At 69.7% G+C, this 53,831-nt stretch carries 56 protein-coding genes, 3 tRNA genes and 4 pseudogenes (2 of these 63 cut by a window edge); 27 read left to right on the forward strand and 36 right to left on the reverse strand.

What is annotated here, in order from left to right; all coding sequences use genetic code 11:
- From hisB to ACZ1HC_RS14520, 3 genes are all read left to right on the forward strand, one after another.
- A protein-coding gene (hisB, locus tag ACZ1HC_RS14510; RefSeq protein ID WP_472700586.1) for an imidazoleglycerol-phosphate dehydratase HisB crosses the window boundary here: on the forward strand, positions 1-4 show its 3' end. Its footprint begins 584 nt before the window's first position; 4 of the gene's 588 nt are visible here — the last part of the coding sequence; the start codon falls outside the window, past its left edge; its stop codon occupies positions 2-4.
- A complete protein-coding gene (gene hisH / locus ACZ1HC_RS14515) occupies positions 4-633 on the forward strand; it encodes an imidazole glycerol phosphate synthase subunit HisH (RefSeq protein WP_472700587.1) in 630 nt (209 codons plus the stop codon). The genes hisB and hisH overlap by 1 nt, the downstream gene beginning before the upstream one ends.
- 149 nt (positions 634-782) lie before the next feature.
- A complete protein-coding gene (locus tag ACZ1HC_RS14520) occupies positions 783-1,925 on the forward strand; it encodes a Hint domain-containing protein (protein WP_472700588.1) in 1,143 nt (380 codons plus the stop codon).
- Between the two features lie 52 nt (positions 1,926-1,977).
- Here ACZ1HC_RS14520 and ACZ1HC_RS14525 read toward each other — a convergent pair whose 3' ends face one another.
- Positions 1,978-3,549 carry a bifunctional metallophosphatase/5'-nucleotidase gene (locus ACZ1HC_RS14525; protein ID WP_472700589.1) on the reverse strand — a complete coding sequence of 524 codons (1,572 nt, stop codon included), beginning with the start codon at positions 3,547-3,549 and terminating at the stop codon, positions 1,978-1,980.
- Positions 3,550-3,697: 148 nt separating this feature from the next.
- Between ACZ1HC_RS14525 and ACZ1HC_RS14530 the strand changes: the two genes are divergently transcribed.
- Positions 3,698-4,033 (forward strand): DUF952 domain-containing protein, encoded by a 336-nt coding sequence (locus ACZ1HC_RS14530; protein ID WP_472700590.1) that lies wholly within the window; start codon positions 3,698-3,700, stop codon positions 4,031-4,033.
- Positions 4,030-5,094 carry a quinone-dependent dihydroorotate dehydrogenase gene (locus ACZ1HC_RS14535; protein ID WP_472700591.1) on the forward strand — a complete coding sequence of 355 codons (1,065 nt, stop codon included), beginning with the start codon at positions 4,030-4,032 and terminating at the stop codon, positions 5,092-5,094. The genes ACZ1HC_RS14530 and ACZ1HC_RS14535 overlap by 4 nt, the downstream gene beginning before the upstream one ends.
- On the opposite strand, the gene cysE is transcribed toward ACZ1HC_RS14535, so the two are convergent.
- The 24 genes and pseudogenes from cysE to nth all read right to left on the reverse strand — a co-directional run bounded on the left by cysE (position 5,085) and on the right by nth (position 25,807).
- Positions 5,085-5,915 (reverse strand): serine O-acetyltransferase, encoded by an 831-nt coding sequence (gene cysE / locus ACZ1HC_RS14540; RefSeq protein ID WP_472700592.1) that lies wholly within the window; start codon positions 5,913-5,915, stop codon positions 5,085-5,087. The two genes, ACZ1HC_RS14535 and cysE, sit on opposite strands and share 10 nt — an antisense overlap.
- A gap of 30 nt (positions 5,916-5,945) precedes the next feature.
- Positions 5,946-6,692, reverse strand: coding sequence for a DUF2793 domain-containing protein (locus ACZ1HC_RS14545; protein ID WP_472700593.1), 747 nt, complete (start codon positions 6,690-6,692; stop codon positions 5,946-5,948).
- On the reverse strand, positions 6,682-10,566 hold the full coding sequence (locus ACZ1HC_RS14550; RefSeq protein WP_472700594.1) for a baseplate multidomain protein megatron: 3,885 nt from the start codon (positions 10,564-10,566) through the stop codon (positions 6,682-6,684). The genes ACZ1HC_RS14545 and ACZ1HC_RS14550 overlap by 11 nt, the downstream gene beginning before the upstream one ends.
- Positions 10,567-10,587: 21 nt before the next feature.
- Positions 10,588-11,016 (reverse strand): NlpC/P60 family protein, encoded by a 429-nt coding sequence (locus ACZ1HC_RS14555; RefSeq protein WP_472700595.1) that lies wholly within the window; start codon positions 11,014-11,016, stop codon positions 10,588-10,590.
- The gene (locus ACZ1HC_RS14560) at positions 11,009-11,842 is read right to left on the reverse strand and encodes a DUF2163 domain-containing protein (protein WP_472700596.1); all 834 of its coding nucleotides are present in this window, start codon (positions 11,840-11,842) and stop codon (positions 11,009-11,011) included. Before ACZ1HC_RS14560 ends, ACZ1HC_RS14555 begins: the two co-directional genes overlap by 8 nt.
- Positions 11,839-12,471 carry a phage distal tail protein, Rcc01695 family gene (locus ACZ1HC_RS14565; RefSeq protein ID WP_472700597.1) on the reverse strand — a complete coding sequence of 211 codons (633 nt, stop codon included), beginning with the start codon at positions 12,469-12,471 and terminating at the stop codon, positions 11,839-11,841. Before ACZ1HC_RS14565 ends, ACZ1HC_RS14560 begins: the two co-directional genes overlap by 4 nt.
- 13 nt (positions 12,472-12,484) lie before the next feature.
- Positions 12,485-13,141: a phage tail tape measure protein gene (locus ACZ1HC_RS14570; RefSeq protein ID WP_472700598.1), complete on the reverse strand. Its 657-nt coding sequence runs from the start codon at positions 13,139-13,141 to the stop codon at positions 12,485-12,487.
- Between the two features lie 11 nt (positions 13,142-13,152).
- Positions 13,153-13,344, reverse strand: coding sequence for a rcc01693 family protein (locus tag ACZ1HC_RS14575; protein ID WP_472700861.1), 192 nt, complete (start codon positions 13,342-13,344; stop codon positions 13,153-13,155).
- Between the two features lie 7 nt (positions 13,345-13,351).
- Entirely contained in the window at positions 13,352-13,666 is a 315-nt protein-coding gene (locus ACZ1HC_RS14580) for a gene transfer agent family protein (protein WP_472700599.1), read from the reverse strand.
- Positions 13,666-14,079 carry a phage major tail protein, TP901-1 family gene (locus ACZ1HC_RS14585; RefSeq protein ID WP_472700600.1) on the reverse strand — a complete coding sequence of 138 codons (414 nt, stop codon included), beginning with the start codon at positions 14,077-14,079 and terminating at the stop codon, positions 13,666-13,668. Before ACZ1HC_RS14585 ends, ACZ1HC_RS14580 begins: the two co-directional genes overlap by 1 nt.
- A 12-nt stretch (positions 14,080-14,091) precedes the next feature.
- A complete protein-coding gene (locus ACZ1HC_RS14590) occupies positions 14,092-14,511 on the reverse strand; it encodes a DUF3168 domain-containing protein (RefSeq protein WP_472700601.1) in 420 nt (139 codons plus the stop codon).
- Complete coding sequence (locus ACZ1HC_RS14595; RefSeq protein ID WP_472700602.1) at positions 14,508-14,846, reverse strand: head-tail adaptor protein; 339 nt, start codon at positions 14,844-14,846, stop codon at positions 14,508-14,510. The genes ACZ1HC_RS14590 and ACZ1HC_RS14595 overlap by 4 nt, the downstream gene beginning before the upstream one ends.
- Positions 14,843-15,460, reverse strand: coding sequence for a head-tail connector protein (locus ACZ1HC_RS14600; RefSeq protein ID WP_472700603.1), 618 nt, complete (start codon positions 15,458-15,460; stop codon positions 14,843-14,845). The genes ACZ1HC_RS14595 and ACZ1HC_RS14600 overlap by 4 nt, the downstream gene beginning before the upstream one ends.
- Before the next feature lie 187 nt (positions 15,461-15,647).
- Positions 15,648-16,811, reverse strand: coding sequence for a phage major capsid protein (locus ACZ1HC_RS14605; RefSeq protein ID WP_472700604.1), 1,164 nt, complete (start codon positions 16,809-16,811; stop codon positions 15,648-15,650).
- A 114-nt stretch (positions 16,812-16,925) separates the two neighbouring features.
- Entirely contained in the window at positions 16,926-17,453 is a 528-nt protein-coding gene (locus ACZ1HC_RS14610) for an HK97 family phage prohead protease (RefSeq protein ID WP_472700605.1), read from the reverse strand.
- Between the two features lie 3 nt (positions 17,454-17,456).
- Positions 17,457-17,690: a GTA head formation protein, RCAP_rcc01685 family gene (locus tag ACZ1HC_RS14615; protein ID WP_130989394.1), complete on the reverse strand. Its 234-nt coding sequence runs from the start codon at positions 17,688-17,690 to the stop codon at positions 17,457-17,459.
- Between the two features lie 4 nt (positions 17,691-17,694).
- Positions 17,695-18,879, reverse strand: coding sequence for a phage portal protein (locus ACZ1HC_RS14620; protein ID WP_472700606.1), 1,185 nt, complete (start codon positions 18,877-18,879; stop codon positions 17,695-17,697).
- 100 nt (positions 18,880-18,979) lie between these two features.
- The gene (locus tag ACZ1HC_RS14625) at positions 18,980-20,320 is read right to left on the reverse strand and encodes a DNA-packaging protein (RefSeq protein WP_472700607.1); all 1,341 of its coding nucleotides are present in this window, start codon (positions 20,318-20,320) and stop codon (positions 18,980-18,982) included.
- Positions 20,271-20,690, reverse strand: coding sequence for a permease (locus ACZ1HC_RS14630; protein ID WP_472700608.1), 420 nt, complete (start codon positions 20,688-20,690; stop codon positions 20,271-20,273). The genes ACZ1HC_RS14625 and ACZ1HC_RS14630 overlap by 50 nt, the downstream gene beginning before the upstream one ends.
- Positions 20,691-20,965: 275 nt before the next feature.
- Positions 20,966-21,412 (reverse strand): hypothetical protein, encoded by a 447-nt coding sequence (locus tag ACZ1HC_RS14635; protein ID WP_472700609.1) that lies wholly within the window; start codon positions 21,410-21,412, stop codon positions 20,966-20,968.
- Positions 21,413-21,531: 119 nt separating this feature from the next.
- Positions 21,532-22,716 (reverse strand): endolytic transglycosylase MltG, encoded by a 1,185-nt coding sequence (gene mltG / locus ACZ1HC_RS14640; protein WP_472700610.1) that lies wholly within the window; start codon positions 22,714-22,716, stop codon positions 21,532-21,534.
- Positions 22,713-23,975 (reverse strand): beta-ketoacyl-ACP synthase II, encoded by a 1,263-nt coding sequence (gene fabF / locus ACZ1HC_RS14645; RefSeq protein WP_472700611.1) that lies wholly within the window; start codon positions 23,973-23,975, stop codon positions 22,713-22,715. The genes mltG and fabF overlap by 4 nt, the downstream gene beginning before the upstream one ends.
- Before the next feature lie 161 nt (positions 23,976-24,136).
- Positions 24,137-25,150 carry an adenosine kinase gene (locus ACZ1HC_RS14650; protein ID WP_472700612.1) on the reverse strand — a complete coding sequence of 338 codons (1,014 nt, stop codon included), beginning with the start codon at positions 25,148-25,150 and terminating at the stop codon, positions 24,137-24,139.
- Positions 25,147-25,807: pseudogene (gene nth, locus ACZ1HC_RS14655) on the reverse strand (endonuclease III). Before nth ends, ACZ1HC_RS14650 begins: the two are co-directional and overlap by 4 nt.
- Positions 25,808-25,918: 111 nt before the next feature.
- On the opposite strand from nth, the gene ACZ1HC_RS14660 reads away from it, so the two are divergent.
- Positions 25,919-26,584 carry a YiaD family glycine zipper/OmpA-like lipoprotein gene (locus tag ACZ1HC_RS14660; protein WP_472700613.1) on the forward strand — a complete coding sequence of 222 codons (666 nt, stop codon included), beginning with the start codon at positions 25,919-25,921 and terminating at the stop codon, positions 26,582-26,584.
- A gap of 85 nt (positions 26,585-26,669) precedes the next feature.
- Here the strand turns inward: ACZ1HC_RS14660 and ACZ1HC_RS14665 are convergent, their stop codons facing one another.
- The 5 genes from ACZ1HC_RS14665 to ACZ1HC_RS14685 form a co-directional block, all read right to left on the reverse strand.
- Entirely contained in the window at positions 26,670-27,230 is a 561-nt protein-coding gene (locus ACZ1HC_RS14665; protein WP_472700614.1) for a F0F1 ATP synthase subunit B, read from the reverse strand.
- Positions 27,227-27,817: a F0F1 ATP synthase subunit B' gene (locus ACZ1HC_RS14670; RefSeq protein WP_472700615.1), complete on the reverse strand. Its 591-nt coding sequence runs from the start codon at positions 27,815-27,817 to the stop codon at positions 27,227-27,229. The genes ACZ1HC_RS14665 and ACZ1HC_RS14670 overlap by 4 nt, the downstream gene beginning before the upstream one ends.
- 73 nt (positions 27,818-27,890) lie before the next feature.
- The gene (locus ACZ1HC_RS14675) at positions 27,891-28,127 is read right to left on the reverse strand and encodes a F0F1 ATP synthase subunit C (RefSeq protein ID WP_090611015.1); all 237 of its coding nucleotides are present in this window, start codon (positions 28,125-28,127) and stop codon (positions 27,891-27,893) included.
- 58 nt (positions 28,128-28,185) lie between these two features.
- Positions 28,186-28,941: a F0F1 ATP synthase subunit A gene (locus ACZ1HC_RS14680; RefSeq protein ID WP_472700616.1), complete on the reverse strand. Its 756-nt coding sequence runs from the start codon at positions 28,939-28,941 to the stop codon at positions 28,186-28,188.
- 2 nt (positions 28,942-28,943) lie between these two features.
- Positions 28,944-29,288 carry an AtpZ/AtpI family protein gene (locus ACZ1HC_RS14685; protein WP_472700617.1) on the reverse strand — a complete coding sequence of 115 codons (345 nt, stop codon included), beginning with the start codon at positions 29,286-29,288 and terminating at the stop codon, positions 28,944-28,946.
- Positions 29,289-29,496: 208 nt separating this feature from the next.
- On the opposite strand from ACZ1HC_RS14685, the pseudogene ACZ1HC_RS14690 reads away from it, so the two are divergent.
- From ACZ1HC_RS14690 to ACZ1HC_RS14755, 14 genes and pseudogenes are all read left to right on the forward strand, one after another.
- Positions 29,497-29,845, forward strand: a pseudogene (locus ACZ1HC_RS14690) (ArsR/SmtB family transcription factor).
- Entirely contained in the window at positions 29,842-30,720 is an 879-nt protein-coding gene (locus tag ACZ1HC_RS14695) for a PfkB family carbohydrate kinase (protein WP_472700618.1), read from the forward strand. The pseudogene ACZ1HC_RS14690 and the gene ACZ1HC_RS14695 overlap by 4 nt, the downstream one beginning before the upstream one ends.
- Positions 30,717-31,634, forward strand: coding sequence for a pseudouridine-5'-phosphate glycosidase (locus ACZ1HC_RS14700; protein ID WP_472700619.1), 918 nt, complete (start codon positions 30,717-30,719; stop codon positions 31,632-31,634). The genes ACZ1HC_RS14695 and ACZ1HC_RS14700 overlap by 4 nt, the downstream gene beginning before the upstream one ends.
- Before the next feature lie 44 nt (positions 31,635-31,678).
- Positions 31,679-31,761, forward strand: a tRNA-Leu gene (locus tag ACZ1HC_RS14705).
- Between the two features lie 155 nt (positions 31,762-31,916).
- Positions 31,917-32,516 (forward strand): molybdopterin-dependent oxidoreductase, encoded by a 600-nt coding sequence (locus ACZ1HC_RS14710; protein WP_472700620.1) that lies wholly within the window; start codon positions 31,917-31,919, stop codon positions 32,514-32,516.
- Positions 32,517-32,564: 48 nt separating this feature from the next.
- A complete protein-coding gene (locus ACZ1HC_RS14715) occupies positions 32,565-34,049 on the forward strand; it encodes a molybdopterin-dependent oxidoreductase (RefSeq protein ID WP_472700621.1) in 1,485 nt (494 codons plus the stop codon).
- Entirely contained in the window at positions 33,937-35,004 is a 1,068-nt protein-coding gene (locus tag ACZ1HC_RS14720; RefSeq protein WP_472700622.1) for a molybdopterin dinucleotide binding domain-containing protein, read from the forward strand. The genes ACZ1HC_RS14715 and ACZ1HC_RS14720 overlap by 113 nt, the downstream gene beginning before the upstream one ends.
- A 79-nt stretch (positions 35,005-35,083) precedes the next feature.
- The gene (gene fdxH / locus ACZ1HC_RS14725) at positions 35,084-36,040 is read left to right on the forward strand and encodes a formate dehydrogenase subunit beta (protein ID WP_472700623.1); all 957 of its coding nucleotides are present in this window, start codon (positions 35,084-35,086) and stop codon (positions 36,038-36,040) included.
- Positions 35,983-36,669 carry a formate dehydrogenase subunit gamma gene (locus ACZ1HC_RS14730; RefSeq protein ID WP_472700624.1) on the forward strand — a complete coding sequence of 229 codons (687 nt, stop codon included), beginning with the start codon at positions 35,983-35,985 and terminating at the stop codon, positions 36,667-36,669. Before fdxH ends, ACZ1HC_RS14730 begins: the two co-directional genes overlap by 58 nt.
- Positions 36,670-36,705: 36 nt before the next feature.
- Positions 36,706-37,620 carry a formate dehydrogenase accessory protein FdhE gene (fdhE, locus tag ACZ1HC_RS14735; RefSeq protein WP_472700625.1) on the forward strand — a complete coding sequence of 305 codons (915 nt, stop codon included), beginning with the start codon at positions 36,706-36,708 and terminating at the stop codon, positions 37,618-37,620.
- Positions 37,620-38,987: an L-seryl-tRNA(Sec) selenium transferase gene (selA, locus tag ACZ1HC_RS14740; protein ID WP_472700626.1), complete on the forward strand. Its 1,368-nt coding sequence runs from the start codon at positions 37,620-37,622 to the stop codon at positions 38,985-38,987. Before fdhE ends, selA begins: the two co-directional genes overlap by 1 nt.
- A pseudogene (selB, locus tag ACZ1HC_RS14745) lies at positions 38,984-40,840 on the forward strand (selenocysteine-specific translation elongation factor); the annotation flags it as partial. The gene selA and the pseudogene selB, both read left to right, overlap by 4 nt.
- A gap of 48 nt (positions 40,841-40,888) precedes the next feature.
- Positions 40,889-40,983: transfer RNA gene (locus ACZ1HC_RS14750), tRNA-Sec, on the forward strand.
- A 17-nt stretch (positions 40,984-41,000) separates the two neighbouring features.
- Positions 41,001-41,387, forward strand: coding sequence for a hypothetical protein (locus tag ACZ1HC_RS14755; RefSeq protein WP_472700627.1), 387 nt, complete (start codon positions 41,001-41,003; stop codon positions 41,385-41,387).
- Between the two features lie 21 nt (positions 41,388-41,408).
- Here the strand turns inward: ACZ1HC_RS14755 and ACZ1HC_RS14760 are convergent, their stop codons facing one another.
- The gene (locus ACZ1HC_RS14760) at positions 41,409-42,047 is read right to left on the reverse strand and encodes a hypothetical protein (RefSeq protein WP_472700628.1); all 639 of its coding nucleotides are present in this window, start codon (positions 42,045-42,047) and stop codon (positions 41,409-41,411) included.
- Between the two features lie 164 nt (positions 42,048-42,211).
- On the opposite strand from ACZ1HC_RS14760, the gene tig reads away from it, so the two are divergent.
- From tig to ACZ1HC_RS14780, 4 genes are all read left to right on the forward strand, one after another.
- A complete protein-coding gene (gene tig / locus ACZ1HC_RS14765) occupies positions 42,212-43,546 on the forward strand; it encodes a trigger factor (RefSeq protein ID WP_472700862.1) in 1,335 nt (444 codons plus the stop codon).
- Between the two features lie 98 nt (positions 43,547-43,644).
- Positions 43,645-44,064, forward strand: a complete 420-nt coding sequence (locus ACZ1HC_RS14770; protein ID WP_472700629.1) for a DUF1489 family protein — start codon at positions 43,645-43,647, stop codon at positions 44,062-44,064.
- A 41-nt stretch (positions 44,065-44,105) separates the two neighbouring features.
- Positions 44,106-44,179 (forward strand) — tRNA-Gly (locus ACZ1HC_RS14775).
- Between the two features lie 270 nt (positions 44,180-44,449).
- Positions 44,450-45,103: a hypothetical protein gene (locus ACZ1HC_RS14780; RefSeq protein WP_472700630.1), complete on the forward strand. Its 654-nt coding sequence runs from the start codon at positions 44,450-44,452 to the stop codon at positions 45,101-45,103.
- 9 nt (positions 45,104-45,112) lie between these two features.
- Here the strand turns inward: ACZ1HC_RS14780 and ACZ1HC_RS14785 are convergent, their stop codons facing one another.
- The 3 genes and pseudogenes from ACZ1HC_RS14785 to ACZ1HC_RS14795 form a co-directional block, all read right to left on the reverse strand.
- Positions 45,113-45,856 (reverse strand): MipA/OmpV family protein, encoded by a 744-nt coding sequence (locus ACZ1HC_RS14785; protein WP_472700631.1) that lies wholly within the window; start codon positions 45,854-45,856, stop codon positions 45,113-45,115.
- A gap of 125 nt (positions 45,857-45,981) precedes the next feature.
- Positions 45,982-47,840, reverse strand: a pseudogene (locus ACZ1HC_RS14790) (ABC-F family ATP-binding cassette domain-containing protein).
- 69 nt (positions 47,841-47,909) lie between these two features.
- Positions 47,910-48,107, reverse strand: a complete 198-nt coding sequence (locus ACZ1HC_RS14795; protein ID WP_472700632.1) for a hypothetical protein — start codon at positions 48,105-48,107, stop codon at positions 47,910-47,912.
- A 293-nt stretch (positions 48,108-48,400) separates the two neighbouring features.
- Here ACZ1HC_RS14795 and ACZ1HC_RS14800 point away from each other — a divergent pair, with 293 nt between their 5' ends.
- The 3 genes from ACZ1HC_RS14800 to ACZ1HC_RS14810 all read left to right on the forward strand — a co-directional run bounded on the left by ACZ1HC_RS14800 (position 48,401) and on the right by ACZ1HC_RS14810 (position 51,928).
- The gene (locus ACZ1HC_RS14800; protein ID WP_472700633.1) at positions 48,401-49,642 is read left to right on the forward strand and encodes an acetamidase/formamidase family protein; all 1,242 of its coding nucleotides are present in this window, start codon (positions 48,401-48,403) and stop codon (positions 49,640-49,642) included.
- 90 nt (positions 49,643-49,732) lie between these two features.
- Positions 49,733-50,785 (forward strand): acyl-CoA dehydrogenase family protein, encoded by a 1,053-nt coding sequence (locus tag ACZ1HC_RS14805; protein ID WP_472700634.1) that lies wholly within the window; start codon positions 49,733-49,735, stop codon positions 50,783-50,785.
- 150 nt (positions 50,786-50,935) lie between these two features.
- Positions 50,936-51,928, forward strand: a complete 993-nt coding sequence (locus tag ACZ1HC_RS14810) for an acyl-CoA dehydrogenase family protein (RefSeq protein WP_472700863.1) — start codon at positions 50,936-50,938, stop codon at positions 51,926-51,928.
- Positions 51,929-51,959: 31 nt separating this feature from the next.
- Here the strand turns inward: ACZ1HC_RS14810 and ACZ1HC_RS14815 are convergent, their stop codons facing one another.
- Positions 51,960-53,156: a phenylacetate--CoA ligase family protein gene (locus ACZ1HC_RS14815; RefSeq protein WP_472700635.1), complete on the reverse strand. Its 1,197-nt coding sequence runs from the start codon at positions 53,154-53,156 to the stop codon at positions 51,960-51,962.
- A gap of 29 nt (positions 53,157-53,185) precedes the next feature.
- Positions 53,186-53,831: the 3' portion of an enoyl-CoA hydratase/isomerase family protein gene (locus ACZ1HC_RS14820; protein ID WP_472700636.1), read on the reverse strand. Its footprint extends 164 nt past the window's final position; the window shows 646 of its 810 coding nt (coding positions 165-810); its start codon lies off the right edge, out of view — the gene reads right to left on this strand; its stop codon occupies positions 53,186-53,188.

A 53,831-nucleotide genomic window follows, 5' to 3' on the forward strand; every position in this document is an offset into this window, starting at 1 on the left:
GTGATGCGGGTCGCGCTGATCGACTATGACAGCGGGAACCTGCATTCCGCCGAAAAGGCGTTCCAGCTGATGGGCCGCGAGGCGGGGGCCGAGATCGTGGTGACGTCGGACCCGCAGGTGGCCGCCCGGGCCGACCGCATCGTGCTGCCGGGCGACGGCGCCTTCCCCGCCTGCCGCACCGCCCTGGGCGAGGTGGACGGCATGGCCGAGGCGCTGCGCGAGGCGGTCCTGGGGCGCGGCGTGCCCTTCATGGGCATTTGCGTGGGAATGCAGATGCTGGCCACCACCGGGCACGAATACCGCCGGACCCCCGGGCTGGACTGGATCCGCGGAGAGGTCCAGGCCATCGCGGCGCCGGGCCTGAAGGTGCCGCACATGGGCTGGAACGACCTGGTCATCGACCGCCCCCACCCGGTGCTGGACGGGATCGCGACGGGCGACCACGCCTATTTCGTCCACAGCTGGCAGTTCCGCGTCGCCGATCCGGCGGATCTTCTGGCGCATGTGGATTACGACGGTCCCGTCACCGCCGTCATCGGACGCGACAACATCGTGGGCACCCAGTTCCATCCGGAAAAATCGCAGGCGGTCGGATTGCGGCTGATCGCCAACTTCCTGGGCTGGAAGCCCTGAGGCCCGTTCCTTGCGATCCCGTAAACCGATGTTAACGCTTCGTTAACCCTTTTGCGCCTACGGTCTTCCGGGGCCGTCCCGGATGTCGGGCGCGGGTGTGGCGGGGCTTGGCAGGGCGGGGCTGACGGAAGGTCGGGGGCGACGGGCGCATGGATTACCAGTTCACCGTACTGACGGTCTCGCAGCGCATCACGACGGCTTCATCGGGTAACGGCGAACAGGCGCCCTGGTCCAACCTGCTGGGCAAGACCATCGCGATGCCGGGGCTGAGCCTGTCGAACATCACCATCCGCGACGACGACGAGCGGTTCGACAGCGGCCGCTATACCCCCGGCGAAACCGGGCAGACCCTGACCGCGCCCTTCACCTTTGGCAACGACCCCCAGCCCACCCCCGCCGGAACGCAGCTGGCCTATCACGTCGGCACCGTCATCCAGAGCCAGACGGCCAATGCGGACGGCCGCTATGACCAGTTCCTGGCGATCTTTCCCCGCAAGCTGGTCTCGGGCGCCTTCGGGGCCGAACTGGGCGGGCGCCAGTCGGTGCTGCTGCTGGCGATGCCGCGGCCGGACGGAACCGTTCCGGTCTTCAGCCCGACCACGTCCTACAAGGCGCTGAGCGTGCAGCCCTTCGGAAGCAGCTACGCCTCGATCGCCTATCCGAAGGTCGCCTGTTTCGCCCTGGGCACGCTGATCGAAACCGGGACCAGCCCGCGCCCGGTCGAACTGCTTCGCACCGGCGACCTGGTGCTGACGCGCGATCACGGGCTGCAGCCGGTGCGGTGGCAGGGCGGCTGTCACGTGACGCGCGAGGGGCTGGATCTGAGGCCGAACCTGCGCCCCATCGCGATCCGGCAGGGCGCCTTGGGGGACGGGTGCCCCTGCCGCGATCTGACGGTGTCGCCGCAACACCGGGTGCTGGTCCGCTCGCGCATCGCGCACCGGCTGTTCGACGCGGGGGAAATCCTGGTGGCGGCAAAACACCTGGCGGGCCTGCCGGGCATCGAGGTGGCGGTCCCGGAAGCGGGCGTGACCTATTTCCACCTGCTGTTCGACCGGCACGAGATCGTCCTGTCGGACGGCGCCTGGACCGAAAGCCTGTTCACCGGACCCGAGGCCCTGAAGGCGGTCAGCGAGGCCGCCCGGCACGAGATCCGGTCGTTGTTCCCCCACCTTCTGGGCCACGACGCGACCCGCCCGGCCCGGCGGCTGCTCAGCGGTCGCGAGGCGCGGCAACTGGCCGACCGTCAGCGCCGCAACCTTGGCAGGCGCCGTCTGGTCGAACCCTTGTGAGGCGGGATGCCCCGGCTTCGGCAGCGGTGCCGCCGCCGGAGCAATCCTGATTTCACTTTACCGTGATGCGCCCATCTGTGGCCGGAGTATAGGCGCCATCCTGCGCCCCCAGATAGGCGGCCGTGACCTCGGCCAGATCGGGACCGAAGTCATAGGGGTTCTGGGCCTCGGTCGCGAAGACCTCGTAGCCGTCCCCGCCCGCGCGCATGTAGTTGTTCGAGACGACGCCGTAGGTGGCCGCGGGATCGATGGGCTGCCATTCCCCGTCCTGCATGACCATCACCTCGCTGATCCTGCTGCCGGCTTCCGCTGACGGATCGACAGTGTATTTCAACCCGGCGACCTGCGCGAAACGACCTGCGGCTTCCTCGTACTGGCTGGCGCCGTTTTCCAGGGCCGCGACGACATCCGAACCCTTCAACTGGAAGGTGGCCAGCGTGTTCTGGAACGGCAGGACCGTATAGACCTCGCCCATCGTCACCGGACCCTGGTCGATGGACGCGCGCAGCCCGCCGCCATTGGCGATGGCGATGGTAATGCCCTGGTCCCGGACGCGATCCAGCATGGCCTCGGCCACCAGGTTCCCCATCTCGCATTCCCGGACGCGGCAGCTGTTGCGGTCGCCGTCGATGGGGGCCGCGGTTTCGGCGACGACGGTCTGGCGCAGTTCCTCGATCGGCGCGGCCATCTCCTTGACGCGCGCGGCGATGGCTTCGTCCTCGGGCACCGAGGCGTCCAGAAGGATCGGCTGCCCCTCGACCTTGGTCAGCTTTCCCTCGTCGTCGAAGGTCAGCGTCAGGTGGCCCAGATATTTCGAATAGGCATAGGCGGTGGCGACGGGAACCTGGGCGCCTTCGGGGCCTTCGACCATGGTGGGATAGGGACCCTCGGCATCCTCCATGTCGCCCAGAAGCGTGTGGGAATGCCCGCCGATCACCGCGTCCAGGCCCGGCACCTCGCGGGCGAAATCCTGATCGCGCAGATAGCCGACATGGGTCAGGGCGATGATCTTGTTCACGCCCTGGTCGGTCAGTTCCTGCACATCCGCCTTCAGGCTCTCGATGTCGTCCTGGAAGATCACGTTGTGACCGGGCGAGGCGGTTTCCGGCGTGTCCATGGCCAGGGCCGAGACGATGCCGATCTTCTCGCCCCCCAGATCCAGCGTCACGGTGTTCTCGACCTTGCCCTTCAGCACGTTCGACTGCGACAGATCCAGGTTGCCGGACAGGACCGGAAACTCGACCCCGTCGGCAAGCACCGCCAGTCCTTCGGGGCCATCGTCGAATTCGTGGTTGCCGACCGCCATGGCGTCATAGCCGATGGCCGTCATGAACTCGGCCACGTCCTTGCCCTTGTAGGTGGTGTAGAACAGCGACCCCTGATACTGGTCGCCTGCGTCCAGCACGATCACGTTGCCGCCCTCGGCGGTGATCCCGTCGCGCAGTTCCTTGACCTTGGCGGCAACCCGGGCGACGCCTCCGAAGCATTCTCCCGCGGCGATGGTTTCGGCATCGCAGGTGCTGTCATAGGCGTTGATCGGCTCGATCCGGCTGTGCAGGTCGTTGGTGTGCAGGACATGCAGCACGGTCTCGGCCTGGGCCGCGCCCGCAAACAGCGCCGCCATCGAGAACGGCGGTCAGAAAACGACTTGGCATCGGTGATTCCTTTTCTTCCCCGGGTCGGTCGAGGGGAAGATTGGCCGATGCATCCGCATCGGTCAAATGACGATGCCGCCGCTTGACCCGCAACCCCGTCCCGCTGCAAATGCGGGCATGATGATCTACAAGGTTCTCCGCCCGGCGGAATGGGACGATCTGCAAGCCGCCGGAACGACGGCGGGCGCGCCGGTCGATCTGGCCGACGGCTTCGTGCATTTCTCAACTGCGGCGCAACTGGAAGGCACCCTTTCCAGGCACTTCGGCCAGGAAGGCGATCTGGTGCTGCTGGCCTGCGACGCGGCCCGCCTGGGCCGCGACCTCCGCTGGGAACCCTCGCGCGGCGGCGACCTGTTCCCGCACCTCTATCGCCGGCTGGCCCTGCACGACATCGCCTGGTGGCGGATCATCCGCTGCGGCAGCCACGGCCACGAGACGGGGCCTCTGGAATGAGGCTGGTCGAGAAGCTGGGCCTTGCCGCGCTGCATCGGCTGGATCCGGAACGCGCGCACGACCTGTCGCTGCACGCCTTGTCGGCGGGCCTCGTTCCCCTGCCGGGCCAGCCTGTCACCTCGGACCGGCTGCGGACCCGGCTTGCCGGACTGGACTTGCCCAACCCGATCGGCCTCGCCGCGGGCTATGACAAGAACGCCAAGGCCGTGGCGCCGCTCATGCGGGCGGGCTTCGGCTTCATCGAACTGGGCGCCGCGACGCCCCGTCCCCAGCCGGGCAATCCCAAGCCGCGCCTGTTCCGGCTGGCCCGGGATCGGGCGATCATCAACCGCTTCGGGTTCAACAACGACGGGGCCCATGCCATTGCCGCGCGACTGGCCGCGCGGCCGGGCGGCATTCCGGTCGGGTTGAACATCGGGGCGAACAAGGACAGCGCGGACCGCGCCGCCGATTTCGCGGCGGTGGTGGACCTTGTCGGGACGGCCGCGGATTTCCTGACCGTCAACGTCTCGTCCCCCAATACCGAACGCCTGCGCGACCTTCAGGGCGCCGATGCCCTGGCGGCGCTTCTGCGCGGCGTTCTCGAGGCGCGCGACAGGCTGCCCTCGCCACGCCCGATCTTTCTGAAGATCGCCCCGGATCTGACCGATGCCGAGATCGACGAGATCGCCGCGGTTGCAGCCGCTTGCCGCATCGACGGCATCATCGCCACCAACACGACCCTCTCGCGCGAAGGGATCGGCGGGCCCCATGCGGCTCAGGCCGGCGGGTTGTCGGGCCGTCCCCTGTTCGTGTGCTCGACCGCCGTTCTGGCCAGGCTCTATCGCGCGTCGGGGGGCAAGGTTCCGATCATCGGGGTCGGCGGCGTGTCGTCAGCCGACGATGCGTGGGAGAAGATCCGCGCCGGCGCCACGGCCGTGCAGATCTATTCCGCCCTGGTCTACCAGGGCTTCTCGCTTGTCGCCACGATTGCAAGGGGCCTGGACGACCGGCTTCGCGACGCAGGCACGACGCTGGACAGGCTGCGCGGCACGGGCGCCGCCGAGTGGTCTCAGAGATAGTCCTCGCCCAGGCCCAGAAGCTGGTTCATGCTGTGCGACGGCTCGGGGCACCCCGCGTCGCCGATGACGCGCGCCGGAACGCCGGCGACGGTCTTGCAGGCCGGAACCTCGTGCAGGACCACCGAACCGGCCGCGATCCGCGAATGATGGCCCACGCGGATGTTTCCCAGCACCTTGGCGCCGGCACCGATCATCACCCCGTCGCCGATCTTGGGGTGGCGGTCGCCATCTTCCTTGCCGGTCCCGCCCAGGGTGACGGAATGCAGCATCGACACGTCGTTGCCCACCGTCGCCGTCTCGCCGATGACGATCGAGTGGGCGTGGTCGATCATCACCCCCGTGCCGATGACCGCCGCCGGATGGATATCCACGCCGAAGCATTCCGAACAGCGCATCTGCACGAAATAGGCCATGTCGCAGCGTCCCTGGCGCCACAGCCAATGCGCCATGCGATAGGCCTGCAGCGCCTGGAAGCCCTTGAAGAACAGGATCGGCTGCAGCAACCGGTGCGTCGCCGGGTCGCGGTCATAGACGGCCAGCAGGTCGGCCCGCGCCGCGTCCCCCAGCTCGGGCGTGGTGCGATAGGCCTGATCGGCGATCTCGCGCAGGATCTGCTCGCTCATCTCGCCGCTGGCAAGCTTCAGCGAGAACCGGTAGGCCAAGGCCCCTTCCATGCTGTCGTGATGCAGCAGGCCCGCGTGGATCAACGCGCCCAGCAGGGGTTCGTGATGAACCGCCGCCCGCGCCTCGTCGCGCAACTGCGCCCAGATCGCGTCACGATCCAGACCCAGGTTCTTCTTGCTGCCGCCTTGCATGTTCATGTCACAGCTCCAGGCCATCCCGGCCCTTTCTTAGCGCGAACATGCGGAAGGGAAAAGATCGGCTTTCAGTCCGGCAGCCGAAGCTCCAGCCAATGGACCGCCAGCCTGACCCTGCCGCCGGCAAAGCTGCCGCCTTCTGCGGTCATCAGCAGCGGCGCGCTGTCGTAATAGGTCATCGGCGTGCCCAGCATCCCGCGCGCCCACGACCCCGCGCCCTTGCCCAGCCCCTGGCCGAAGCGGTTGTCCAGAATCCGCCGTCCCCAGCCGCCAAGTCGTCAGCGTCCCGGTCAGCGCCTGCGTGACCCGCGCGACGGCACCGATGACCATGACGCCCGCGGGGATGGCGATGCCGGTGCTGAAGGCCGCGCCGCTGCCGACCGCGACCTCTCCCTCGGCCATGCCAAACGCCAGGCCCGAGCCGGTGGCGCCCAGGCTTGCCGCGCCCAGAAACCAGCTTTCACCGTCAAAGACGGCCGCGACGCCGCGATCGGCGATGAAGGCGCGCATCCCGCGCCCCGGCTTGACGTAGATCCAGCCGCCATTCGACCCGACGGCGACGTGCCCGCCCCTGCCCGTCCAGGCACCGGCGGCCCCCGGCGGCACCCACCAGCACTGGCCGTCGATGACCACCTCGGGCGGCGTCGGCACGGTGGTGCTTTCCAGCACCGCATTCGTCAGGCCGTCCAGCCGCATCAGGGCCTCGTTGACCGTCACATGCTTCTGGGCCTGCGCCGGCTGAAGCAGGGGCAGCTGAAGGCGCGTGGTTTCACTGCTCATTGAGAATCCTCCTGACAAAGGGGCCGGGCCCGAACTGGTCGGACAACTGGGCGACGGCGACCGTGAAGGCGCCGCCGCTGAGCGCGTCCGACCAGACCTGTTCGGGCACGACGTATTCCGGCGCGCCGACATCCGTCTCGTGCAGCAGGCTGCCGCCCTGGACGATGCGGAGGCGATACCTTTCCCGCACCTCGCCCAAGGGGATGTCCGCGCCCTCCCAGCCGTCGCCGTCGATCCGGCTGCGTCGGATCCAGCTGAGTGTGCGGCCGTCGGCGCGCAGGTGGCACGGCGCATAGGGCCGCAATCCGATCCCCCGCGCCTGCGTGGCCGCCGGGCGATAGCTGGGATCGTCGAACGGCCGCCGCGCCGGGCCGATGCGCCAGAACCGCTCCTGCCCCCGGGCCGAGGGCGGCAGCGCCACCTGCCGCGCGGCCCCGTCCAGCAGCATGACGATGCTGCCCTTCGGCCATGCCTCGGGCATGATGGCATCCGTTCCGGCCTGGCCGCGCAACCTGTCGCTGATCTCCCACAGGTTCCGTTCCACCGGGACAGCCCGGCCGAACTGGAGGATCTCCCAGTTCTCCAGAGAGCCGTCGCCGATCGCCAGGGCGTTGCCCCCCGCCAGCAGGGCCTTCAGCCCGACCGAACGCAGCGCGGCATCCTTCAGGCGGATCCGCAGGGGTTCGCCCCGGTCGATGACTCCGGGCCGTGCCCGCCGCAGGATCGTCTCGGTCCGCCCGATGAAGGCGCGGCGGGTCAAGGTCGTGTTCAGCTCGAACCCGCCGTCTTCCTCGATCGAGGCGTAGGCGACGACCGCTCCCGGCCAGGGCTTCGCCGTGGCGGCAAGATAGGGGGTATGGGGCTGCTCGTCGCCCTTCAGCAGCGGAAGGTCCAGAAACAGCGGCCAGACGGGCAGCGGCGGAGTGTAGCGGCTGATGAAGCCGTCATCCTCGTGGGCGTCGGCCGGGCGATAGACCCCCGGCTCGACCCGGACGGCATCGACGGTCACGGCCCCGGCGCGCTCGACCCGGTCGATGCGCCAGCGTTTCGGCTGGCCGCGCCCGTCGTCCATGCGCACGACATCCCCCGACCCCAGATCGCCCTGGGACGGAGGCAGCACGAAGCGCGCCGTGTCCCGCGAAACCACCGCCTCGGCAAGCCAGCGTTCGGCGATGGCCCGCCCTTCTGCCCGCGTCAGCGACAAGGCGAACTCGCTGTCGCTGGCGGTTTCCTGGCCTGCATCGGCGTGGCTGGCCTCGGATGTGGCGGTCGCGTAGTCGCCGCCCGCCTCGACATGCGAGATCCGCAGACGGCCGGGCAGTTCCGCCTGCGCAAGACGGACGGTCTCGAAACCCCGAACCTCCTCGCCCACCGCCAGATGCTCGAGGCCCAGATCGCGCCTGACCAAGCCATCGCGGGGAACGAAGCACAGGCAGCCATCGCGTTCGACGGCGTCGATGCCGTAGGCCAGCAGCAGCGGCTGCAGCGCGGCGCGACCGGTTTCCCCGCCATTGACGTGAAACCCCCGGACCAAGCCCGCGACGGCGCTGACATCGAAGCGCGCCACCCCCGCCTCGCGGCAGATGTCGGCGATGACCGCACCCAGCGTCACCGCCCCTGCGCGCCCGTTCAGCCAGTGACCGCGCTGCCAGGCCGGGCCGTCGGACCACAGGTCGGGGCGTCCGGGAAAGGCCGGATAGGGCCGCGCGTCCCAGCACCAGACATGCGCCCGGTCCAGCACCACCATCCGCCCGCCGCCTTCCCTGACGGGGTTGTTGGCGGGCTTCGACCAGAACGACGTCACCGCCTGGATGTAGGCGGCCTGAATCGCATCGTCGCGCTGCCCGTTCGAATAGTGGGGCAGCGTGCTTTCCGAACTCATGGCGTCCAGGAACTTGTTGGGCTGGTTGGTGGCCTTGTCCAGGGCCGCGCAGCCGTATTCGGTGAACCAGATCGGCTTGGATCCGGGCACCCAGCCAGTCGCCTCGCGGGACCGGACGCCGCCCGGGCGGTTGAAATGCAGGTTCTGCCACCAGCCGGCCAGATCCTTGTAGCGCCAGACCCAGGCCTCGTCATGGGCGCCGTCGGTGATGGGGGTGCGGATCTGCGCGTCGCGGTCGGCGTCGCTGGCATAATACCAGTCATAGCCCTCGCCGCCGCAGACATTGCCTTCCAGGTAGTCCGGGTTGCCGATCCGCCCCCAGCGGGCGTCCAGGTGATCCTCGGAATCCCGCCAGTCCGACAGCGGCATGTAGTTGTCGATGCCGATGAAGTCGATGTCCGGGTGCGACCACAGCGGATCGAGGTGAAAGAACAGTTCGCCGCCCCCGGGATGATGGCCGAAATACTCCGACCAGTCGGCGGCGTAGCCGATCTGCACCGACGGCCCCAGGATCGCGCGAACGTCCTCGGCCAGCCGGCACAGATGCTGAACGGCGGGATAGCTGTCCCCCGCCCCCCGGATCCGGGTCATGGCGACCATCTCGGACCCGATCAGGAAGGCATCGATGCCGCCCGCCGCGGCGCAGAGATGCGCGTAATGCAGGATGAACCGGCGATAGGACCATTCGTCGGGACCATGATAGGAAACCCGGCTTCCGTCACGGCGGAAATCCCCCGGCGACGCGGTGCCGAAGAAGGCATCGACCTCGGCCTTCGCCGCAGCCGTGCCATCCGCCGACCCTGCCCGGCCCGGCGCGACCGAGGTCGTGATCCGGCCCCGCCACGGCATGACAGGCTGTTCTGACGCGCCATAGGGATCGGGCAGCCCGTTCCCGGCAAGCTGCTCCATCAGGATGAACGGGTAAAAGACCGCCTTGCGCCCGGACGCCGCAATGGCGCCAAGGGCCTCGACTACCGACTGGTCGGCCGGCGTACCGCCATAGATCGGCCGGTCATCCACGCGCGACACCTGCGCCGCCGCCTGCCGGTCGATGCCGGCCACCGACCACGCCATCTCGTCGCCGTCGATCTCCTTCTGCTCGACCTTGGGCTGCACACTGCAACGGTTGATGCGCAGGTCGCTGCCGAACCAGGACACCACCAGGGACACCGATCCGACGTTCGGCAGTTCCCGGCCCAGGATGTTCATCGAGGCGGTGAAGTCCGTGCCTCCCAGGGGCGTGTTGACATTCGTTGACCGCAGTTCCCCCAGTCCCAGATCCTGATTGACCGCCGTCGTGGCCAGCGAATATTCGCCGGTCCCCGGAATCAGCGCCACGGCGCGCACGTCCCGGCACAGACCGCTGCCGTCCTGGGCGGGCGAGGTGACCTCGAAGCTCAGCTGCGGCATCCGGTTGCCCCAGGCTTCCAGGTTCAGATCCTCCAGCACCACATAGGCAAGGCCGCGATAGGCCGGTGCCAGATCGCTCTCGTGCGCGGCGATGGCGGGATCGGGACGCTGATCCTCGTCGCCCATATAGACGCGCATGTTCAGGTCGTCGGCCGAGATCTCCTCGCCGTCCGCCCAGACCCGTCCGACCCCCAGGATGCGCCCTTCGCACAGCGCCAGGGCCACCGACAGGCGATAGCTGATCTGCGTGACGGTGGAGCGCGGCGTGCCCTTGCCGCCGCCTGCATCCTCGGACCGCGCGATCTCCTCGAGCGGAGATGCCCAGACGACATGCCCCGGCAGGCGCATCTGGCCCCAGATCCGGGGGATGGGCGCGCCTTCGCCCGCGGTCTGGATGCGCAGGCGGTCGATGCGCCCGGTCTCTACCGCCTTCGAGCCGCCGCCCAGCAGCCGCTGGTCGATCACCCGCCCGACGGTCGCGCCGACCGCGCGGCCGATCACGGCGCCCGACAGGCCCAGAACCGCGCCGCCGAAGCTTCCGCCAATCGACGCCCCTACGGCGGACAGCACGATGGTCGCCATGATGGCCTCCTCAGTCTGAAATCAGGGAAAGCGGAACCGGGCGGCGATCCGGTTCTGCCAGGGCGTCGTCAGCGGACTGTCGATGACGCCATGCGCGTTGTAGGCGTGGATGAAGCGGGCCGCCTCGCCCGCCTCGGACAGGATGCCCAGATGCTTTGCGACCGCGCCGGCGCGCATCCGGAACAGAAGGATGTCGCCCGCCTGCAAGGGGGCCTGGCGCGACACGGGGACAAGATGGCGCAGGGCGGCCTCCATCAGCACCTCCTGCCCGCCGCCCTCGCCCCAGTCGGGCGTGTAGGGGGGCGGGATCTCGGGCTCGGCGCCGTGCCGTTCGCGCCACAGACCGCGGATCAGCCCCAGGCAGTCGCAGGCGACGCCTCTGGAACTGGCCTGATGCTGATAGGGCGTGCCGATCCAGGCCCGCGCCAGGGCAACCACATCCTCACCCACGACGAGCCCCCGCCTGCGGCGCCATGATCCAGTCTTCCGAAGGAAGATGCGGAAAGCCGCGGAAGTTGAGAAAATTGTCGAACTTGTCCCTGCAGGTCTGGGCGCGCTTGTCGCAACCGGCGACCAGCCGCACGCGGTCCGACGGCTTAGGCGCAATCCCCAGGCCCTGCCAAAGCTCGATCTCGCGGATGCCGCCCGGTTGCGCTCTGTCGTTCTTGATGGTGCCCCGCAGCCCCTCGGCCTCGCCGGTCAGAACCGTCAGGCTGCCCCGTTCGAACCAGCCGGCGTCATAGGCGGGAAAGGCCGCGAACCGCAGGATGCGCCCATCCTCAAGGGCCGTGATGCGAACCTCGGCGGCGAAGGTGTCGCCCGTCAGCGGCTGCCGGCAGCGCCCATCGCCCAGCCGGGCCGAGCAGTGCGGGTGAAAGACCCGCCCCCGCGCCGCGTTCAGCGGTTCCGACAGCCCGCGAAGCTCGGCCCGGAAGGCGCCCTGGGCGCGGGCGATCTCGCCCAGGCTGCCGGCGAAGACCAGGCGGCGGGCGGCGACATCGGTCCAGTCCACCTCCCACATCTTCACCTCGGCCCCGTCCCAGCGGCCTGCCAGGACATCGCGTTCGGTGATCGCGTCGTCCGACAGCGCGCCCTCGGCCTCGGAGTTGTCGACCGAGAGGCCCGTTGCCTGCACCAGGGCGCGGGCCGACATGCCATGATCGGGACGAAAGCGGATGCCGCCAAAGCTCAAGGCGGCGTCATGGTCGGTAAATCCCAGCACCATGCCGTCCGCGCGCCGGACCATCCAGGCCCGCGCCAGGGTCGTGGCCGTCATACGCGCACCTCGATGACCGGAATGTCAGGCATCTCGCCCGCCTGGAAGGAGGCGACCGAAACCGCGATGCGGTCGGTATCGAAGCGCACCGGGACGTCGAACTCGTAGCCCGCCGTCACCTCGGCGCCCGGCTCGGGGGCGGCCTTGAAGGTAACCTCGCCCCGGGCGTGATCGACCTCGTAATGGATGCCGGGAAAGACCTCGTTGCCGCCGATGCCGGCGCGGACGCTGTCCCGGACGGGCTTGGTGATCGGGCGCGCATAGCGCCCCGGCCCCGAGGAATAGGTCTTGGTCAGCGGAAACAGCCGTGTCGTGCCGTCGCCCTGGCCGATCACCTGATCGTCGAACCGGGGCGCCTGCGACGGCAGGCAGCTCTTGAAGTCCGACCAGTCCTTCCAGCGGAAACCGTGCAACTGCCCGGCCCGGGCCTCGAAGAAGGCGACCAGGGCCGACAGGTCGTCCAGCGACCGCAGCCCCATGCCCGCGTCATAGCGGCGGCGGGCGTGCGCCCAGGGGGTGTTGCGTTCCTCGAAGCCGCTGGCAAGCGCCACGATCTCGGTCCGCCGCTCGGGTCCGCCCACCGACCCGAAGGACAGGTTCGCGGGAAATCTTACCTCGTGAAAAGCCATTGCCGTCCCTGTTTCAGTTGTTGCGTTCGCCGCGGGCCAGAACCCGGCCCAGTTGCGCCGCGATCTGGGACTGGCTGCGCTGGAAGCCCGCGACATCGGGGGTCGAGACGTTGACCGTGACATTGACCGGCCGCGATCCGCCCCCGGCCGCCGCCACCCCCAGCCGCCCGTCGGCCCCCCGCCGCAGCGGCATGATCGCCTCGGGGCCGGCCTCGCCCATCAGGCCGGTGGCGCCGCGCATCGGGAAGTGCGTGGGCTGGCTGACGACGCCGCCCTTGGCGAAGGGCATCACCCGCCCCTGCACGAAGGCGCCGCCGTCGGCAAAGGGCATCGCGCCCGACAGCATCCCGCCGATGCCCTGGGCCAGCGACCCGGCAAGGGCGTTCTCGACCGGCTTCATTGCCATGGAAAAGACCGTGTCGGCAATCGACCGGCCGATGCCCTTCAGCGCGTCCGACAGCTTCTCGCCATCGAAGATCAGGTTGTCGAAGGCCCGCCGCAGCCCGCCCTCGATCCCCGAGCTGAGCGAGCCGACCTCGCGGGCGGTGACGGTCATGGACTGACGCAGCCGCTCCAGCTCGGCCTCGAAGGCGGCGGTCATGCGGCTGGTCTGGCCGAAGCCCTGGTCCAGGTCGTCCAGTGTGGTGGTGAAGCCGTCCTTGTTGGCCATTGTCCTGCCCCTTATCCAGAAATGTCGCGCGGGCGGTCGGGGAACCGGGCGGCCAGTTCTGCCAGCCGGTCCCGCGTCATGGCGGGCGGCCCGGCCTCGACGCCCAGCATCAGCGCAAGCTCGGCCGGGGTCAGCGCCCAGAACTGGTCCGGGCGCAGCCCCAGCCCGCGCATCCCGGCCCGCATCAGGCCGGGCCAGTCCAGCCCCCGCTCATGCGGCGATCCGGAACGCCCGCGCCAGAAGCTCGGCCGCGGCCCGTCCCGCGGCCACCGGCCCGCCGCCGATCTCGACCGTCAGCAGATCCGCGGCCGTGCCGCGCCAGCCGCCGCCCCGCAGTCCCGCGACCAGCACCGCCAGGACATCCCGGCTGCTGAAGCGGCCGGCCTCGAAGCGGGCGGCGATCGCCATCAGGCTGTCGGCGCCAAGGTCGTGTTCCAGTTCGGCCAGGGCGCCCAGGGTCAGCCGGGCGATGTGGGGCGCGCCATCCAGCACCACCTCGACCTCTCCGCGCATCGGGTTGGCCATCACAGCGCCACGAAGTTCAGCGCGCCCGCCGAGGCCATCGTCACCTCATAGGTCGCCTCGCCGTTGTAGCTTCCGGCATATTCCAGCGCGGTGATCTGGAACGGTCCTTCGACGGTGCCGAAGTCCGGGATCACCACCTGGAACCGGGGAACCTCCGCGTCGAAGAAGATCTGGCGCGCGCGGCCGTCGGTATTGGCATCGCGAAATACCCCCGACCCGGAAATCGAGGCGCTGCGCACCCCCGCCCCGCCCAGCAGTTCGCGCCAGCCGCCCTCGCTCTCCAGGCTGGTCACATCGACCGTCTCGGCGTTGAAGGACAGCCGCGAGGCGCGCAGCCCGGCGATCGTCTCGAACGCCCCGTCCCCGGTCATGTCCATCTTGATCAGAAGATCGCGTCCATTCTGTGCCGCCATTGGCCCTACTCCTCAGCCCAGATCAATCCGCGCGCGAAAGGTCAGATCGACCCGCCGCGCGGCACCGTTTTCCACCCGCCGCGCCCTGGCGCGTTGGAACCACAAGCCCGTCAGGCGCCCCCGGCTCAGCGCCAGAGGGGCCTGATCCAGGGCGTCCGCCACCGCGACGGCCGCGGCCTTGACCGCGGCGAAGCCCGCCCCCTGGTCCGCCCCCGACAGGACCGAAACCACGAAATCGTGCTGCGAGGCCGCCGCCGTCATGTCGCCCGCATCCCGCACATCCTCGGGCCCCAGCGAGACGAAGACCCCCGAGGGCGCATCCACCGGCATCGCGTCGAAGATCGCGTCCCCCACCAGATCACCCAGCGCGGCATCGCCGCGCAAATGCTGGTAAACCGCCCCCTGAAGGGCGACGCTTGCTGCATAGGTCATGCTTGGGCCTCCTCTCGGGCAAAGCAGGTCAGCCAGCGGCCGGCCGGGTCGCGCTCAGCCACGGCCTCGATCACGAACAGCCGCGGCCCCATCCGCAGCCTCTGGCCGGCTGCCGGGCGGCGGGGATCGCCGGTTCTGGCGGCCCGCACGGTGATGCGCCAGGACACGACGCTTTCCGGTCCGACCTCGGCGCCGCGTTCCTGGCCGGTTCCGGCCTTCAGTTCGGCAAACAGGGTCCCGATCCGCTGCCAGACGGTGCGATAGCCGCCCAGCCCGTCCTGCTGGCGAACCGAGCCTTCCAGATCCAGCCGGACGTTCAGGTTCGGCACGCTCATCGCCGTATCTCCCGGCTGCCGCGCCCGGCCAGGGTGCGGACCTGCCGCCAGCGTTCGATCAGCGCGCTGACGCCGAAGGGCATCGCGCCCTTCGTGCCGTCGTGGCTGCGATCCTCGTAGTAGCGCGCGGCCAGCATGATCGCCGCCTGCGCCAGATCGGCCGGAACCTGCGACCAGGTATCGCCGAAGCCGGCCACGAAGGTGACGCTGACCATCCCGCGACGCGGCACATGGGGCAGGATCACCCCGGTGGGCAGGATCATCGGGCGCTGCCCGTGGGGCAGAAGGCGCCAGCTCTCATGCGGGATCTGGGTGACGGTGCCCATGCCGTCGTCGATCTCGATCTTCTCGACCTGCCTTACGGGCGCCAGGGGCAGGGTCTGGCCCAGCCGGTCGCGCCAGTCGTCAAGCTGCATCGTGAAGCGCCGGGTCAGCAGCACCTTGCCGGTTCGCGCCTCGATCGTCGCGATGGCAGCCCGCAGGAACCCTGCCAGGGCCATGTCTTCCGCCGTGTCGTCTGCAATCTCGAAACCCGTTCCAAGCCGCAGATGCTCGCGCAACGCCGCGACAGGCAGTGCCTCGGCTGCCGGCGCCGTTTCCTCGATCAGCATCATCTCGCGAACCTCCCGTCTTGCTGTCCGCTTCATCCACCGGGACAAGGCCCCGCAGGGCCTTGCCGTCGCATCAAGTCGGGAAAGACCGCGCCCGCGCGCCGGCCAAAAGCGCGCGCGGACAGTTGCAAAGCCGGATTGGCCAGCACCCGTGCGCGGTCTTTCCCTCGCCTGGTCCCGCGAATGGGGATCAGGCGAACTGCAGCAGCTTGATGGCGCGGAAATCGGTCACGCCGCCGCCGACGCGCTTGGTCGCGTAGAACAGCACATGCGGCTTGGCGCTGAACGGGTCGCGCAGCACGCGCAGGTCGGGACGCTCGACGATGGTGTAGGCGGCGCGGAAATCACCGAAGGCGACCGCGGTGGCGTCGGTGGCGATGTCGGGCATGTCCTCGCTGATCAGCACCGGATAGCCCAGCAGCTGCGGGGTCTGCCCGGCCGACAGCGCGTCGGTCCACAGGAAGCGGCCGTCGGCATCCTTCATCTTGCGGATCGCGGCAGCGGTCTTCGAGTTCATGACGAAGCTGGCGTTGACGCGGTACTCGGCGCCCAGCGCATAGATCAGGTTGATCAGCGCATCTGCGGGCGAGGCCGCGTCGAAGCCGCCCATGGTGCCGGTCTCGACCACGCCGATCCGGCCATCCCCGGCCGCGTCGGTGGACGCCGTGGGGTACGAGAGGATCCCCCTGGGCTTGGCGACGCCGTCGCCGGTGATGAAGGCCGCAGCCTCCGAACGGGCGAACTTGTCGGCGATGCGCTCGGCCAGCCAGGCCTCGACATCGAAGGCCGCATCGTCCAGCAGACGCTGGCTGGCCTTGGGCATGGCCGACAGCTCGTGCAGCGGGATCGAGATGCGCTCGATGCCGCCCGGGGCGGTATCGGCGGCGGCGTTTTCGTCGGCCCAGCCCGCGCCCATCTCGTTCTTTTCGACCAGCACCTCATAGCTGGCGGATTCGATGGTCACGACATTGGCCAGTCGGCGCAGCGAGGCGCCGCTGCGCAGCACGTTCTGCACCGTGTCCGCCACCTGCGGCGCGGCCAGGAAGCCCCCGTCGCTGGCCACGGACAGGCCCTTCTCCTCGATGACCAGGCCGCGCAGCCCGTCATCGTCGCCGCTGCGCAGATAGGCGTTGAAGGCCTTCTGATGGGGCACCTCGACCTCGGCGGTGGCGGACAGCGGTGCGCGGCCACGGATGGCGGTCTTGCGATCAAGCATGTTCATGCGCTCTTCCTGTGCAGAGAATTTCTTCTGGATGTCGTCACGAAAGCCCCTGAGTTCGCTGACGAACCCCATCATGGCTCCCTTCAGGTCGGCGGCCGTGCCGCCACCTTCCGCGGCTTTCACCTCGGTCATGGTCTTCTCCTCATCGCGATGATCGGGGATGTCGCCCGTTCTGGCCGCCCCTGCCTTCGGACCGCCCACAGGCAGTCCAAACCGTGGGATGGGGCCGCGCCCCACCCGCAAACCTCACGCCCGCAGCGCCTCGGCCGCCGCCGTGAACAGCGCCGCCACCTCGCGCAGCTCGTCGGCCTCCTTGCGGCCGACCTTGGCTTCGGGAAGCATCGGGAACGTCACCAGCGACACCTCCCACAGCTCGACCTCGGCCAGCACCCGGCGCCCCTGCGCGTCGCGCTCGGCGCGGATGGTGCGATAGCCGATCGACAGCCCGTCGATGGCGCCGGCCTCGATCAGCGCCGCCGCCTCGCGGGCCTGCGCCACCTCGGGCAGCAGGCGGCCCTTGACCCACAGGCCCCTGTCGTCCTCGCGGACCTCGTCCCAGACGCCGATGGGCTTGGCGGGGTCGTGCTGCCACAGCATCCGCACCTTGTCGCCCTTGGCCGCCAGACGCGCCAGGGATGCCGCAAAGGCCCCCGGCGCCACCGCGTCGCCGCCCTGGTCGGTCAGGCCGAACAGGCTGGCATAGCCCTCGATCACCTGGCCTTCCGTCAGGACCGGCGCACCGCCCGCGAATTTCACCTCAAGTCCCGGAACCATCCGTCAGCCTCCTTTCGGCGCGAATTCCAAAATGCCCTGCACCGCCTGGGTCAGGATCACGGCGACGACGCCATAGACGGTCATCCACAGCCGCCGCTCCAGCCCCTCGATCAGGGCCTCGATGCGCTCCAGCCGTTTCTCGACGGTGCCGAACTGCAGCGCCATGATCCGTTCCTGAGCCTCGAACCGTTGGTCGTGCCAGCCGAAGCTGTCCTTCACGAAGCGCGAGCCCTCCATGGCCTCACGCCCCGGCCAGCGGCGGCAGGCCCAGCAGCGCCCGCTTTTCCGCATCGGTCAGGAAACTTGCCGCGCCGATGCGGGCCCATTGCTGATCGCGCTCATCGGCCAGGGCCGGGATGCGGTCGGGATCGGGGCGCAGCTCGATCTCGGCGCCCAGATGCTCGGAGAGCCACCAGGCTACCGATGCGGCGACCCGCGTCGCCAGCGGCAGCACCGTCAGCCGGTAGAAGGCGCGATGGGCCTCGGCATAGTTGGCATAGGTCGCGTCGCCGGGGATGCCCAGCAGCATCGGCGGCACGCCGAAGGCCAGGGCGATCTCGCGCGCCGCGGCCATCTTCGTCTCGTGGAACTCCATGTCGCTGGGGCTGAAGCCCATCGGCTTCCAGTCAAGCCCTCCCTCCAGCAGCATCGGCCGCCCGGCGTTGCGCGCGCCCTGGTGGTTCATCTCGATCTCGCCCACCAGGCGGTCGTACTGCTCGGGCGACAGCACGCCCTGGCCGTCCACGCCCTTGTAGACGATGGCGCCCGAAGGCCGGGCCGCGTTGTCCAGCAGGGCCTTGGACCAGGCGCTGGCGCTGTTGTGGACATCCAGCGCCACGGCCGCCGCCTGCATCGGCGACAGACCGTAGTGATCGTCCTGGGGATGGAACGACTTCACGTGGCAGATGGGATCGGGACTGCCGGTCATGTCGAAACGGTGCTTGCGCCCGCCAACCGCGTAATCATAGGCCACCGGCCAGCCGTCGGCGCCCGGCACGATGCTCATGCGGTCGGACCGCAGCACGTGCAGTTCCTCGGGCAGGCCCTGCGCGCCCAACCCCGCGGCCTCGAGATAGCCGTTGCCCGACAGCAGCATCTGCCCGAACAGCGCCTCGAACAGTTCCGCCCGGCCCTGCCCCGGATTGGGCCGCCGCAGCAGATCCAGCACCGGGTGGATGTCGTAACGACGGTCGCGATCCTCGCAGACGACCGGCACCGCCGCCGCCGCCTCGGCGATCAGCTTGACGCAGCGAAAGCCCACCGGATTGCCCACGAAACCGCCGCGCGTCAGGCTGGCGGTGTCGCGCGACGACCAGACCGCGCGCCCCACGCCGCTGGCAAGGGCCACGACCCGGCCGGCCGCGCTGGCCTTGGCTTCTGGCGGAGGCGCCTGCTTGCCCTCCCGTGAAAACATCCGAAACGCCATCTCTCGCCTCCATGCCAACGAAAAAGGGCCAACCCGCGGGCCAGCCCTTTCATCTTGGTCCAATTGTCCTGCCGGGGTTCCGGGCGCGAAGCCCCCGCCCTTACAGCCGCCGCATCTGCGGCCGCCGCCAGCCTGCCCCCGGCTCGATCACCAGTTCGTGGATCGCCCAAACCAGCGCGTCCAGCCGATCGGGCGAGCCGCGCCCCTCGAACCCGCGCACCGTCATCTGGCACATCTGGTCCTCCAGCGCGCCCAGACCGCGCAGATGCTTGACCCGGCCCTGCTCATAGAGCGCGGCGACCGGCTCGGCCCGCAGACCCTTGCCGCGGCCGGCGCGGAGGGCGCGGAACGGCACCAGCGGATCGACCTGTCGGATCACGCTTTCCACCAGATCGCCCCCCTGGTTCACCTCGGCCACCAGCCGTTCGGCGCCGTGGCGGTCCATCGCGGCGATGGCGGCGCGCGCCCAGTCCAGCGGCCCGCCCCGGACGGTGGCATCCTCCAGCACATAGGCCCGCCAGTCGCCCGGCTCGCCCTCGGCCACGACGCCCGCGACCACGATGCCGCATTCATCGCTGGCCTTGCCCGCCGTCACCGCCGGATCGACCGCCACGACCACCCGCGACAGCTTCGGCGCGCGTTCGACGCGCGCGCCTTCCAGCATCGCCGTGGTCCACAGCGCGCCTTCCACGTCGTCCAGCAGCACGCCGTCCAGTTCCTGCCGCCCCAGCCGCGTCCCGCCAAAGCGCGAGGCGACCTCGGTCAGGAAGCTTTCCGCCAGATAGGCGCGGTTTGCATCCGTGGGCGCATGGGTCGTCACGGTGGAGGCATTCCCCAGGATCCGCTTCAGCACGCCCACGTTGCGCGGCGTCGTCGTGACCACCTGCTGCGGATGCTCGCCCAGGCGCAGCGCGAACTGCAGCATGTCCCAGACATCCTCGGACTTCTTCCACTTGGCCAGCTCGTCCGCCCAAGCGGCGTCGAACTGCGGGCCGCGCAGCGCCTCGGGCTCATGCGCGGAATAGACGGTGGCGGTCGCGCCGTTGGCCCAGACCAGGCGCTTGCGCCCGGCTTCCCAGACCGGCCGCCGGTCGGGCGGAGAACAGGCAAGGATCCCGGATTCGCCGAACACCATCACCTCGCGCACCTGGTCGAAGGTCTCGCCGACCAGTGCCACGCGGTGACAGCGCCCCGGTGCGGCGGCGGTCGGTCCCTCGACCATCCGCCGCACCCATTCGGACCCGGCACGGGTCTTGCCCGCGCCGCGCCCGCCCATGATGACCCAGGTCTTCCAGTCGCCCTCGGGGGGCAACTGGTGCGGCAGGGCCCAGAACTCGAACAGCCAGGGCAGCGCCATCAGCGCATTCTCGGACAGCCCGCCCAGGAATGCGTCAACCTCGTCCGGCGCGGCGGAGGCAAGCCAGGCGGCGCCCGATTTCATCTCGTGCCGCGTCAAGGTCGAGGCTTCCGCCTCCGACCCCGCCGGCGATGTCCTTGCGTAACTTGTCAACCCTGTTCCTTTCCGCCATCAGAAGGCCGACCGCCTCGCGGACGACCTTCGCGGTTTGCATGGCTTCCTTCAGTTCGGCGGGGTCCACCGCGCCGCTCTGCCGGGCCTCCAATGCGGCCTCGTGACGTTTGAGATCCTTGACATAGGACCAGAACAACCCTTCAGCGACCGCGATGGCCTCGTCCGGGTCCATCGCCGCCCCTGCATTCGCAACCGGCTTCACGCCCCCCCGCGGAAGGGTTTCCCCGGCCGCGAACGGTCCCGCGGGATCGGTGATCCCGCGCCATTCCATATCGTTCATGCAAACTGTCCCGCCTCGTGTCCTGTCCGCACGAGCCGAAAACTGAAAAAGCGGCCCAAGGGTCGCCCCCCGGCCGCTTGCCCACTTTTCCCAGCATGTGTAAGTTCTACCCTAGGGCGTTCGGCAAGTCAATCCTTAAACCTGGGCGCGTACGCTGCGGAAAGTTTTAACCTGACCGAACAAGACCTTGATCCGGGCAACACCCCCTGCAACACCCCGTTGCCGGACGACACCGCCAGCCGGCAACGCGCCCCGCAGGCGGGCGCGGATTCGCCTCAGGCGTTGCGGTCGCCCCTGCCCGAGGTGCCCTTGCCGCGCGCCTCGGTGGCGGCGGCGATGGCGTTGGCGGCCTCGTCCTGCATCTTCTGCGCGAAGCTGACCATCTGCGCGGCATACGCCTCGGCCCATTCGGGCAACTGGCCGGATTTCATCGCCTGCGCGCGCATCTCCTCGCCGCGCTCGCGCATCTTCTGGAACTGCTCCTCCCAGGCGCTCTGCATGGTCTGCCACTGGTGGCGGACGGTTTCGCCGGCCTCGTCGAAATAGCTGCGGATCTGGCGGTTCATCTCGTCCTGGCGCTGCAGCGCGGCCTCCTGCCACTTGCGGGCACTGGCCATCATATCTTCGTTGCGGGACGTCATCTCGTCCTGCCACTCGGCCACGCGCTTTTCATAGGTGCGGGCGTTTTCCGCCAGGGTCGAGAACATGTCGGACAGTTTCATGGCACAATCTCCTGAAAGGCGGCGGCCGGCGCAGGATCACGCCGTGGACAAAAGCCCGCCCCCGCGATCAGCCTGCGCAAGGGAACCGGCCTTGTCAAACCCTTTGAACGGCTTGGGGTTCAGCCGTCGCCCTGGACGGGGCTTGTGGGGTCGCCGCCCTGCTGGCGCTCGATCTCGCGCCAGCGGGCCACGGCGGCGTTGTGTTCGGCCAGCGTGCGCGAGAAGGTGTGCCCGCCGCTTCCGTCCGCCACGAAGAACAGGTAGTCCGAGGTGTCGGGATTCAGCGCCGCCCGGATCGCGTCGCGGCCCGGATTGGCGATCGGCGTCGGCGGCAGCCCGTCGATGCGATAGGTGTTGTAGGGCGTGGGCGCCGCCAGTTCCGACCGCCGCAGCCCGCGGTCCAGCACCCCCTGCCCGTTGGTGATGCCATAGATCACCGTCGGGTCGGTCTCCAGCCGCATCCCCTGCTCCAGCCGGTTGACGAAGACGCTGGCCACCAGCGGGCGCTCCTCGGGCAGGCCGGTCTCCTTCTCGACGATTGAGGCCATGATCAGCGCCTCCTCGGGGCTGTCATAGGGCAGGCCGAAATGCCGCGTCTCCCATTCGGCGGCCAGGATCGCGGCCTGCCGCTCGGCCATCAGGGCCAGCAGCGCGCTGCGGCTGGTGCCCTTCTCGACCTCGTAGGTGTCGGGCGCAAGGCTGCCCTCGGCGGGGATCTCATCGACCTCGCCGGTCATGAAGGTCGCGGCCTTCAGCGCCTCGACCACCTGCCAGCTGGTCACGCCCTCCGCCATGGCGACGCGCAGCCGCGCGCCGGGCTTCTCGACGGCGGCGATGATCTCCTCGGGGGCCGTCTCGGTGGCCGGGTTGAACCGCGCCATCTCCTCGAAGGCCCCTGTCTCGGGGTTCATGTCGCGCAGCAGCACGCTGTTCTCGCGCACGCCGACGCGGACCAGAACCTCGGTCCCGCAGGTGGACGGCCCGCCCTCGGTGATGACGCCGACGATCTGGGCCATGCTGGCATGGGGCGGCACCAGATAGCTGCCGAACTTCAGATCCCGCGCCCGGCCCAGATAGTCCGTCCCCGCCCGGAAGACATAGGAATTGCTGATCGCCCCCTGCTCGACCAGCTGCTGGCTGACCGCGTTCAGGCTGGCGCCCGGCGCGACCTGCACGCATTGCGCCACCGCGCTCGGACCCGGCCCGGTGAACTGGTGCTTGGCCCAGGCCACCGCCGCCGCCGCCGCGATCAGCAGCACGATCAGCAGCGTCAGGAAGTTCGAGGCGATGTTGCGCCAGATCATTCCCGGACCTTCCCCAGGACCAGGCTGGCATTGGTGCCGCCGAAGCCGAAGCTGTTGGACAGCGCCACGTCCACCTTGCGGCGCACCGCGGCATTGGCGGCCAGATCCAGCTTCGGCGTGACGGCGGGATTGTCCAGGTTGATCGTCGGCGGGCAGATCTGGTCGCGGATCGCCAGCACGCAGAAGATCGCCTCGACCGCGCCGGCCGCGCCCAGCAGGTGCCCGATGCTCGACTTGGTGGACGACATCACCACGTCGCCCGCATGATCGCCCAGCAGCCGCTCGACGGCGCCCAGCTCGATGGTGTCGGCCATGGTGCTGGTGCCATGCGCGTTGATGTAGTCGATGGCCGAAGGCTCAAGCCCGGCATGGCGCAGCGCGTTCCGCATCGCGCGGAAGCCCCCGTCGCCGTCCTCGCTGGGCGCGGTGATGTGATAGGCATCGCCCGACAGCCCGTATCCCAGCACCTCGGCATAGATGCGCGCCCCGCGCGCCCGGGCGTGGTCGTATTCCTCCAGCACCACGCAGCCGGCGCCCTCGCCCATCACGAAGCCGTCGCGGTCCAGATCCCAGGGGCGGCTGGCCGCCTGCGGATCGTTGTCGCGCTTGGTGGACAGCGCCTTGCAGGCGTTGAAGCCGGCGATGCCGATCTCGCTGATCGGGCTTTCGGCGCCGCCCGCCACCATCACGTCGGCATCCCCCAGCATGATCAGCCGCGCCGCGTCGCCGATGGCGTGCGCGCCGGTGGAACAGGCGGTCACGACCGCGTGGTTCGGCCCCTTGAAGCCGAAGCGGATGCTGACCTGCCCCGAGACCAGGTTGATCAGCGCCCCCGGGATGAAGAACGGAGACACCCGCTTCGGCCCGCGCTCCTTGATCAGAACCGCCGTCTCGGCGATCGAGTTCAGCCCGCCGATGCCCGACCCGATCATCACCCCGGTCCGCTCGCGGTCCTCCTCGGTCTGCGGCTCCCAGCCCGAATCCCGCACCGCCTGCTCGGCGGCGGCCATCCCGTACAGGATGAAGTCATCGACCTTGCGCCGGTCCTTCGGCTCCATCCAGTCGTCGGGATTGAAGCTGCCGTCGCTGCCGTCGCCGAAGGGGATCTCGCAGGCGTATTTGGTCACCACGTCCTTGGGATCGAAGCGCGTGATCCGTCCCGCGCCCGACCGCCCGGCCAGCAGCCGCTCCCATGTCGGCTCGACGCCGCAGGCCAGCGGCGTGACCATCCCCAACCCGGTGACAACAACCCTGCGCATCCGCAATGTCCTTCAAGCTGCGATTTCGACCCGGCCCTGATACACGCGCCAGCAGAACCGCGCAACGCCGGGCCTGTCACAGCGGCGCCATTCACCTTTGCGCAAGTACCCCGCAGGGGGTCCGGGGGACGCGAAGTCCCCCGGCGGTCGCGGGACGCAGATCAGGCCAGCCCCTCGGCGCGGAAATCCGCCCGCAGATCCCGCTCGGGGCGCGGCCCGACATGGCCGATCACCTCGGCGGCCGCGATGCAGCCCATCCGCCCCGCCACGGCCAGGGGCGCGCCCGTGGCCAAGCCATAGATCAGCCCGGCCGCGAACTGATCGCCCGCCCCCGTCGCATCCACCGGCACGATGCGATGGACCGGCGCCGTCACCCGCTCGCCCGCGCGGATCAGGATGGCGTCCTCGCCCGACCGCGTGCAGATCACCGTGCCGCAATCCGCGCTTGCCAGCCGCAGCGCCTCCTGCGGGTCCGATACCTGATACAGCGCCAGCCACTCGTGGACGTTGCCGATCACGTAGTCCATCGCCCCCGCCACCAGGCGCCGGAAATCGGCGCGGTGGCGGTCCACGCAGAACGGGTCCGACAGCGCGATGCCGGCCTGCCCGCCCGCCTCGCGGCAGCACCGCGCGGCCTTCAGGAAGGCTTCCTTGCCGGCCGGCCTGTCGAACAGGTAGCCTTCCAGAAACAGCCAGCCCGCGCCCTCGAAGACCCCCGGGTCCACGTCCTCCGGCCCCAGTTCCGCCGAGATCCCCAGATAGGTGTTCATCGACCGCTCGCCGTCGGGCGTCACCAGGATGATGCTGCGCGAGGTCGGCAGCCGCTCGCCCGAGACCGGCGGATTGACGAAGACGGTGCCCGCGGCCTCGGTCTGCGCGGCGTAGGACAGGCCCAGCGGATCGTCCGCGACCCGGCCGATGAAGGCGGTCCGCAGCCCCAGCATCCCGATCCCCGCCAGCGTGTTGGCGACCGAGCCGCCGGGCACCAGCTTCGACTGCGCCCGCCCGGGTCCGTGGTCGTCGGCCTGCGCGGCCATCAGGTATTCCGACCGCTCGCGCTCGATCAGCTGCATGACGCCCTTGCGCACCCCCAGCGCCGCCAGCCGCTCCTCGGTCACGGGCGCGATTACGTCCATCACCGCGTTGCCGATGCCGATCACATAGGGGGTGGTCATGCGGTCTTCTCCTCGTAGGGGCACAGGTCGTGGATGGGGCAGACCGCGCAGCGCGGCCGCCGGGCCTGGCAGACATAGCGGCCGTGCAGGATCAGCCAGTGATGGGCGTTCTGCTGGAAGCGGGCGGGCACGTTGTCCTCGATGGCGCGCTCGACCTCGTCCACGTCGCGGCCCGGGGCGATGCGGGTGCGGTTGCCGACGCGGAAGATATGCGTGTCCACCGCCTGCGCCGGGACGTGGAAGGCGGTGTTCAGCACCACGTTGGCGGTCTTGCGCCCCACCCCCGGCAGGCGCATCAGCGCGGCCCGGCTGTCGGGAACCTCGCCGCCGAACTCCTCGACCAGGATGCGCGACAGGGCGATGACGTTGCGGGCCTTCTGGCGGTAAAGGCCGATGGTCCTGACATGCGCGGTCACGCCCTCAAGCCCCAGGGCCAGCATCTTCTGCGGCAGAATCGGCCAGCGCGAACAGGCCCCGGGTGGCCTTGTTCACCCCCACGTCGGTCGCCTGCGCCGACAGCGCCACCGCGACCAGCAGGGTGAAGGGGTTGGTCCATTCCAGTTCCGTGCGCGGCGCCGGATCGGCCGCGGCAAGGCGCGCGAAGATCGCGGACTGCCGGTCGAAGGGCAAGGGCGGGGGCAGGCGGATCAGGACCATGATGCCCCGCTTTTGGCCGCCCCCGCGCGCCATTGCAAGCCCGGCGCGGCTGTTCCATAGTCGCCCGCATCTTCGATCGGAACGGCCCCGCGGCCCGGAAAGGACAGCCCCATGACCCTGCGCATCACCGCCCTTCTCGCCCTGACCGGCGCGGCCATGGCCGCCTGCGCGCCCGTCGACGGCACCGGCACCGGCCCCGCCGGCATGAGCCGGACCCAGCAGGGCGCACTGGCCGGCGCGGCGGTGGGCGCGGTTCTGGCGGGCACCCGCGACGACGACAGCAACGACCAGGGCCGCGACGCGGCGCGCGGCGCCATCCTGGGGGCGGCGGCAGGGGCCATCGCCGGCAACATCCTGGACCGCCAGGCCCAAGCCCTGCAGCAGTCGCTGTCGAACCCCAACATCCAGGTCATCAACCGCGGATCCTATCTGCAGGTCATCATGCCCGAAGGCATCCTGTTCGCCAGCGGATCGGCGGCGGTGTCGGGCGCGGCGCAGGACGATCTTTACGCGGTGGCGCAGAACCTGAACCAGTATCCCAACAGCCGGGTCGAGGTGGTGGGCCACACCGACAACACCGGCAGCGCCGCGCTGAACGCGGATCTGTCGCAGCGGCGCGCGCAGTCGGTCGCGGGCATCCTGGCCGCCGCCGGGGTGTCGCCCGCCCGCCTGATCGCCACCGGCGCCAGCTACACCCAGCCCATCGCCCCCAACGACACCGCCGAGGGCCGCGCCCGCAACCGCCGGGTCGAGATCCTGATCCGTCCCACCGCCTGACGCCCGCCGACGACGCCGCAGCGGCGGCACGAAAAAACCCCCGGTCCTGCGGCCGGGGGTTTTGCCTTGATGCTGGGCGGGCGCGTCAGTTCAGCCGGCGCGCCACCTCGTCGATGGCCTCGTCGATGCCTGCCGACCGCTGGCCGGCCGCGACCTGCTGGGCCAGCAGCGCCGAGGCCGCGGCGACGGCCGCCTGCACCGCCCGGTCGCGCACCGCGCGCACCGCGTCGGATTCGGCGCTGGCGATCTGGTCCTCGGCGGCCTTCAGGCGCCGGGCGATCGAGGCCTTCAGGTCGGCCTTGGACTTGGCGGCCTGGGCCTCGGCCTCGCGGCGGGCGTTGGCTACGATCTGGTCGGCCTGGCTGGCCACGTCGCGCTGGCGGCGTTCGTAGCTGGCATAGATCTCCTGCGCTTCCTCGCGCAGGCGCCGCGCCTCGTCCAGGTCGCGGCGGATGGCGGCGGCGCGGTTGTCCAGCAGCGCGCCGATCCTGCCGGGCACCTTGAAATACAGCAGCAGGCCCACGAACACCAGAAAGGCGATCAGGACGATGAAGTTGGTGTTGCGCAGCGAGAAGAACGGCTCGGTCGCCGCCGCGGCCGGACCGGCGGCCAACGCCGCCGCGGCGATGATGGCAAGGCGGTTCATTGCAGGACCCCTTTCATGCGGCTGTCCACGGCCCGATCGACCGCGGTCTGATCGACCGACCCGCCAAAGCTGCGGACCAGTTCGGCGGTGACGTCGCGCGCGACCTCGCGGGCGTCGGCATCGGCCGAATCGCGAATCTCTCGGATGCGCCGTTCCGATTCTGCGGTCCGGGCGGCGATCTCGGCATCGGCATGGGCGATGGCCGCGTCCAGTTCCTTCTGGATCTCGGCGCGGTTCGCGGCGACGATCTTGCCGGCCTCGGCCCGGGCGTCCGCCAGGGCCTTGTCATAGGCGGCCTCGGCCTCGCGGGCCTTCAGCTTGAATTCTTCTGCGGCCATCAGGTCGCCGGTGACGGTGCCCTGGCGGTCCGACAGCACGCCGCCGATGCGCGGCAGGGCGATCCGGGCCACGACCCAGTACAGCACCAGCATGGTGATGATGAGCCAGAAGATCTGGTTGGCGAAGGTCGTGACGTCCAGCTGGGGCAGGCCCGTGGCTGTCTCGGTCTCGCCATGCGCGATCGAGCTGGCGACGCTTTCGGTATGGTCGGCCGTGATGGTGACGGCCTCTTGCAACAGGCTGATCATGTCCTACCCCTTGGCCCTGCAGGTCGCGAAGGGGCGGGGCGATGCCCCGTCCCGCCGCAAGGATGGCGCAGGATCAGACCGCGAACATCAGCAGAAGCGCGACCAGGAACGAGAAGATCCCCAGGGCTTCGGCGAAGGCCATGCCGATGAACAGCGTGGCGGTCTGGCCGGCGGCGGCCGAGGGGTTGCGGAGCGCGCCCGCCAGGAAGTTGCCGGCGACGTTGCCCACACCGATGGCGGCCCCGCCCATGCCGATGGCGGTCAGGCCGACGCCGATGTACTGGCCCAGTTCTCCGATATTGCCTTCCATGATGATGCTCCTTGCGGTTGGAAGTGGTGGATGGGTTTGCGGACCTTGCAGCGCGGCGCTAGTGCGACGGGTGCAGCGCGTCCTTCAGATAGACGCAGGTCAGGATGGTGAACACATAGGCCTGGATGAAGGCCACGAGGATCTCGAAGGCGTACATGCCGACCACCGCGATGATCGAGACGGGCGCCACGGCGGCGATGGCCGCGAAGCCGGCGAAGACCTTGATGACGGCGTGGCCGGCGATCATGTTGCCGGCAAGTCGGATGGAATGGCTGACCGGGCGCACGAAATAGCTGATGACCTCGATCACCGCCAGCACCGGGCGGATCGCCAGCGGCGCCGAACGGACCCAGAACAGGTCCAGGAAATGCTTGCCGTTCTTGATGAAGCCGATCGCCGTCACCGACACGAAGACCGCAAGCGCCAGCAGCCCGGTGATCGCGATGTGCGAGGTCACGGTGAAGGCCATCGGCAGCAGGCCCAGGAAGTTCGCGAACAGCACGAACATGAACAGCGTCATGATGTAGGGGAAATAGGCCAGCCCGTCCTTGCCGGCGATGTCGGCGACCATCTTGTGGATCAGGCCATAGGCCAGTTCGGCGATCGACTGGCTGCGGTTCGGGACGATGGCGCGGCCGCGCGACCCCATCACCAGCAGGGCCAGCGTGGCCAGCACGATCAGGAACAGCCACAGGGTGACGTTGGTGGGCGTGTACCAGTGAACCTCGCCGTCGCCGAACAGCGGGCGGACGATGAACTGGTCCATCGGGTGGAAAGACAGGCCGGTTGCCTCGCCATGCGCTTCGGTCGCCACGATCAGTCCCTCTTGTCGGTGCCCGGCGGCTTGCCGGACGTGCTGCCAAGTTCGGCCGCGGTGCGCATCATCACCCTGATGCCGGCCACGAAGCCGAGAAGTATGAACAGGATCAGCATGACCGGCAGCGTGCCGAACAGCCAATCCAACCCGTATCCGATCCCGGCGCCCAGCAGGATGCCGGCGACGATCTCGGTCACCATGCGCCAGGCGACGTGGGCCTTGTCGTAGCCCGCCATCGGCATGTCCGCCGCAGGCTTGCCGCCCAGCCTGGACAGCCGGGCCTCCAGATCGCGCAACCGGGCCGCGTCGGCGTCCCTGTCGTCGTTCCGGGGTTCTTCGGCCATCTGTCGCACGCCCGTCATCGGTTGGCGGGCTGTCTAGGGTGGAACGCCGGCCAAGTCAAGCAACTGGGGCCGGCGCCTAACCCGATGAATGGAAAGCGCCTTTCGTTCCGGCGCTTTCACCGCCGCCCCTTGCAATCCGGCGCCCGGCCCGACAATATTCAACCGCGCGGTTGACCATCGCACCCCAGGGACAGGGCCAGGACGCCGGATGAACACCCCCTCGCCCGACCGGCTGGACCTGATCTTCGCGGCCCTGGCCGATCCCACGCGGCGGCGCGTGCTGACCATGCTGCTCGAGGACGACATGGCCGTCAGCGACGTGGCCGCGCCCTTCCAGATGAGCCTGGCCGCCATCTCGAGAGCACCTGTCGGTGCTTGCGGGCGCCGGCCTGATCCGGCAGGAACGCCGCGGCCGGATCACCTGGTGCAAGCTGGATCCCGACGGGATGCGCGCGGCCTCGGTGTGGATGCAGGGCTTCGGGCAGTTCGACCCCGTGGACCTGGACGATTTCGAACGCTTCCTGGAAGCCGAGATGCAGGACTGGACCCGCGAATGACCCGACCCGACATCCTGTGCATCGGCGCGATGCTGTGGGACGTGATCGGCCGCGCGCCGCGCCGCATGGCGCCCGGCGCCGACGTGCCGGGACGGATCCGCCACATCCCGGGGGGCGTGGCGCTGAACGTGGCGGTGGCGCTGGCCCGCTGGGGGCTGCGCCCCGCCGTGCTGTCGGCCGTGGGCCGTGACCCGGAGGGCGACGCCCTGGTGGCCGAGGCCCGGCGCCTGGGGGTTCTGACCGACCATCTGGCCCGCGACACCGGCCTGCCCACCGACACCTACATGGGCATCGAGGACAGCGAGGGGCTGATCGCGGCCGTCGCCGATGTCCACAGCCTGGAACAGGCCGGGACCGCGATCCTGACGCCGCTGGACGCCGCGCTGTCGGGCTGGACCGCGCCGGTGGTGCTGGACGGCAACCTGACCACCGCCCTGCTGGCGGCCATCGCCGGCGACCCGCGGCTGGGCCGGGCCGACCTGCGCCTGGTCCCCGCCAGCCCCGGCAAGGCCGAACGGCTGCGGCCGCTGGTCGCGGCGCGGCGCGGCTGCTTCTATCTCAACCGGCACGAGGCCGAGATCCTGGCCGGACGGGCCTGCCCCGACGCCGCCACCGCCGCGCAGGCCGTGGTGGCGCGCGGCGCGGCGCGGGTGATCGTCACCGACGGCCCTGCCCCGGTGGCCGAGGCGATGGCCGGCGCGCCGACCCTGACCGTCGCCCCGCCGCCCGTCGGCGTGGCCCGCGTGACCGGCGCGGGCGACTGCTTCCTGGCGGCCCATCTTGCCGCCGAACTTCAACGCCGGCCGCGCCACGCGGCGCTGCGCCTTGCGGTGGATGCCGCCGCCGCGCATGTCTCTGGAAAGGACGTTCCATGACCGCCCCGCTGACCCATGCCCCCGAAGTCCGCGACGCCCTGGCCGCCGGCCGCCCGGTCGTCGCGCTTGAATCGACGATCATCACCCACGGGATGCCCTTCCCGCAGAACCTCGATATGGCGCGGCAGGTGGAACAGGCGATCCGCGACGCCGGCGCTGTGCCCGCCACCATCGCCGTGATGGCCGGGCGGATCCATGTCGGCCTTGATGACGCGGCGCTGCAGGATCTTGCCCGGACCCCGCCCGACCGGGCGATGAAGCTGTCGCGGGCCGATCTGGCGGTGTGCCTTGCCAATGGCCGCACCGGCGCGACCACCGTCGCCGCCACCATGATCTGCGCGCATCTGGCCGGCATCCGGGTCTTCGCCACCGGCGGCATCGGCGGCGTCCATCGCGGGGCAGAGGCCAGCTTCGACGTCTCGGCCGACCTTCAGGAACTGGCGCAGACCCCGGTGACGGTGGTGGCGGCGGGCGCCAAGGCGATCCTCGACCTGCCCAAGACCCTGGAGGTGCTGGAAACCCTGGGGGTGCCCGTCATCGCCTACGGCCAGGACGACCTGCCGGCCTTCTGGTCGCGCTCCAGCGGCATCCGCGCGCCGCTGCGCATGGACAGCCCCGACGACATCGCCGCCGCCGCCGCCATGCGCGCCCGCCTGGGGCTGAAGGGCGGCCAGCTTGTCGCCAACCCCATCCCCCCCGAGGCTGAGATCCCCCGCGACGAGATCATGCCCGTGATCGAGCAGGCCCTGGCCGAGGCCGGGGCGCAGCGCATCGCCGCCAAGGAGGTCACGCCCTTCCTGCTGCAGCGCATCTTCCAGTTGACCGAGGGCCGGTCGCTTCAGGCCAACATCGCGCTGGTGCTGAACAACGCCCGCCTCGCCTCGCGCATCGCCGCCGCGCTGGCCGGGCGATGACCCGTTGACCGCCCCGCCCGTCCTGCCGTAATCCTGACGGGCGTGCGCGGTTGGCGGAATTGGTAGACGCAGTTGGTTTAGGTCCAACCGCTTCGGCGTGGGGGTTCGAGTCCCTCACCGCGCACCAGCCGCCCCCCTGTCTCGCAGTCCCCCGGCTTCGCAGGCCCCCCGCTTCGCAGGATCGTGTTCTTCTCCTTGCGGCTGTGCCTTGACTTTGGATCGTATGCGCAGCAATGCTGCGGAAGTACCTATCAATCTTTTCGACAGGCAGCAGGAGGGGTTATGAACATCGACCTTTCGCGCCGCGGCTTCTTACGGCTGGCGGGTGCGGGGGTTGCGGCGACATCGCTGGGGGCCATGGGCTTCGGCGAGGCCGAGGCGGCGGAACAGGCGCATGTGCGCGCCTTCAAGCTGGCCACGACCACGGAAACGCGCAACACCTGCACATATTGCTCGGTCGCCTGCGGGATCATCTTGTATTCCAAGGGTGACGTTAAGGCCGGCGAGACGGCCGAGCTGATCCACATCGAGGGCGATGCGGACCACCCGACGAACCGCGGCACGCTGTGCCCCAAGGGCGCCGCGCTGAAGGACTTCGTCAAGGCCCCGACGCGCCTGACCACGCCGCGCTATCGCCCGGCGGGCGCCAGCGAGTTCCAGGAGATCACCTGGGACGAGGCGCTGGACAAGATCGCCCGGGCGATGAAGGACGACCGCGACGCCAACCTCATCCAGACGAACCAGGACGGCGTGCCCGTCAACCGCTGGACGACGGCCGGCTTCCTGGCGGCATCGGCCACCACGAACGAGACCGCATGGCTGACCTACAAGACGGTCCGCTCCATGGGGATCGTCGGATTCGACAACCAGGCGCGCGTCTGACACGGCCCCACGGTGTCCAGTTTGGGCCCGACATTTGGCCGTGGAGCGATGACCAACTCCTGGACCGACATCAAGAACACCGACCTGGTGATCGTCATGGGCGGCAACGCCGCCGAAGCCCATCCCTGCGGCTTCAAGTGGGTGACGGAAGCCAAGGCGCATCGCGGCGCCAAGCTGATCGTGGTCGATCCGCGCTTCAACCGCACGGCCTCGGTGGCGGACTACTATGCGCCGATCCGTCCGGGCAGCGACATCGCCTTCCTGATGGGCATGATCCGCTGGATGATCGAGAACGACAAGGTCCAGTGGGAGTATGTCCGCAACTACACCAACGCCAGCTTCCTGGTGAAGGACGAGTTCGGCTGGTCGGACGGCCTGTTCACCGGCTATGACGAGGAAAAGCGCGACTACGACAAGTCGTCCTGGGACTACAAGATGGGCGAGGACGGCTTCGTCCAGAGGGATCTCACCCTGCAGGACCCGCGCTGCGTCTGGAACCTGCTCAAGGCCCATGTGGATGCCTACACCCCCGAGATGGTGGAGCGCATCTGCGGCACGCCCCGCGACAAGTTCCTGCACATCGCCGAGATGATCGGCGAATGCTCGTCGCCGACCAAGACCATGACCTCGATGTATGCGCTTGGCTGGACGCAACACGCCAAGGGCGCGCAGAACATCCGCGGCATGGCGATGCTGCAGCTGATCCTGGGCAACATCGGCGTCCGGGGCGGCGGCATGAACGCGCTGCGCGGCCATTCCAACATCCAGGGCCTGACCGACATCGGCCTGATGTCGAACCTGATCCCGGGATACCTGAACATCCCCACGGAAAAGGAACCCGACTGGGCCACCTACATGTCCACCCGGGGCTTCAAGCCGATCGTGCCGGGTCAGGTCAGCTACTGGCAGAACTACTCCAAGTTCATGGTCAGCTTCCTGAAGGCCATGTGGGGCGACGCGGCGACGGCAGAGAACGACTGGGCCTATCACTACCTGCCCAAGCTGGACGTGCCGGCCTACGACGCCATGCGCATGTTCGAGCTGATGAACAACGGCAAGGTGAACCTGTATTTCTGCCAGGGCTTCAACCCGCTGCTGTCCTTCCCCAACCGGGGCAAGTTGACCGAGGCGCTGTCGAAGCTGAAGATGCTGGTCGTCATGGACCCGCTGGAAACCGAGACCGCGCATTTCTGGCAGAACCACGGCATCTACAACGACGTGGACAGCGCGGCCATCCAGACCGAGGTCCTGGAACTGCCCACCACCTGCTTCGCCGAGGACGAAGGCGCGCTGGTGAACTCGGGGCGGTGGCTGCAGTGGCACTGGGCGGGGGCCACCCCCGGGCGAGGCCAGGCACGACACCTGGATCATGGCGCAGATCTTCCTGCGCATGAAGAAGCTGTACCAGGAGGAGGGCGGGGTGTTCCCCGACCCGATCCTGAACCTGACCTGGGACTATCGCGACCCCAACGAGCCCAAGCCGGACGAGCTTGCCCGCGAGATGAACGGCCGCGCGCTGGCCACCGTCTATGACCCTGCCGACCCCACCAAGGTCCTGGCAGAGGCGGGCCAGCAGCTGTCGGGCTTCGGGCAGTACCGCGACGACGGCTCGACCATGGGCGGCTGCTGGATCTATGCCGGCAGCTGGACCGAGGAAGGCAACATGATGGCGCGCCGGGACAATACCGATCCCGACGACACCGGCATGTTCCTGAACTGGGCCTTCGCCTGGCCGTCGAACCGCCGGATCCTCTACAACGCCGCGTCCTGCGACCCGCAGGGCAGGCCCTGGGATCCGTCGCGCATGCTGATCGAATGGAACGGCGAGCGCTGGGTCGGCTATGACGTGCCCGACATCCCGGTGACGGCCCCGCCGGGGCAGACGCTGCCCTTCATCATGAACCCGGAAGGCGCCTCGCGCCTGTTCACCCGGGGGATGATGCGGGACGGCCCCTTCCCCACGCATATGGAGCCTTTCGAGGCGCCCATCGCCAACGTGTTCAACCCGCGGATGCGCGGGAACCCCGTGGCGCGGGTCTTCGAAAGCACCGCCAACCAGTTCGCCGAGATCGGGGACCCCGAGTTCCCCTTCGTGGCGACCAGCTATCGCCTGACCGAGCATTTCCACTACTGGACCAAGCACAACCCGGTGAACGCCGTGTTGCAGCCCGAGTTCTTCGTGGAGATCAGCGAGGAACTGGCGGCCGAGCGGGGCATCGAGCGCGGCGGACGGGTCCGCGTCTGGTCCAAGCGCGGCGAGATCTGGGCCAAGGCGGTGGTCACCAAGCGGCTGCGGCCGATGCAGGTGGACGGCAAGACCGTCCATGTGATCGGCATCCCGCTGCACTGGGGCTTCATGGGGTCCGCGAGGAAGGGCTTCGGGCCGAACAGCCTGACATCCCAGGTTGGCGACGCCAACGTGGAAACGCCAGAATTCAAGGCCTTCATGGTCAATATTGAACCTTCCGCAGAGGAGCCGGTGGCATGAGCGAAACCGCGCCCCAGCCCAAGACGGCGGCCTCGAACCCCCGGTTCAGCCGCTGGCCTCGAACCTGCTGCCGTCCGACGTGGTCCGCATCTCGGCCACGCTGGACGTGCCGCAGCCGGACCGTCAGCTGACCAAGGTCGCCAAGCTGATCGACGTGTCCAAGTGCATCGGCTGCAAGGCCTGCCAGTCGGCCTGCGTCGAGTGGAACGACACCCGGCCCGATCTCGAGGAGAACGTGGGGGTCTATGACAACCCCCACGACCTCACGCCCAACATGTTCACCCTGATGCGCTTTACCGAATGGGTGAACCCGGAAACCGACAACCTGGAATGGCTGATCCGCAAGGACGGCTGCATGCATTGCGAGGATCCGGGCTGCCTCAAGGCCTGCCCGGCCCCCGGCGCCATCGTGCAGTATTCCAACGGCATCGTCGATTTCATCCACGAGAACTGCATCGGCTGCGGCTACTGCGTGACCGGCTGCCCCTTCGACATCCCGCGCATCAGCAAGGTCGATCACAAGAGCTACAAATGCACCCTGTGTTCCGACCGCGTGGCGGTGGGCCAGGGTCCGGCCTGCGCCAAGGCCTGCCCGACGCAGGCGATCGTCTTCGGCACCAAGGAAGACATGATCGCCCATGCCAACGAGCGGGTCGAGGATCTGAAGTCGCGCGGCTACGAGAACGCCGGGATCTACGATCCCGCCGGGGTCGGCGGCACGCATGTCTTCTATGTGCTGCACCACGCCGACAAGCCCTCGGTCTATGACAAGCTGCCCGACAACCCGCAGATCTCTCCGGTGGTCGAGGGCTGGAAGGGCGCGACCAAGACCGCGGGACTGGCGGTCATGGGCATCGCCGCCGTGGGCGCCGCGATCCACGGCATCTTCGGCCGTGCGAACCGCGTCGCCGAGCACGAGGAGAAAGAGGCCGAGAAGCTGGTGGTGTCGGACGGCTCGGACGACCGGGGGGCGTCTGAATGGCGCATCCCCGATATTCGGAACCGGGCGACCGGATCGAATCCACCCGCCCGGTAACGGTCAGCCGTTACCGGGGCTTCATCCGCGTCAACCACTGGGTCACGGCGCTGTCGTTGATCCTGCTGCTGCTGTCGGGGCTGGCCTTCTTCCATCCCTCGATGTACTTCCTGACCGGCCTGTTCGGCGGCGGCCAGACCGCGCGCTGGCTGCATCCGATCATCGGCGTGGTGCTGTTCGTCAGCTTCCTGGTGATGTTCGTCCAGCTGTGGCGGCTGAACCTGCCCAACAAGGACGACAAGGCCTGGCTCAGCCAGTTCGGCGACGTGGTCAAGGGCAACGAGGACAAGCTGCCCGAGCTTGGCAAGTACAATGCCGGGCAGAAGTTCATCTTCTGGGGCATGACGGCGCTGATCGTGGTGCTGATCGTGACCGGGGTGATGATCTGGGAACAGTTCTTCGGCGACCTGGTGTCGATCCCGGTGCGCCGCTGGGCGGTACTGATCCACGCCGTCTCGGCGGTGGCGATCATCCTGATCTTCATCCTGCATGTCTATGCGGCCTTCTGGACGCGCGGCACGCTGCGGGCGATGACCCGGGGCACCGTCACCGGCGGCTGGGCCTATCGCCATCACCGCAAGTGGCTGCGCGAAGTGGCGCGGCGCCGTCAGAACGGCCCGGCGGAATAGCCCCTGGAACAGTGGCCCGTGCGGCCCGGAGATGACATGAACAACGATCTGAAACCCGACCCTTCGGTGATTGGCGGCGTCCCTGTGGCGCCGCTGGCCTTTCTGCCCGACGCCGCTGCCGTTTTCGCCGGCCGCGCGGCGCGGTTCCGCTTCCTGGCCGAACACGGCGGCAACCTGGCCCCCTATCTCGGCTTTCTGGCCGACCTCACGGCGCTGCAGGCGCGGCTGGCGACTAAGCTTCCGGCCGTGGCGCCGGTGTCGGCCGACCGGGTCGCGCTGGCCCGCGAAAGCCGCCTGCCCCCCATCGACCGCGCCGCGCTTGCCCTGGACGACGGGATGCACGCGACGCTGGACCGCTTCCTGGCCGAGGCCGCGGCCCTGACCATGCCCGAGCCGGCCCGGCTGGCGCTGTCCGCGGTGACGGCATCGGGCATCGCCGACCGCCACTGGCTGCTGGAAAACATCCTCTCGGACCGCATCCCCGACGACAGCGCCGCCCCGCATCTGTTCGTGGGCGCGGCGGTGCAGCTGCATCTGGCGCGGCTGGCCGCGACGCTGGACGCGGCGAAGCTGGTCAAGATCCGCACCGGCACCTGCCCCGCCTGCGGCGGGCGCCCGGCCACATCGTCGGTGGTGGGCACCCCGGGCATCGAGAACACCCGCTATGCCACCTGCGGCTGCTGCGCGACCCGCTGGAACGAGGTGCGCCTGGTCTGCCTGTGCTGCGGGTCGAACGCCGCGATCAGCTATCGCAGCGCCGAGACCGAGGAGGCCACCGTCAAGGCCGAGGTCTGCGGCGACTGCAAGTCCTGGGTCAAGATCCTGTATCAGGTCAAGAACGCCAGCCTGGATCCGATCGCCGACGACGTGTCCAGCCTGGGGCTGGACATGCTGATGAAGGACACCGACTTCCGCCGCGGCGGCTTCGACCCCTTCATCGCGGGATATTGATGCCGGGGTTCCGGGCCCTGCCCTCGGTCGATCAGGTTCTGCTGTCCGACATCGGCCGGGCGCTGATCGACAGCCACGGCCGCGCCGCGGTGACGGCGGCCCTGCGCGGCCGGCTCGAGGCCGCGCGCCGGGCCATCCGGGACGGCGCCGACGGCGCGGCCGAGGCCGCGCGCCTGCCGCACCTGCTGGCCGCCGATCTGGCCGCCGCCGCGCAATCGCAGCTGCGCCCGATGCTGAACCTGACCGGCACGGTCCTGCACACCAATCTGGGCCGGGCGATCCTGGCCGATGAGGCCGTCGCCGCCGCCTCTGCCGCGATGGCCGCGCCGCTGGCGCTGGAATACGACCTCGACAGCGGCGGGCGCGGGCAGCGCGACGACCACCTGCGCGGCCTTCTGCGCGAACTGACCGGCGCCGAGGACGCCACCGTGGTCAACAACAACGCCGCCGCCGTGCTGATCGCGCTGAACACCTTCGGCCTGGGACGGGGCACCATCGTCTCGCGCGGCGAGCTGATCGAGATCGGCGGCGCCTTCCGGATCCCCGACATCATGGCCCGCGCCGGCGCCCGTCTGGTCGAGGTGGGCACCACCAATCGCACCCATCCGCGCGACTATCGAGACGCCATCGCCCCGGACACCGGGCTGATCCTGAAGGTTCACACCTCGAACTACCGGATCGAGGGGTTCACGGCCGAGGTTCCGGCCCCCGCGCTGGCGGCCATCGCCCGGGCGGCGGGCGTGGTGCTGCTGAACGACCTGGGGTCGGGGTCGCTGGCCGATCTGGGCCGCTGGGGCCTGCGCCGCGAACCAACCGTGGCCGAGGCGGTGGCCGAGGGCGCCGATCTGGTCACCTTCTCGGGCGACAAGCTGCTGGGCGGGCCGCAAGCGGGATTCATCGTCGGGCGCCGGGATCTGATCGCGCGCATCGACGCCAACCCGCTGAAGCGGGCGGTGCGGCTGGACAAGATCCGCATCGCCGCGCTGGAGGCGACGCTGCGGCTTTACCGCGACCCGGACCGGCTGGCCGAACGCCTGCCCACCCTGCGCCACCTCTCGCGGCCCCGCGACCAGATCGCCGCGCAGGCCGCGCGGCTGGCTCCGCAGGTGGCGGCGCTGCTGCCGGGCTTCGCGGTGTCGGTCACCGACTGCGCCAGCCAGATCGGATCGGGGGCGCTGCCCACCGACACCATCCCCTCGGCCGGGCTGCGGATCACCGGGCAGGGCGGCGACGCGCCCGACCGGCTGGCCGCGCGGCTGCGCGCGCTGACCCGCCCGGTGGTCGGCCGCATCCGCGACGGCGCGCTGATCCTGGACCTGCGCTGCCTGGACCGCGACGCGGATCTGCTGGAGGCGCTGTCGCCATGATCGTCGGCACCGCGGGCCATATCGACCACGGCAAGACGGCGCTGGTGAAGGCGCTGACCGGCACCGACGCCGACCGCCTGGCCGAGGAGAAGGCCCGCGGCATCACCATCGACCTGGGCTTTGCCTATGCCGACCTGGGCGGCGGCGCGGTCACCGGCTTTGTCGACGTGCCGGGCCACGAACGGCTGATCCACACCATGCTGGCCGGCGCGGGCGGCATCGACCTGGCGCTGCTGGTGGTCGCCAGCGACGACGGCGTGATGCCGCAGACGCGCGAACACCTGGCGATCCTGGACCTGCTGGGCATCACCCGCGGCATCGTCGCGCTGACCAAGGCCGACCTTGCCGACGCGCCGCGCCGCGCCGCCGTCACCGCGCAGATCCGCGAGGCGCTGTCGGGCACCGCCCTGGCCGATGCGCCGGTCCTGCCGGTGTCGTCGCTGACCGGCGAGGGGATCGAGGCGCTGCGCCGCGCGCTTGTCGCCGCCGAGGCCGAGACCGCCGCCCGCCACGCCGACGGCCCGCTGCGGATGGCCGTGGACCGCAGCTTCACCCTGTCCGGCGCGGGCACGGTCGTCACCGGCACGGTGCTGACCGGGCGCGTCGCGGTGGGCGATCAGGTGGTCGTCAGCCCGCGCGGCCTGCCCGCCCGGGTCCGCGCCATCCATGCCCAGAACCGCCCTGCGCCCGAAGGCCTGGCGGGCCAGCGTTGCGCGCTGAACCTGGCCGGAGAGTCGATCGCCAAGGACGCCATCCATCGCGGCGACGTGGTGCTGTCGCCCGCGCTGCACGCACCGACCGACCGCATCGACGCCTGGCTGACGGTGCTGCCCTCGGAACCCCGGGCCATCGGCACCTGGTTCCCCGCCCGCCTGCACAGCCACGCGGCCGAGGCCGGCGCGCGGATCGTGCCGCTGGCCGAGCCGATCCGGCCCGGCGGCGGCGGCCCCGTGCAGATCGTCCTGGACCGGCCCATCGCGGCGGCGGTGCAGGACCGCTTCATCCTGCGCGACGTGTCGGCCAGCCGCACCATCGGCGGCGGGCGCCTGCTGGACCTGCGCGCCCCCGCCCGCAAGCGCCGCGGCCCCGACCGCCTGGCGCTGATCCAGGCCGCCCGGGCCGAGGATCCGGCCCAGGCGCTGGCGGCGATGCTGGCCGTGGCGCCGGTCGATCTGCCCGCCTTCGCCCGCGACCGCAGCCTGTCGCAGGCGGGGCTGGCCGATGCCCTGCGCCGCGCCGATGCCGCCACCATCGGCGATCTGGCGCTGGGCCGTCCGGTGCTGGACGCGCTGCAGGCCCGGCTGACCGAGACGCTGACCGCCTTCCACGCCGACAACCCCGACCTGGCCGGCCTGGGCCGAGAGCGCCTGCGCCTGACCCTGCAGCCGCGCCTGCCCAAGGACGCCTTCCTGACCTTCCTGCGCGCCCAGTCCGAAGCCGGCCGCGTGGTTCTGGACGGCGCCTTCGTCCGCCTGCCCGGCCACGAGGTCCGCCTGACCGCCGATGACGAGGCGCTGTGGGACCGCATCGCCCCCGACCTGCTGGGCGAGACGCGCTTCCGCCCGCCGCGCGTGCGCGACTTCGCCACCCGCTTCGGCATCGACGAACGCGAGGTCCGCCGCGTCCTGCGCCTGACGCAGAAGCTGGGCCGCACCGACCAGATCGCCCACGACCATTTCTTCGCCCGCGCCGTGACGCGCGAGATGGTGGCGATCATCCAGGATGTCGCGGCGGGTTCGGCCGACGGCTGGTTCACCGCCCCGGCCTTCCGCGACCGGGTCCAGAACGGCCGCAAGGTCGCCATCGAGATCCTGGACTTCTTCGACCGCCTCGGCCTGACCTTGCGCCGCGGCGATTTACGTCGCATCAATCCTCACCGCGCTGACCTGTTCGGCGAGACTGGAAGGAATCGTCCCCGGTGGGGCGGCCGGACTTCAACTCCGGTTGGGGCAGCGAGACTGTCCCGGGTGGGTTCGACTCCCATTCCCTTCCGCCATCTTCGGAAAGCCCGCCATGAACGACACCGATTTCGACGACTGGGTGCAGCGGACCTATGCCGAGACCCAGGGCTTCACCATGCTGATCGTCCTGATCGGCATCGACGGCGGGCGCATCGACCTGCTGCGGTCGGCCTATCTGCACGTCATCGGCGACGAGATCGGCTGGCCGGACATGCTGGCCTATCTGGACGGATCGGGCGTGGCCTGGGACGCGGTGGTGCTGTTTCGCGCCGGGCGCGAGGGGCTGGTCAAGGACGACATCGCCCGCGACCGGCTGGACCAGCTTGTGCGCGCGATGAACGGCGACCGCACGCTGATCCGCGACGGAGAGTTCCTGAACCGCGACGGGCTGCGGCTGCGGCTGGACGACGCCGAACCGCAGCCGCCGATCCTGAACTGATCCGAAGCCCGCCCCGCCCGGTCAGCAGGCGGGGGACCGCGCCGCCACCGGCTCGGCATGGCCCTTGAGATCCAGCCCCCGCGCGGTGGGCGGCTGCCAGGTGGGCGAGGCGGTGGTGGCACCTTGCGGATTTGTGCCGAGCTGCGAGCCGCCGGTGCCGCCGGTCCAGCCGGTGGTGCCGGTATTGTTCGGGTCGGTGCCGTTCTCGCCGGGCTGGGGCTGGGTTGCGGGCTGCGCCACCGCATCGGCCGCGGCGCAGTCCCCCTCACCCGACAGGCCCTGCACCTCGGTCCGCTCGGCGGGAACCTGTCCCTGCGCCGGGGCTTGCGCGGCCGGGGCCGGGGCCGGGGCCGGCGCGGCGGGGGCCGGCGCGGCGGGGGCCGGGGCCGGCATTGGCGTGGCAGCAGCGGGCTGCGTCGGCGCAGCAGGGGTCTGCGCGGCAGGGGCCTGCGCGGCAGGGGCCTGGGCCACGGGAGCCTGCGCCTGCGCCGGGTCTGGCGCGGCCGGGGTCGGGGTCGGCGCGGCGGGGGTCGCGGCCGGCGCCGCCGGGGCGGGCGCTTGCGCGGCCGGGGCCGTCGGGGCCGGCGCGGGCGGGGTGCCTTGCGCCCAGGCGGAACCGGCGATCAGGGTGGTGGCAAGAAGGGCGGCAAGGCGGGTCATGGCGGACACTCGGGGCTGATGGGCAGGGACCGGGGGAAACGCCCGGGCGCCGCGCGGGTTCCGGGTGCCCGCAATCCGCTTGCAGCCCTGCGTCACGGCGACTAGAAGGGCGGAAATTTTTCGGGCCGCCCGGCTTTGGCGGCCATCATGGCATGAGGACGATGATGCAGGTCAAGGAAACCCGGAACGAAGGTCTCAAGCGGGGCTATCAGTTCACCCTGCCGGCAGCCGATCTGGCCGCGACGGTCGATGCGAAGCTGAAGGAAGCCCAGCCCGAGGTCGAGATGAAGGGCTTTCGCAAGGGCAAGGTTCCGATGGCCATGCTGAAGAAGCAGTTCGGCCCGCGCATCCTGGGCGACGCCATGCAGGAGGCCATCGACGGCGCCCTGAAGAAGCATCTGGACGAATCCGGCGACCGCCCCGCCACCCAGCCCAAGGTCGAGATGGAGAACGGCGAGACCTGGAAGGAAGGCGAGGATGTCGTGGTCAACGTCTCGTACGAGGCGCTGCCCGCCATCCCCGAGGTCGATCTGACCAGCCTCTCGCTGGAGCGGCTGACGGTCCCCGCCGAGGAAGACGCGATCAACGAGGCGCTGGAGAACCTGGCCAAGTCCGCCCAGGCCTTCGAGGACCGCGAGCCCGGCAGCGGGGCCCGCGACGGCGACCAGGTGGTGATCGACTTCAAGGGCTTCGTGGACGGCGAGGCCTTCGAGGGCGGGGCGGGCGAGGATTACCCGCTGGTGCTGGGCTCGAAAAGCTTCATCCCGGGCTTCGAGGAACAGCTGATCGGCGCCAAGCAGGGCGACGACGTGACCGTGACCGTGACCTTCCCCGACCAGTACGGCGCCCCGCATCTGGCGGGCAAGGAAGCCACCTTCGAATGCACGGTCAAGGCGGTCAAGGCGCCCCAGCCCGCCGAACTGGACGACGAGCTGGCCAAGAAGTTCGGCGCCGAGGATCTGGAGGCGCTGAAAAAGCAGATCGCCGGCCGCCTGGAGCAGGAATACGCCGGGGCCGCCCGCGCGATCCTGAAGCGCTCGCTGCTGGACCAGCTTGACGAGAAGGTGAAGTTCGACCTGCCGGAATCGCTGGTCGAGGCCGAGGCGCACCAGATCGCCCACCAGCTGTGGCACGAGGAAAACCCCGAGGTCCACGACCATAACCACGGCAGCGTCGAGCCGACCGAGGAACACCGCAAGCTGGCCGAGCGCCGGGTGCGCCTGGGCCTGCTGCTGGCCGAGATCGGCCAGAAGGCCGAGGTGACCGTCACCGACCAGGAGATGACGCAGGCCGTTCTGCGCGCCGCGCGCCAGTATCCCGGCCAGGAACGCGCCTTCTTCGAATTCGTCCAGCAGAACCAGGCCGTGCAGCAGCAGCTTCGCGCGCCGATCTTCGAGGACAAGGTCGTGGACCACATCGCCGAACAGGCCGGCGTGACCGAACGCACCGTCACCAAGGAAGAGCTGGAAAAGGCCGTCGAGGCCCTGGACGAACTGTGATCGCCCGCTAGCGGAACCTGCGACAGGCCGCGCCACCGCGCGGCCTTTTGCGTTCCGGCGATCTTGTGAGCGGACCCCCTTCCCCCTATCTTGCGGCCATGTCAGCACGTCTCCACCTCATGAAGCTATGCGTGGGCGCCGAGGGCCCCGAGGATCTGGCCCGGTGGCAGCGCCGCTTCGGCGACGGTCCGGCGGTCCATGTCACCCGCATGTGGCCCCGGCGGGACGCGGAACTGCTGGACGGCGGGTCGATCTTCTGGGTGTTCAAGGGCGTGATGCTGGCCCGCCAGCGGATCCTGCGGCTGGACGAACATCAGGGCGACGACGGCATCCGCCGCTGCGCCCTGGTCCTGGATCGCGATGTCGTGCCGGTGACGGCGGTGCCGCGCAGGCCCTTCCAGGGCTGGCGCTATCTTGACGCGCAGGACGCCCCCGCCGACATGGCGCGGGGCCGGGAAGGCGACACCGCCCTGCCCCCGCTGATGGCCGCCGCGCTGGCCGAGATGGGGCTTGTCTGACCCTTGACGGGGGCCGCGGCTTGGGTTAGCCACGGCGCCACGCGGGTGTAGCTCAATGGTAGAGCAGCAGCTTCCCAAGCTGAATACGAGGGTTCGATTCCCTTCACCCGCTCCATCCCCCTGATTCGCCGCCCCGCCAGACGCCATTCCGGCGGCCGGGCCTGACTCATGTCCTGCGGCGGCCGGTCCAGGCCCTTGGGAAGCAAGGCTAATCCGACATATCGGATGGCGGCCTGCCCCCCGGACCCACACGGGACGTGCGGTCCCCCGCAGAGCCGAAACCTGTCCTTTCGACAGGTGTCGCAACGTTAACCGTTCCTTTACATTTATTAACAGGGCGGTCGCCCAAGCGGCTGTCCGCAAAAGTGGTACAAGGATCGAGTTGATGTTCAAGCTCATCGGTGCCGCCCTTCTGGCGGCTGTTTCCACGCTTGCGCCCGCATCGGGCGCCACCCTGACCCTGCTGGCCGATGCCCCCGCCGAGGGAACGATCGTCGCGCTGTCGGTGAACGATTTCCAGCGCATGGGTCATTGCGGGGGCGGCGGGTCGGTGGTGCATGACGGCTGTTCGACCGTCGTCAAGGACGACCCGCTGGCGCCCCATGCCTCGGGACGCTTCGACCCCCTGGGACAGTTCTGGATCGACAGCCAGGACATCGACCTTCTGAAATGGACGGTCGCCTCGCCGGTGGCCTTCACCTCGATGACCTTCGCCATGACCGATGCGCATGACCAGCCGCGCAGCCACTTCGCCATGTCCTACAACGAGGCCGGGACCTGGTCGCCGCTGTGGGACATCCCCAGCCAGCTGCCGAACGCCAATCTTTTCTGGCTGAGGGTGGATTTTGACCAGCAGGTGCGGCTGGCCGAGTTCCTGTTCTCGACCAAGGAGGGCCCGGACGGCTATGACGGCTACGGCATTTCCCAGTTGCGCCTGTCCCAGGTGCCCGCCCCGATCCCGGCGCCGCCCGCGGCGGTTCTGCTGCTGAGCGGGACGGTCCTGATCGCCAGCCTGCGCCGGCGCCGGAAGGCCGCCTGAACCGGCGGGTCAGAACCCGAAGCTGAACTTGCGCACGATGCCCAGCTTCAGCGCCGGTTGGTATTCGTCCTGCACAAGGGGCGAATCCTCGGCGTCGCCGATCAGCTTGGCGTATTCCACCTCGCCCAGCAGGGCGACGGTGTCGGTCAGGGCATAGCGCGCCTCGAAGGAAATCGCCGCCTTGTTGAAGCCGCTGCCGATGTCGTAGGCGGGCCGGTCGGCGCGGGCCTGGGACGGATCCACGCCGAAATAGGTGTCGTTGAAGTCGCCGTCGCCATAGCCCAGCGACAGGCCCGACCACAGCGTGACGCGGTCCGACAGGTCGGTGCGGTATTTCGCGCCGATCTCGCCCACCAGCCCCTCGTGGCCCTCGAAGCCCTGGCGAACCTCGCCGAAGGCCGTCAGCCGGCCCATGCCATAGCTGACCCGCAGCCCGACTTCATAGGCGCGGTCGATGTCCTCCATCCCCTCGAGGTCGTCGTTGTCCGAAGACTCGCGTTCGCCCACCAGGTTGAACGCGGGCGAGATGGCCAGCCCCTCGCGCAGGTCGCTGCCGGGCCGGGTGAAGCCGGGATTGCGCCAGATCAGCCAGGGGCCGGCCTCGGCGTCGTCGGAACCCGGATAGTCCGGGCCGACATCCACGCCGACCCCCAGATCGACCGAAAACTCGCGGCCGCCAAAGCCCAGATCCTGCGCCTGTGCACCCGTGGCAGCGGATGCGGCAAGAACGGCCAGGGCCAGCAGAGCTTTCATGATCGGGTCCTTCTCGGGGGTCGGCGGGATGTAGATGCTTCCTAGAGGCGAATCGTTAACGCGCACAAGACGCGGCGCGTGTCGCCCCGAAGGATCATCGGGCGGGCGGCGCATTTGCGCAACAGCTAGCCCTGCGCCGCGCCGCGTTCGGCGCCGTCCAGCCCTTCCAGGGCGGCCATCCACAGATCCTCGGCCCGGGCCATGGCCTGCACCGCCTCGGCGCGCTTGGCGGACCAGCGTTTGGCCTCGTGCGGGTCGTTGTACAGCGCCGGGTCGGCCAGCTTGACGTCCAGCTTCTCCAGCATCTCGGTCAGCTTCTGGACGCGCTCCTCGGCGCGGCGGACCTCGGCGCGCAGGGCCAGGATCTCGTCGCGCGGCGCCCGGCGGGGGCGGGCTTCGGGCGGTCCTCGGCCGGCTTGGGATCGTCGCCGCCCAGCAGGAAGCGGCGATAGTCGTCCAGGTCGCCCTCGTAGGGGGCGACGCCGCCATCGCTGACCAGCCACAGCCGGTCGGCCACCAGCCCCAGCAGGTGCATGTCGTGGCTGACCAGCACCACCGCGCCGGTATAGTCGTTCAGCGCCTCGGTCAGGGCCTCGCGCGATTCGATGTCCAGGTGGTTGGTGGGTTCGTCCAGGATCAGCAGGTGCGGGGCGTCGATGGTCGCCAGCAGCAGCGACAGCCGCGCCTTCTGGCCGCCCGATAGTTGCCCGACGCGGGTTTCGGCCTGCGCCTCCATCAGCCCGAAGCCCGCCAGCCGCGCGCGAAGCCGGGCCGGCGCCTCGGCCGGGCGCAGGCGGCGGATGTGGTCCAGCGGGGTTTCGGCCAGATCCAGTTCATCGACCTGGTGCTGCGCGAAATAGCCCACCCGCAGCTTCGACGAGCGCGTCACCTTGCCCTCGATCGCGGGCAGGCGCCCGGCCAGCAGCTTGGACAGCGTGGACTTGCCCTGCCCGTTGCGGCCCAGAAGCGCGATGCGGTCGTCCTGGTCGATGCGCAGCGACAGCTTGCGCAGCACGGCGCGGCCGTCATAGCCGACGCTGACCCCCTCCATCGCCACGATCGGGGGCGACAGCTCCTCGGGCTGGGGAAAGCCGAAGCGGTGGAACTTCGCCTCCTCGGGGGCGGTGATCGGCTCCATCCGGGCCAGCATCTTGACGCGCGCCTGCGCCTGCCGCGCCTTGCTGGCCTTGGCGCCGAAGCGGTCCACGAAGCTTTGCAGATGCGCGCGCCGGGCCTGCTGCTTCTTGGCCTCGGCCGCCTGCAGGGCGCGGCGTTCGGCCCGCATCCGGGCGAAGTCGTCATAGCCGCCGGTATAGAGCGTCAGCTTGCGGTTCTCGAGGTGCAGGATGTGGCCGACGGCGCGGTTCAGAAGGTCGCGGTCGTGGCTGATGATGATGACCGTGTGCGGATAGCGCGCCAGATAGGTTTCCAGCCACAGCGCGCCTTCCAGGTCCAGATAGTTGGTCGGCTCGTCCAGAAGCAGCAGGTCGGGCTGGGCGAACAGCACCCCCGCAAGCGCCACGCGCATCCGCCAGCCGCCCGAAAAGTCCGCCGTGGGCCGCGCCTGGTCCGCGGTGGAAAAGCCCAGCCCGTCCAGGATCGAGGCCGCCCGCGCCTCGGCCGACCAGGCGTCGATATCGGCCAGCCGGGTCTGGATGTCGGCGATGCGGTGGGCGTCGGTCGCGCCCTGGCTTTCCGCCAGCAGGGCCGCACGTTCCCGGTCCTCGGCCAGGACGGTGTCCAGGACGGATGTGGCCGTGCCCGCCGCCTCTTGCGCGACGCCGCCAATGCGGGCGCGCGAGGGCAGGACGATCTCGCCCCCGTCCAGCGACAGTTCGCCCCGGATCAGCCGGAACAGGGTCGTCTTGCCCGCGCCGTTGGGGCCGACCAGGCCGACCTTGTGGCCTTCGGGAATGGTGGCCGAGGCCCCCTCGAACAAGGGGCGGCCCTGGATGGAATACGAGATGTCGTCGATGCGCAGCATGGGCGGGGCATGGCCGATGCCGGGGGCCGCGTCAAGCGACCGCCGGCACCGCCGCCCCGGTCCGGCGCGTCAATCGGCAGGTTCCACCGGGTCCTCAGTCGGCAGCGGCACGGTTTCGTTGGTCTCGACCGCCGCCTCGGCCGCCGTTTCGGCCGAATCGCGCCCGGACAGCACCATCAGCGCCACCAGGATGACGAAGCCTAACGGGATCAGGGCATAGATCAGCGCACGAGGCATTCCGCGGCGGGGCTTGGGTTCGGAGGCCATTCGGGGGGTTCCTTTTCCGCTATATGGCGGACAACGGCGCAGGGGCCGGGGAAGTTTCAGCCCTGTGCCGAAGGCCGGGGGCCGGGGATCGGGAAGCGCCGGCCGGCAACCGCGCCGAACGCCGGACCGGCCGTTTGCGGGATGGTCAGGATTTGCGCAGGCTGCACGGAAGATGGGCCGCGCGCGCCGCCGGGTTCGTTTCGGCTTGCGCTGCGGGATGATCCGCATGGCCGCGCGGAAGATCGGTTCCTAGCGTCGGGGTGGAGCACAACTTAAGGAAAGGCAGACCCCGCATGAGAACAGCGATCCTTCTGACATGCGCCATCGGCGCCGCGCCGGCGCAGGCCCAGCAGGGACCGGTCGATCCCGTCGCCTACACGCCCGGCTTCGAGACGCTGCAACCGCTGATGGACGCCCCGGGCGAGGCCGAGACATCGGCGGGACCCGGCTTCTACGTGCCCTCGACGCCCGAGACGGTGATGTGGGGCTATCTGCCCAATGCCGCCAGCACGCCGGTGCTGACGGTGCCATCGGGCGCGGTGGTGACCTTCGACACGATTTCCCACGAAGGGCTCCTCGAGGATCAGGGACGGGATCCCGAAGGCTATTTCCAGCGCTTCGGCGTCCCGTCCGGCGACGTGATCGAGGATGCCGTCGCCATCGCCGGATCCGGCATGGCGCATGACTTCGTGGCCGACGGGCCGCATGTCGTGACCGGCCCCGTGGCCATCGAGGGCGCCGAGCCGGGGGATGTGCTGATGATCGAGACGCTGTCGATCCTGCCGCGGACGGGCTATGGCGTGATCTCGAACCGGCACGGCAAGGGGGCGCTGCCGGGCGAGTTTCCGGCGACGCCAGACCCCGAGCCGGACGCCAGCGCCCAGAACCCCGAGGCCTATCACAACGTCTCCATCTTCTCGCCCATCACCGAGCGCGACGGCACCTATTACGGCCTGCTGCACAATATCCGCAACGAACTGGTGGAATATCCCATCCGCCCCTTCATGGGCCTGATGGGGGTTGCGGCGGACACCACCGAACCGGTCCATTCGGTCCCCCCAAGCGCCTATGGCGGCAACATGGACATCAACGAACTGGGCGCGGGCTCGACGGTCTATCTGCCGGTCAAGGTCGCCGGGGCGCTGTTCTACACGGGCGATCCCCATGCCGCGCAGGGCGACGGCGAGGTGGCGCTGACGGCGCTGGAACATTCGATGCGGGCAACCTTTCGCCTGACGCTGCTGAAGGCCGGCAGCGACCGGATCCCGGTGTCCGGCGACTTCGTCCATCCCGTCGCCGAAACCGAGGACTACTGGATCGCCGTGGGCCTTGACGCGGATCTGGACGAGGCGATGAAGCAGGCGGTCCGCCAGGCGATCGGGCTGCTGACCGCCCAGTACGACATGGACCCCGCAACCGCGCTGGCCTATCTGAGCGCCGCGACCGATTTCGAGGTCTCGCAGGTCGTGGACCGGACGAAGGGCGTCCACGCGCTGATCGACAAGGCGCATTTCGCCAATCTCGCCGCCCGGTGACGGGGCCGCTTTGCAGGCTTGGGCCTTGACGCGGCCGCCCGGCCCCCTAGGCTGACGCTGCGGCAGCGCATCCCGGGGAGAGATCGGCTGATGGATTCGATGATCCACGACATGGCCCGGCGGCTGCTGGGCGACCATGTAGATCACGCGCTGCGCGAAGACGCCGCGGCGGGAACCTGCCCCGCGGCGCTGTGGACGCGGATCGAGGAGGCGGGCCTGACCCTGGCCTTGGTCCCCGAGGCCGCCGGCGGTTTCGGGGTGCCCGCCGCCGAGGCATTGGGGCTGGCGCGCATCGCCGGCGCCCATGCCCTGCCCCTGCCCCTGGCCGAGACGCTGATCGCCAACGCGGTGCTGGCGGACGCCGGGCTGGCGCTGCCCGGCGGCCGGCTGACCATCGCCGACGGCGCGGGGCTGCGGCTGGAACGGCGGGGGGCGCGGATCCACGCCAGCGGGCGTCTGGCGCTGGTGCCCTTCGCGCGCTGGTCGGATTGGATCGTGACGGTCGCCGCGCTGGACGGGGCCGATCACGCCGTCTCGCTGGCGGTGGCGGATCTGACGGTCCTGCCGGGGCGCGACCTGGCCGGGATGCCGCGCGACGATGTCGAGGTGGCGCCGCAACCCGCCGAGGCCGCGCCGCTGCGCCTGCCGGCGCCCGGGATGCGCGGCCTGGGCGCGCTGATCCGCAGCCTGGCCGCCGCCGGCGCGATGGAGACGATCCTGGCGCTGAGCGTCCGCTATGCCAACGACCGGGTCCAGTTCGGCCGGCCGATCGGCCGATTCCAGGCCATCCAGCAGTATCTGGCGATCATGGCCGGCGAAACCGCCGCCGCCCGCACCGCGGCCGAGCTTGCCGCCGACAGCCACGGCAGGCCGGCCTTCGCCCTGGCCGTCGCCGCCGCCAAGGCCCGCACCGGAGAGGCCGCGCAGACCGTGGGCGCGCTGGCCCATCAGGTTCACGGCGCGATGGGCTATACCCGCGAACACGCGCTGCACCACTTCACCAAGCGGATCTGGAGCTGGCGCGACGAGTTCGGGACCGAGGCCGACTGGACGCGCGACCTGGGCCGCGCGGCGCTGGCCCACGCCGGGGGCACCTTCTGGCATTTCATCACCGACAGCACGTCCGAAGGCGCCCCGGCATGACCACCATCGCATTCCCCCCGCCGCCCCCCGGCGCCGATCACGACGACCTGCGCCACGAGGTCCGCGCCTTTCTGGCCGAGGAACTGGCCGATTTCCCCCGAGCGGCGCGCAAGATCCTGGAACGGCTTCAGCCGCGCCTTTTCCCGCAAGCTGGCGCAGCGCGGCTGGATCGGCATGACCTTTCCCCGCGAATACGGCGGCCACGCCCGCAGCGCCCTGGAACGCTATGTCGTGTCCGAGGAACTGCTGGCCGCGGGCGCGCCGGTGATGGCGCACTGGATCGCCGACCGGCAGAGCGGCCCGCTGATCCTGGCCAAGGGCACCGAGGAGCAGAAGCGCCGCATCGTGCCGCGCATCGCCGCGGGCGAGGCCTGCTTCTGCATCGGCATGAGCGAGCCGGATTCGGGGTCCGACCTGGCGGCCACGCGCACCACCGCGGCCGAGGTCGAGGGCGGCTTCCGGGTGAACGGCACCAAGGTCTGGACGACCTTCGCCCACGAGGCCGACTACATGATCCTGTTCTGCCGCACCGGCAAGAGCGACGACCGCCACGGCGGCACCAGCCAGTTCCTGATCGACCTGAAGGCCACCCCGAACATCCGCATCAGCCCGATCATCGACATGGCGGGCGAACATCACTTCAACCAGGTGGACTTCGACGATGTCCTGCTGCCCCCGGACGCGCTTCTGGGCGCCAAGGGCGAGGGCTGGTCGCAGGTGATGGGCGAACTGGCCTTCGAGCGCAGCGGCCCGGAACGGTTCCTGTCGTCCTTCGCGCTGATCGAGGAGCTGATCCGCCTGCTGCGCCAGGACGCAACCGACGCCCAGCAGGCCGAGATCGGCCGCCTGGCCGCGCATCTGATGGTGCTGCGGCGGATGTCGCGGTCGGTCGCCGGGATGCTGAGCGCGGGCGAGAACCCCTCGCTCCAGGCGGCGATCGTCAAGGATCTGGGCGCGGTCTTCGAACAGGACGTGCCGCGGCTTGCGCGGGCGCTGCTGTCGCGCCCGGCGGTGCCGGAAAGCCAGGACAGCTATGCGGCGGTGCTGGCCTATACGGAACTTGCCGTGCCGTCCTTTTCGCTGCGCGGCGGAACCCGGGAGATCCTGCGCGGCATCATCGCCCGCGGCCTGGGCCTGCGCTAGGCGCGCGGGCCGGGGGGATGCAGGACGGCCCTCAGCCGTCCTTGTGGTTCACGATCAGGTCGGCGTTTTCCGGCAGCCCGGCCACCACCTGCACCCCGTCGGCGCGGATGCGGCTGTGCAGCCTGAAGGCCTCGGCCGCGGCGGCCTGGGCGGCGTCGGCGTCGGCCCCGTCCTCCAGCACCAGCGACAGGCGGATCGTCTCGCGGTCGTTCTCGCGCGTGACCACGGCCTGCGCGGCCCGCGCGCCCGGCGTGGCGATGACGACTTCCTCGACCACCCGAGGATAGACGAAGATCTCGCGCACCTTGACGGCGGCGCCCACCCGGCCCTGCAGGGCCGAGATGCGGCTGACGCTGCCATCGGCGTTGCTTTCTAGGGCGTAGGCGCTGTCGCCGGTGCCGAAGCGGATCATCGGCCAGGTGGCGTCGCGCGCCGTCACCACCACCTCGCCCGGCTGGCCGTGGGGCACCTGCGCGCCGCTGACCGGGTCGCAGATCTGCACCACCCGGTCGGGATGGACCACATAGCCCTCGCCGCCGTCCTCGTAGGCGACCAGGCCCAGGTCGGCGGTGGCATAGGCGGCCCAGGTCGAGACGCCGTATTCGGCTTCGATCCGGCGCCGCTTGGCCATCCAGTCGCCCATCTCGCCGCCCAGGAAGGCCGATTTCACCGTCCAGGCGTCGCGGCCATAGGTCTCGATCACCTTGTCGGCCAGCGTCAGGAAGAAGGCGGTCGAGGCGCAGATCGCCGTCACGCCGGCCTCGACCACGATCTGCGCCTGAAGTTCGGTATTGCCGACGCCGCCGGGGATCACCGTGGCGCCAGCGGCCTGCGCCGCCTCGTCGAACAGCAGGCCCGCGGGGACCAGGTGATACATCCAGGTGTTCAGGATGACGTCGCCCGCCCCCACGCCGGCCGAGCGGAACAGCAGATCCAGCCCGTGGCCGCCGCCGCCGGGAAGCGCCGGTTCGAAGATCGGCCCGGGCGAGACATAGATGCGCCCCACATCCTTCATATCGGCGGCCAGGAACCCGCCGAAGGGCGGGTTGGCGCGCTGGATCTTGAGCAGGTCTTCCTTCTTCATCACCGGCAGACGCGACAGATCGGCCAGCGAGGTCACGGCGGCCGGATCGAACCCGGCGGCCGCAAATCGCGATTTCAGGCCAGGGGCCTTTTCGGCCGCGGCGGCATAGGCTTGCGCGATGTCTTTATAAATGCTGTCGGCCATGACCATGCCTCCTCGACCCTTACGCCCCCTTAAAGCGGGCAATCCTTGCGGAAGTTCGGCGCGCGCTTCTCGCGGTGCGACAGGACGCCTTCCTTGACATCTTCGCCCATGAAGCCAAGCATCTCAAGGGCGGTCGATGCGTCGAAGATCGGCCCGGCCTGGCGCAGCCAGTTGTTCAGCGAATACTTGGTCCAGCGGATCGCGCTTTGCGAGCCGTTGGACAGTTCGATAGCCGTATCCAGGGCGATCTGCTGCAACTGGTCGTCCTCGACGCACATCGACACCAGACCGATGCGCTCGGCCTCCTCGCCCGAGACGGGCTTGCAGGTCATCAGGTAGTACTTCGCCTTGGCCATCGAGGTCAGCAGCGGCCAGATGATCGCCGCGACGTCGCCCGCGGCCACGCCCAGGCGCGGGTGGCCGTCGACGATCTTGGCGCGCTTGCCCGCGATCGAGATGTCGGCCAGGATCGCCACCACCAGCCCCGCGCCGGCCGCCGGGCCGTTGATGGCCGAAATGATCGGCTTGTTGCAGTTGATGATGTTGTAGACGAGATCCTTGGCCTCTTTCCAGGTCTTCATGATCTCGTAGGAATTGCCGATCATGCCTTCGATCAGGCTGAAGTCGCCGCCCGCCGAGAAGGCCTTGCCGGCGCCGGTCACGATCACCACGCTG

This window comes from Paracoccus sp. BR5-17 (assembly GCF_055693925.1).

Excerpts from the sequence above, each read along its gene's own strand:
- ACZ1HC_RS14630 (WP_472700608.1), bottom strand. The coding sequence starts at position 20,690 with ATGAACGATATGGAATGGCGCGGGATCACCGATCCCGCGGGACCGTTC.
- ACZ1HC_RS14755 (WP_472700627.1), top strand. The coding sequence starts at position 41,001 with ATGAACGACACCGATTTCGACGACTGGGTGCAGCGGACCTATGCCGAG.
- ACZ1HC_RS14770 (WP_472700629.1), top strand. The coding sequence starts at position 43,645 with ATGTCAGCACGTCTCCACCTCATGAAGCTATGCGTGGGCGCCGAGGGC.
- ACZ1HC_RS14525 (WP_472700589.1), bottom strand. The coding sequence starts at position 3,549 with ATGGCGGCGCTGTTTGCGGGCGCGGCCCAGGCCGAGACCGTGCTGCAT.
- fdhE (WP_472700625.1), top strand. The coding sequence starts at position 36,706 with ATGAACAACGATCTGAAACCCGACCCTTCGGTGATTGGCGGCGTCCCT.
- ACZ1HC_RS14550 (WP_472700594.1), bottom strand. The coding sequence starts at position 10,566 with ATGGCGACCATCGTGCTGTCCGCCGTAGGGGCGTCGATTGGCGGAAGC.
- ACZ1HC_RS14535 (WP_472700591.1), top strand. The coding sequence starts at position 4,030 with ATGAGGCTGGTCGAGAAGCTGGGCCTTGCCGCGCTGCATCGGCTGGAT.
- fabF (WP_472700611.1), bottom strand. The coding sequence starts at position 23,975 with ATGCGCAGGGTTGTTGTCACCGGGTTGGGGATGGTCACGCCGCTGGCC.
- ACZ1HC_RS14685 (WP_472700617.1), bottom strand. The coding sequence starts at position 29,288 with ATGGCCGAAGAACCCCGGAACGACGACAGGGACGCCGACGCGGCCCGG.
- ACZ1HC_RS14675 (WP_090611015.1), bottom strand. The coding sequence starts at position 28,127 with ATGGAAGGCAATATCGGAGAACTGGGCCAGTACATCGGCGTCGGCCTG.
- ACZ1HC_RS14565 (WP_472700597.1), bottom strand. The coding sequence starts at position 12,471 with ATGGCTTTTCACGAGGTAAGATTTCCCGCGAACCTGTCCTTCGGGTCG.
- ACZ1HC_RS14520 (WP_472700588.1), top strand. The coding sequence starts at position 783 with ATGGATTACCAGTTCACCGTACTGACGGTCTCGCAGCGCATCACGACG.
- ACZ1HC_RS14635 (WP_472700609.1), bottom strand. The coding sequence starts at position 21,412 with ATGAAACTGTCCGACATGTTCTCGACCCTGGCGGAAAACGCCCGCACC.
- ACZ1HC_RS14620 (WP_472700606.1), bottom strand. The coding sequence starts at position 18,879 with ATGGCGTTTCGGATGTTTTCACGGGAGGGCAAGCAGGCGCCTCCGCCA.
- ACZ1HC_RS14730 (WP_472700624.1), top strand. The coding sequence starts at position 35,983 with ATGGCGCATCCCCGATATTCGGAACCGGGCGACCGGATCGAATCCACC.
- ACZ1HC_RS14665 (WP_472700614.1), bottom strand. The coding sequence starts at position 27,230 with ATGAACCGCCTTGCCATCATCGCCGCGGCGGCGTTGGCCGCCGGTCCG.
- ACZ1HC_RS14545 (WP_472700593.1), bottom strand. The coding sequence starts at position 6,692 with ATGAGCAGTGAAACCACGCGCCTTCAGCTGCCCCTGCTTCAGCCGGCG.
- ACZ1HC_RS14615 (WP_130989394.1), bottom strand. The coding sequence starts at position 17,690 with ATGGAGGGCTCGCGCTTCGTGAAGGACAGCTTCGGCTGGCACGACCAA.
- ACZ1HC_RS14610 (WP_472700605.1), bottom strand. The coding sequence starts at position 17,453 with ATGGTTCCGGGACTTGAGGTGAAATTCGCGGGCGGTGCGCCGGTCCTG.
- ACZ1HC_RS14785 (WP_472700631.1), bottom strand. The coding sequence starts at position 45,856 with ATGAAAGCTCTGCTGGCCCTGGCCGTTCTTGCCGCATCCGCTGCCACG.
- ACZ1HC_RS14605 (WP_472700604.1), bottom strand. The coding sequence starts at position 16,811 with ATGACCGAGGTGAAAGCCGCGGAAGGTGGCGGCACGGCCGCCGACCTG.
- ACZ1HC_RS14660 (WP_472700613.1), top strand. The coding sequence starts at position 25,919 with ATGACCCTGCGCATCACCGCCCTTCTCGCCCTGACCGGCGCGGCCATG.
- tig (WP_472700862.1), top strand. The coding sequence starts at position 42,212 with ATGCAGGTCAAGGAAACCCGGAACGAAGGTCTCAAGCGGGGCTATCAG.
- ACZ1HC_RS14710 (WP_472700620.1), top strand. The coding sequence starts at position 31,917 with ATGAACATCGACCTTTCGCGCCGCGGCTTCTTACGGCTGGCGGGTGCG.
- ACZ1HC_RS14600 (WP_472700603.1), bottom strand. The coding sequence starts at position 15,460 with ATGATGCTGATCGAGGAAACGGCGCCGGCAGCCGAGGCACTGCCTGTC.
- ACZ1HC_RS14795 (WP_472700632.1), bottom strand. The coding sequence starts at position 48,107 with ATGGCCTCCGAACCCAAGCCCCGCCGCGGAATGCCTCGTGCGCTGATC.
- ACZ1HC_RS14670 (WP_472700615.1), bottom strand. The coding sequence starts at position 27,817 with ATGATCAGCCTGTTGCAAGAGGCCGTCACCATCACGGCCGACCATACC.
- ACZ1HC_RS14590 (WP_472700601.1), bottom strand. The coding sequence starts at position 14,511 with ATGACCTATGCAGCAAGCGTCGCCCTTCAGGGGGCGGTTTACCAGCAT.
- selA (WP_472700626.1), top strand. The coding sequence starts at position 37,620 with ATGCCGGGGTTCCGGGCCCTGCCCTCGGTCGATCAGGTTCTGCTGTCC.
- ACZ1HC_RS14650 (WP_472700612.1), bottom strand. The coding sequence starts at position 25,150 with ATGACCACCCCCTATGTGATCGGCATCGGCAACGCGGTGATGGACGTA.
- hisH (WP_472700587.1), top strand. The coding sequence starts at position 4 with ATGCGGGTCGCGCTGATCGACTATGACAGCGGGAACCTGCATTCCGCC.
- ACZ1HC_RS14695 (WP_472700618.1), top strand. The coding sequence starts at position 29,842 with ATGACCCGACCCGACATCCTGTGCATCGGCGCGATGCTGTGGGACGTG.
- ACZ1HC_RS14530 (WP_472700590.1), top strand. The coding sequence starts at position 3,698 with ATGATGATCTACAAGGTTCTCCGCCCGGCGGAATGGGACGATCTGCAA.
- ACZ1HC_RS14760 (WP_472700628.1), bottom strand. The coding sequence starts at position 42,047 with ATGACCCGCCTTGCCGCCCTTCTTGCCACCACCCTGATCGCCGGTTCC.
- ACZ1HC_RS14715 (WP_472700621.1), top strand. The coding sequence starts at position 32,565 with ATGACCAACTCCTGGACCGACATCAAGAACACCGACCTGGTGATCGTC.
- ACZ1HC_RS14700 (WP_472700619.1), top strand. The coding sequence starts at position 30,717 with ATGACCGCCCCGCTGACCCATGCCCCCGAAGTCCGCGACGCCCTGGCC.
- ACZ1HC_RS14585 (WP_472700600.1), bottom strand. The coding sequence starts at position 14,079 with ATGGCGGCACAGAATGGACGCGATCTTCTGATCAAGATGGACATGACC.
- cysE (WP_472700592.1), bottom strand. The coding sequence starts at position 5,915 with ATGAACATGCAAGGCGGCAGCAAGAAGAACCTGGGTCTGGATCGTGAC.
- ACZ1HC_RS14570 (WP_472700598.1), bottom strand. The coding sequence starts at position 13,141 with ATGGCCAACAAGGACGGCTTCACCACCACACTGGACGACCTGGACCAG.
- ACZ1HC_RS14780 (WP_472700630.1), top strand. The coding sequence starts at position 44,450 with ATGTTCAAGCTCATCGGTGCCGCCCTTCTGGCGGCTGTTTCCACGCTT.
- ACZ1HC_RS14560 (WP_472700596.1), bottom strand. The coding sequence starts at position 11,842 with ATGACGGCCACGACCCTGGCGCGGGCCTGGATGGTCCGGCGCGCGGAC.
- ACZ1HC_RS14805 (WP_472700634.1), top strand. The coding sequence starts at position 49,733 with ATGGATTCGATGATCCACGACATGGCCCGGCGGCTGCTGGGCGACCAT.
- mltG (WP_472700610.1), bottom strand. The coding sequence starts at position 22,716 with ATGATCTGGCGCAACATCGCCTCGAACTTCCTGACGCTGCTGATCGTG.
- ACZ1HC_RS14595 (WP_472700602.1), bottom strand. The coding sequence starts at position 14,846 with ATGAGCGTGCCGAACCTGAACGTCCGGCTGGATCTGGAAGGCTCGGTT.
- ACZ1HC_RS14815 (WP_472700635.1), bottom strand. The coding sequence starts at position 53,156 with ATGGCCGACAGCATTTATAAAGACATCGCGCAAGCCTATGCCGCCGCG.
- ACZ1HC_RS14580 (WP_472700599.1), bottom strand. The coding sequence starts at position 13,666 with ATGGCCAACCCGATGCGCGGAGAGGTCGAGGTGGTGCTGGATGGCGCG.
- ACZ1HC_RS14625 (WP_472700607.1), bottom strand. The coding sequence starts at position 20,320 with ATGAAATCGGGCGCCGCCTGGCTTGCCTCCGCCGCGCCGGACGAGGTT.
- ACZ1HC_RS14800 (WP_472700633.1), top strand. The coding sequence starts at position 48,401 with ATGAGAACAGCGATCCTTCTGACATGCGCCATCGGCGCCGCGCCGGCG.